At 68.5% G+C, this 56030-nt stretch carries 53 protein-coding genes and 1 pseudogene (1 of these 54 running past the window's edge); 26 read left to right on the top strand and 28 right to left on the bottom strand.

All coding sequences use genetic code 11. The features are described 5' to 3' along the window. The 7 genes from AC1DP9_RS18390 to AC1DP9_RS18360 all read left to right on the top strand — a co-directional run. A protein-coding gene (locus AC1DP9_RS18390; RefSeq protein ID WP_092299813.1) for a DUF3261 domain-containing protein crosses the window boundary here: on the top strand, positions 1-25 show its 3' end. 578 nt of this gene lie to the left of the window's left edge; the window shows 25 of its 603 coding nt (coding positions 579-603); its start codon lies beyond the left edge, outside the window; its stop codon occupies positions 23-25. Further along, entirely contained in the window at positions 22-1212 is a 1191-nt protein-coding gene (locus AC1DP9_RS18385) for a beta-ketoacyl-ACP synthase (protein ID WP_477108144.1), read from the top strand. The genes AC1DP9_RS18390 and AC1DP9_RS18385 overlap by 4 nt, the downstream gene beginning before the upstream one ends. 1 nt (position 1213) lies before the next feature. Next, positions 1214-1699 (top strand): hotdog family protein, encoded by a 486-nt coding sequence (locus AC1DP9_RS18380; RefSeq protein WP_477108143.1) that lies wholly within the window; start codon positions 1214-1216, stop codon positions 1697-1699. Further along, positions 1696-2427, top strand: coding sequence for a 3-oxoacyl-ACP reductase FabG (gene fabG / locus AC1DP9_RS18375; RefSeq protein WP_144197106.1), 732 nt, complete (start codon positions 1696-1698; stop codon positions 2425-2427). The genes AC1DP9_RS18380 and fabG overlap by 4 nt, the downstream gene beginning before the upstream one ends. Beyond that, a complete protein-coding gene (locus tag AC1DP9_RS18370; protein ID WP_477108142.1) occupies positions 2424-3653 on the top strand; it encodes a beta-ketoacyl-ACP synthase in 1230 nt (409 codons plus the stop codon). The genes fabG and AC1DP9_RS18370 overlap by 4 nt, the downstream gene beginning before the upstream one ends. Before the next feature lie 67 nt (positions 3654-3720). After that, complete coding sequence (locus tag AC1DP9_RS18365) at positions 3721-4170, top strand: excinuclease ATPase subunit (RefSeq protein WP_092299825.1); 450 nt, start codon at positions 3721-3723, stop codon at positions 4168-4170. Positions 4171-4246: 76 nt separating this feature from the next. Further along, positions 4247-4909 (top strand): 4'-phosphopantetheinyl transferase family protein, encoded by a 663-nt coding sequence (locus AC1DP9_RS18360; RefSeq protein WP_477108141.1) that lies wholly within the window; start codon positions 4247-4249, stop codon positions 4907-4909. 10 nt (positions 4910-4919) lie between these two features. On the opposite strand, the gene AC1DP9_RS18355 is transcribed toward AC1DP9_RS18360, so the two are convergent. Continuing rightward, positions 4920-5654, bottom strand: a complete 735-nt coding sequence (locus tag AC1DP9_RS18355; protein WP_092299975.1) for an IclR family transcriptional regulator — start codon at positions 5652-5654, stop codon at positions 4920-4922. A gap of 244 nt (positions 5655-5898) precedes the next feature. Between AC1DP9_RS18355 and AC1DP9_RS18350 the strand changes: the two genes are divergently transcribed. From AC1DP9_RS18350 to AC1DP9_RS18330, 5 genes are all read left to right on the top strand, one after another. Continuing rightward, a complete protein-coding gene (locus tag AC1DP9_RS18350) occupies positions 5899-6174 on the top strand; it encodes a helix-turn-helix domain-containing protein (RefSeq protein ID WP_092299829.1) in 276 nt (91 codons plus the stop codon). Beyond that, on the top strand, positions 6174-7499 hold the full coding sequence (locus tag AC1DP9_RS18345; protein WP_477108140.1) for a type II toxin-antitoxin system HipA family toxin: 1326 nt from the start codon (positions 6174-6176) through the stop codon (positions 7497-7499). Before AC1DP9_RS18350 ends, AC1DP9_RS18345 begins: the two co-directional genes overlap by 1 nt. 345 nt (positions 7500-7844) lie before the next feature. Beyond that, complete coding sequence (locus AC1DP9_RS18340) at positions 7845-8126, top strand: isochorismatase (protein WP_092299833.1); 282 nt, start codon at positions 7845-7847, stop codon at positions 8124-8126. After that, positions 8119-8340 carry a translation initiation factor IF-1 gene (infA, locus tag AC1DP9_RS18335; RefSeq protein ID WP_092299836.1) on the top strand — a complete coding sequence of 74 codons (222 nt, stop codon included), beginning with the start codon at positions 8119-8121 and terminating at the stop codon, positions 8338-8340. The genes AC1DP9_RS18340 and infA overlap by 8 nt, the downstream gene beginning before the upstream one ends. A gap of 38 nt (positions 8341-8378) precedes the next feature. Then, on the top strand, positions 8379-8633 hold the full coding sequence (locus tag AC1DP9_RS18330) for a translation initiation factor 1 (RefSeq protein WP_092299977.1): 255 nt from the start codon (positions 8379-8381) through the stop codon (positions 8631-8633). 12 nt (positions 8634-8645) lie between these two features. Here the strand turns inward: AC1DP9_RS18330 and panE are convergent, their stop codons facing one another. The 6 genes from panE to atzF all read right to left on the bottom strand — a co-directional run bounded on the left by panE (position 8646) and on the right by atzF (position 14926). Beyond that, on the bottom strand, positions 8646-9566 hold the full coding sequence (panE, locus tag AC1DP9_RS18325; protein WP_477108139.1) for a 2-dehydropantoate 2-reductase: 921 nt from the start codon (positions 9564-9566) through the stop codon (positions 8646-8648). 80 nt (positions 9567-9646) lie between these two features. Continuing rightward, positions 9647-10351, bottom strand: a complete 705-nt coding sequence (locus AC1DP9_RS18320; protein ID WP_477108138.1) for a GntR family transcriptional regulator — start codon at positions 10349-10351, stop codon at positions 9647-9649. Between the two features lie 111 nt (positions 10352-10462). Continuing rightward, the gene (locus AC1DP9_RS18315; protein WP_092299844.1) at positions 10463-11284 is read right to left on the bottom strand and encodes an ABC transporter ATP-binding protein; all 822 of its coding nucleotides are present in this window, start codon (positions 11282-11284) and stop codon (positions 10463-10465) included. A 2-nt stretch (positions 11285-11286) separates the two neighbouring features. Further along, complete coding sequence (locus AC1DP9_RS18310; protein ID WP_441593444.1) at positions 11287-12138, bottom strand: ABC transporter permease; 852 nt, start codon at positions 12136-12138, stop codon at positions 11287-11289. A 5-nt stretch (positions 12139-12143) separates the two neighbouring features. After that, positions 12144-13154, bottom strand: coding sequence for an ABC transporter substrate-binding protein (locus tag AC1DP9_RS18305; protein ID WP_477108137.1), 1011 nt, complete (start codon positions 13152-13154; stop codon positions 12144-12146). Between the two features lie 41 nt (positions 13155-13195). Beyond that, positions 13196-14926 (bottom strand): allophanate hydrolase, encoded by a 1731-nt coding sequence (gene atzF, locus AC1DP9_RS18300; protein ID WP_477108136.1) that lies wholly within the window; start codon positions 14924-14926, stop codon positions 13196-13198. A 335-nt stretch (positions 14927-15261) separates the two neighbouring features. Between atzF and AC1DP9_RS18295 the strand changes: the two genes are divergently transcribed. Further along, entirely contained in the window at positions 15262-16563 is a 1302-nt protein-coding gene (locus tag AC1DP9_RS18295) for a cation:proton antiporter (RefSeq protein WP_477108135.1), read from the top strand. 20 nt (positions 16564-16583) lie between these two features. Here the strand turns inward: AC1DP9_RS18295 and AC1DP9_RS18290 are convergent, their stop codons facing one another. From AC1DP9_RS18290 to pdxR, 3 genes are all read right to left on the bottom strand, one after another. Then, positions 16584-17486, bottom strand: coding sequence for a DMT family transporter (locus AC1DP9_RS18290; RefSeq protein WP_477108134.1), 903 nt, complete (start codon positions 17484-17486; stop codon positions 16584-16586). Positions 17487-17578: 92 nt separating this feature from the next. Beyond that, positions 17579-19033: a PQQ-dependent sugar dehydrogenase gene (locus AC1DP9_RS18285; protein ID WP_477108133.1), complete on the bottom strand. Its 1455-nt coding sequence runs from the start codon at positions 19031-19033 to the stop codon at positions 17579-17581. A 40-nt stretch (positions 19034-19073) separates the two neighbouring features. Continuing rightward, positions 19074-20561, bottom strand: a complete 1488-nt coding sequence (pdxR, locus tag AC1DP9_RS18280) for a MocR-like pyridoxine biosynthesis transcription factor PdxR (RefSeq protein WP_477108132.1) — start codon at positions 20559-20561, stop codon at positions 19074-19076. Positions 20562-20663: 102 nt separating this feature from the next. Between pdxR and AC1DP9_RS18275 the strand changes: the two genes are divergently transcribed. Together AC1DP9_RS18275 and AC1DP9_RS18270 are read left to right on the top strand one after the other, a co-directional pair. Beyond that, a complete protein-coding gene (locus tag AC1DP9_RS18275) occupies positions 20664-21929 on the top strand; it encodes a 4-aminobutyrate--2-oxoglutarate transaminase (protein ID WP_092299866.1) in 1266 nt (421 codons plus the stop codon). A gap of 230 nt (positions 21930-22159) precedes the next feature. Continuing rightward, positions 22160-23119 carry a Bug family tripartite tricarboxylate transporter substrate binding protein gene (locus tag AC1DP9_RS18270; protein ID WP_441593442.1) on the top strand — a complete coding sequence of 320 codons (960 nt, stop codon included), beginning with the start codon at positions 22160-22162 and terminating at the stop codon, positions 23117-23119. 9 nt (positions 23120-23128) lie between these two features. Here AC1DP9_RS18270 and AC1DP9_RS18265 read toward each other — a convergent pair whose 3' ends face one another. The 3 genes from AC1DP9_RS18265 to AC1DP9_RS18255 form a co-directional block, all read right to left on the bottom strand. Then, positions 23129-24298, bottom strand: coding sequence for an acyl-CoA dehydrogenase family protein (locus AC1DP9_RS18265; RefSeq protein WP_477108131.1), 1170 nt, complete (start codon positions 24296-24298; stop codon positions 23129-23131). 24 nt (positions 24299-24322) lie between these two features. Continuing rightward, entirely contained in the window at positions 24323-25363 is a 1041-nt protein-coding gene (locus AC1DP9_RS18260; RefSeq protein ID WP_441644356.1) for a Bug family tripartite tricarboxylate transporter substrate binding protein, read from the bottom strand. A gap of 87 nt (positions 25364-25450) precedes the next feature. After that, a complete protein-coding gene (locus tag AC1DP9_RS18255) occupies positions 25451-26281 on the bottom strand; it encodes an IclR family transcriptional regulator (RefSeq protein ID WP_477108130.1) in 831 nt (276 codons plus the stop codon). Positions 26282-26413: 132 nt separating this feature from the next. On the opposite strand from AC1DP9_RS18255, the gene AC1DP9_RS18250 reads away from it, so the two are divergent. Then, positions 26414-27658 (top strand): CaiB/BaiF CoA transferase family protein, encoded by a 1245-nt coding sequence (locus AC1DP9_RS18250; protein WP_477108129.1) that lies wholly within the window; start codon positions 26414-26416, stop codon positions 27656-27658. Between the two features lie 18 nt (positions 27659-27676). Beyond that, positions 27677-28783, top strand: coding sequence for a CaiB/BaiF CoA transferase family protein (locus AC1DP9_RS18245; RefSeq protein ID WP_477108202.1), 1107 nt, complete (start codon positions 27677-27679; stop codon positions 28781-28783). 1 nt (position 28784) lies between these two features. On the opposite strand, the gene AC1DP9_RS18240 is transcribed toward AC1DP9_RS18245, so the two are convergent. The 5 genes from AC1DP9_RS18240 to AC1DP9_RS18220 all read right to left on the bottom strand — a co-directional run bounded on the left by AC1DP9_RS18240 (position 28785) and on the right by AC1DP9_RS18220 (position 35195). Further along, complete coding sequence (locus AC1DP9_RS18240) at positions 28785-29471, bottom strand: Fe2+-dependent dioxygenase (protein WP_092299887.1); 687 nt, start codon at positions 29469-29471, stop codon at positions 28785-28787. A gap of 47 nt (positions 29472-29518) precedes the next feature. Continuing rightward, positions 29519-31798: a TonB-dependent receptor gene (locus tag AC1DP9_RS18235; RefSeq protein ID WP_092299983.1), complete on the bottom strand. Its 2280-nt coding sequence runs from the start codon at positions 31796-31798 to the stop codon at positions 29519-29521. 352 nt (positions 31799-32150) lie between these two features. Beyond that, complete coding sequence (gene leuD, locus AC1DP9_RS18230; protein ID WP_477108128.1) at positions 32151-32795, bottom strand: 3-isopropylmalate dehydratase small subunit; 645 nt, start codon at positions 32793-32795, stop codon at positions 32151-32153. Then, positions 32788-34206, bottom strand: coding sequence for a 3-isopropylmalate dehydratase large subunit (gene leuC, locus AC1DP9_RS18225; RefSeq protein ID WP_477108127.1), 1419 nt, complete (start codon positions 34204-34206; stop codon positions 32788-32790). The genes leuD and leuC overlap by 8 nt, the downstream gene beginning before the upstream one ends. A gap of 20 nt (positions 34207-34226) precedes the next feature. Continuing rightward, the gene (locus AC1DP9_RS18220) at positions 34227-35195 is read right to left on the bottom strand and encodes a tripartite tricarboxylate transporter substrate binding protein (RefSeq protein WP_477108126.1); all 969 of its coding nucleotides are present in this window, start codon (positions 35193-35195) and stop codon (positions 34227-34229) included. 255 nt (positions 35196-35450) lie between these two features. Between AC1DP9_RS18220 and AC1DP9_RS18215 the strand changes: the two genes are divergently transcribed. From AC1DP9_RS18215 to AC1DP9_RS18205, 3 genes are read left to right on the top strand one after another with little or no spacing between them, the layout of a single operon-like run. Further along, positions 35451-35855, top strand: coding sequence for a cupin domain-containing protein (locus AC1DP9_RS18215; RefSeq protein ID WP_477108125.1), 405 nt, complete (start codon positions 35451-35453; stop codon positions 35853-35855). 43 nt (positions 35856-35898) lie between these two features. Continuing rightward, positions 35899-36891, top strand: coding sequence for a Bug family tripartite tricarboxylate transporter substrate binding protein (locus AC1DP9_RS18210; protein ID WP_477108124.1), 993 nt, complete (start codon positions 35899-35901; stop codon positions 36889-36891). Between the two features lie 12 nt (positions 36892-36903). Next, entirely contained in the window at positions 36904-38076 is a 1173-nt protein-coding gene (locus AC1DP9_RS18205; protein WP_477108123.1) for an acyl-CoA dehydrogenase family protein, read from the top strand. Between the two features lie 351 nt (positions 38077-38427). Here the strand turns inward: AC1DP9_RS18205 and AC1DP9_RS18200 are convergent, their stop codons facing one another. Beyond that, positions 38428-38610 (bottom strand): glycine zipper 2TM domain-containing protein, encoded by a 183-nt coding sequence (locus AC1DP9_RS18200; RefSeq protein ID WP_092299907.1) that lies wholly within the window; start codon positions 38608-38610, stop codon positions 38428-38430. Positions 38611-38994: 384 nt separating this feature from the next. Here AC1DP9_RS18200 and AC1DP9_RS18195 point away from each other — a divergent pair, with 384 nt between their 5' ends. Then, positions 38995-41058, top strand: coding sequence for a putative bifunctional diguanylate cyclase/phosphodiesterase (locus tag AC1DP9_RS18195; protein ID WP_477108122.1), 2064 nt, complete (start codon positions 38995-38997; stop codon positions 41056-41058). Between the two features lie 30 nt (positions 41059-41088). Here AC1DP9_RS18195 and AC1DP9_RS18190 read toward each other — a convergent pair whose 3' ends face one another. After that, positions 41089-41337, bottom strand: coding sequence for a copper resistance protein CopQ (locus AC1DP9_RS18190; RefSeq protein ID WP_092299913.1), 249 nt, complete (start codon positions 41335-41337; stop codon positions 41089-41091). A gap of 323 nt (positions 41338-41660) precedes the next feature. Between AC1DP9_RS18190 and AC1DP9_RS18185 the strand changes: the two genes are divergently transcribed. Continuing rightward, positions 41661-41966, top strand: coding sequence for an H-NS family nucleoid-associated regulatory protein (locus AC1DP9_RS18185; RefSeq protein ID WP_092299916.1), 306 nt, complete (start codon positions 41661-41663; stop codon positions 41964-41966). Between the two features lie 18 nt (positions 41967-41984). On the opposite strand, the gene AC1DP9_RS18180 is transcribed toward AC1DP9_RS18185, so the two are convergent. After that, complete coding sequence (locus tag AC1DP9_RS18180) at positions 41985-42344, bottom strand: hypothetical protein (protein ID WP_477108121.1); 360 nt, start codon at positions 42342-42344, stop codon at positions 41985-41987. Positions 42345-42545: 201 nt separating this feature from the next. Between AC1DP9_RS18180 and AC1DP9_RS18175 the strand changes: the two genes are divergently transcribed. The 3 genes from AC1DP9_RS18175 to AC1DP9_RS18165 are packed head-to-tail and all read left to right on the top strand — an operon-like array spanning position 42546 to position 45159. Then, entirely contained in the window at positions 42546-43223 is a 678-nt protein-coding gene (locus tag AC1DP9_RS18175; protein WP_092299922.1) for a heavy metal response regulator transcription factor, read from the top strand. Positions 43224-43250: 27 nt separating this feature from the next. Continuing rightward, positions 43251-44702 (top strand): heavy metal sensor histidine kinase, encoded by a 1452-nt coding sequence (locus tag AC1DP9_RS18170; protein WP_477105896.1) that lies wholly within the window; start codon positions 43251-43253, stop codon positions 44700-44702. Positions 44703-44751: 49 nt separating this feature from the next. Continuing rightward, positions 44752-45159 (top strand): VOC family protein, encoded by a 408-nt coding sequence (locus tag AC1DP9_RS18165; RefSeq protein WP_441593438.1) that lies wholly within the window; start codon positions 44752-44754, stop codon positions 45157-45159. On the opposite strand, the gene AC1DP9_RS18160 is transcribed toward AC1DP9_RS18165, so the two are convergent. The 4 genes from AC1DP9_RS18160 to czcI form a co-directional block, all read right to left on the bottom strand. Further along, the gene (locus tag AC1DP9_RS18160; RefSeq protein ID WP_477108120.1) at positions 45143-48316 is read right to left on the bottom strand and encodes an efflux RND transporter permease subunit; all 3174 of its coding nucleotides are present in this window, start codon (positions 48314-48316) and stop codon (positions 45143-45145) included. The two genes, AC1DP9_RS18165 and AC1DP9_RS18160, sit on opposite strands and share 17 nt — an antisense overlap. Positions 48317-48331: 15 nt before the next feature. Then, positions 48332-49564 carry an efflux RND transporter periplasmic adaptor subunit gene (locus AC1DP9_RS18155; protein WP_477108119.1) on the bottom strand — a complete coding sequence of 411 codons (1233 nt, stop codon included), beginning with the start codon at positions 49562-49564 and terminating at the stop codon, positions 48332-48334. Positions 49565-49583: 19 nt separating this feature from the next. Further along, positions 49584-50849 (bottom strand): TolC family protein, encoded by a 1266-nt coding sequence (locus AC1DP9_RS18150; RefSeq protein ID WP_477108118.1) that lies wholly within the window; start codon positions 50847-50849, stop codon positions 49584-49586. Between the two features lie 76 nt (positions 50850-50925). Further along, complete coding sequence (gene czcI / locus AC1DP9_RS18145) at positions 50926-51291, bottom strand: cation efflux protein, CzcI family (RefSeq protein ID WP_477108117.1); 366 nt, start codon at positions 51289-51291, stop codon at positions 50926-50928. A gap of 136 nt (positions 51292-51427) precedes the next feature. On the opposite strand from czcI, the gene AC1DP9_RS18140 reads away from it, so the two are divergent. Further along, positions 51428-53764 carry a heavy metal translocating P-type ATPase gene (locus AC1DP9_RS18140; RefSeq protein WP_477108116.1) on the top strand — a complete coding sequence of 779 codons (2337 nt, stop codon included), beginning with the start codon at positions 51428-51430 and terminating at the stop codon, positions 53762-53764. Here AC1DP9_RS18140 and AC1DP9_RS18135 read toward each other — a convergent pair. The 3 genes and pseudogenes from AC1DP9_RS18135 to AC1DP9_RS18125 form a co-directional block, all read right to left on the bottom strand. Beyond that, positions 53727-54881: a Fic family protein gene (locus tag AC1DP9_RS18135; protein ID WP_477108115.1), complete on the bottom strand. Its 1155-nt coding sequence runs from the start codon at positions 54879-54881 to the stop codon at positions 53727-53729. The two genes, AC1DP9_RS18140 and AC1DP9_RS18135, sit on opposite strands and share 38 nt — an antisense overlap. A gap of 85 nt (positions 54882-54966) precedes the next feature. Beyond that, entirely contained in the window at positions 54967-55857 is an 891-nt protein-coding gene (locus AC1DP9_RS18130; RefSeq protein ID WP_477108114.1) for a polysaccharide deacetylase family protein, read from the bottom strand. Positions 55858-55864: 7 nt separating this feature from the next. Further along, a pseudogene (locus AC1DP9_RS18125) lies at positions 55865-56030 on the bottom strand (bifunctional UDP-4-keto-pentose/UDP-xylose synthase); the annotation flags it as partial.

Genomic DNA, 56030 nt, shown 5'->3' with positions numbered 1-56030 from the left:
GCAGGGCGAAGGAGCACGGCCATGACGATCTTCCTGAACGCGATGAATGTCATCTGCGCGCTGGGCAGCGGCAACGACGCCGTGCGCGCCGCGCTGTGGCGCACGGACGGCCCGACGGGCGGCGAAGTCACTGACCGCTACACGCCCGGCACGCCGCTGCACCTGGGCACCGTGCGCGAGCCGGTGGCCGCCACCGACCTGCCGGCCGGCATCGCCCCCGCGCTGTTCAGCCGCAACAATGCGCTGCTGGACCGCACGCTGGACGCGCTGCGCCCCGCCGTGGAAGCTGCCATCGCCCGCGTGGGTCCGACCCGCGTGGCCATCGTGCTCGGCACCAGCACCTCGGGCATCAGCGACGGCGAGCTGGCCGTGCGCGCGCGGCACGCCGCCGGCACCTGGCCGGAAGCGTTCCACTATGGCCAGCAGGAGCTGGGCTCGCCCGCGCAGTACCTCGCGCTGGCGCTGGGCACGGCCGGGCCGGCCTATACGATTTCCACGGCGTGCTCGTCGAGCGCGAAGGCGCTGGCCGCCGCCGCGCGGCTGCTGGAACAGGGCATGGCCGATGTCGCCATCGCCGGTGGCGTGGATACGCTGTGCGCGTTCACGATCGCCGGCTTCCGCTCGCTCGACTCAGTCAGCGCCGAGCGGTGCAATCCGCTGTCGGCCCATCGCCACGGCATCAACCTGGGCGAGGGCGCGGCATTGTTCCTGATGTCGCGCGAGGCCGGGCCGGTGCGGCTGGCCGGCTGGGGCGAGACGTCCGATGCACACCATATGTCCGCGCCCGACCCGGCCGGCGCGGGCGCCCGCGCCGCCATGCAGGAGGCCCTGACGCGCGCTGGCTTGCAGCCGGCGGACATCGACTACCTGAACCTGCACGGCACGGCCACCGAGCAGAACGACGCGATGGAATCCCGCGCCGTGGCGGACCTGCTCGGGCACGACGTGCCGGTCAGCTCGACCAAGCCGCAGACCGGGCACACGCTGGGCGCCGCCGGCGCGGTGGAAGCGGCGCTGATGGTGCTGACCATGACCGACAACCCGCGTGGCCGGCTGCCGGCCCACTGGTGGGACGGCGCGGCCGATCCGACGCTGCCGCCGCTGCACGTGGTGGGCGCGGACGAGTCGCTGGGCCGGGCCCCGCGCTACGTGATGAGCAATTCGTTCGCCTTCGGCGGCAGCAACAGCGTGCTGGTGATGGGGGAGGGCTGACGTGACGACATCTGACACGAAGCCTGACTTCACGCCACTCCTGCCGCCGGTGTCCGAAGTGGTGCCCCACGCGGGCGCCATGCGGCTGATCGACGAACTGGTTGAGGCCGATGGCGAGCACTGCGTGGCCCGCGCCACGGTGCGCGCCACGCAGTTGTTCGTGGACGATGCCGGCATGCCCGGCTGGGTCGGTATCGAATATATGGCCCAGACGATTGCCGCCTGGGCCGGTGTGCGCGAGCGCGCGGCGGGCCGCCCGCCGGGGCTGGGCTTCCTGCTCGGCTCGCGCCGCTATGCCTGCGACGTGGCCGCATTTCCGGTGGGCAGCGTGCTGACCATCCGCACCCAGGTGGAACTGATCGGGGACAACGGCCTCGGCATGTTCGCCTGCACGCTCGAGATGGATGGCCGCGACGTGGCGCGCGCCAATGTTTCCGTTTTCCAGCCTGCGGACGCGCAGGCGTTTCTCCAGGGGCAGCAAGCATGACGAACAAGACCGTGCTGGTCACGGGCTCCTCGCGCGGCATTGGCCGCGCCATTGCGCTGCGGCTCGCGCGCGACGGCTACGACGTGGTGGTGCACTGCCGCGCCCGCCGGGATGACGCCGACTCCGTGGCCGACGCCGTGCGCGCCTTCGGCCGCAACGCGCGCGTGCTGGCTTTCGACATCAGCGACCGCCAGGCCACCGCCAGCGTGCTGCATGCCGACATCGAGGAACACGGCACCTACTACGGCGTGGTCTGCAACGCTGGCATCGCGCGGGACGCGGCGTTCCCGGCCATGAGCGGGGAGGAGTGGGACGAGGTGGTGCATACCAACCTCGACGCCTTCTACAACGTGCTCAACCCGCTGGTGATGCCGATGGTGCAGCGCCGCCAGCCGGGCCGCATCGTCACGCTGTCGTCGGTGTCCGGGCTGGTGGGTAACCGCGGCCAGACCAACTACAGCGCCGCCAAGGCCGGCATCATCGGCGCCACCAAGGCGCTCGCCATCGAACTGGCCAAGCGCCATATCACGGTGAACTGCGTGGCGCCGGGGCTGATCGACACGGAAATGGTGGACGAGCATGTGCGCGAGGAAGCGCTGAAGATGATTCCCGCGCGGCGCATGGGCACGCCGGACGAGGTGGCGGCCACGGTGGCCTTCCTGCTCTCGCCGGATGCCGGTTACATTACACGGCAGGTGATTTCGGTGAACGGGGGGATGTTCGGATGAAGCGGGTTGTCGTAACCGGCGCGGGCGCAATCAGCGCATTGGGCAACGACTGGACCACGGTGCGCGCGCGCCTGGCCAGCGGCCGCAATGCCGTGGTGCAGATGCCGGAGTGGGCCGACATCAAGGGCCTGAACACGCAGCTGGCGGCACCGGTGCCGCCGTTCGCGCTGCCGGCCCACTACACGCGCAAGGCCACGCGGTCCATGGGGCGGGTCGCCCTGATGGCGGTGCTGGCCAGCGAGGCCGCGCTGGCGGATGCCGGGCTGACCGGCCATTCGATCATCACGGGCGGGCAGATGGGCATCGCCTACGGCTCGTCCACGGGCACGCCGTCCGCGATCCAGGACTTTGGCCGGATGATGAGCGAGCGCACCACCGAGGACATCAGCGCCACCACCTATATCCGCATGATGCCGCACACCACGGCGGTCAATATCGGGGTGTTCTTCGGCATCACCGGACGGATTCTGACCACGTCGAGCGCGTGTACGTCCGGCAGCCAGGGGATCGGCTACGCCTACGAGACGATCCGCGCGGGCCGGCAGGTGGCGATGCTGGCTGGCGGCGGCGAGGAGCTGGATGCGACCGAGGCGGCCGTCTTCGACACGCTGTTCGCCACCAGCACGCGCAACGACGCCCCCGAGGCCACGCCGCGCCCGTTCGACGCAGACCGCGACGGGCTGGTGCTGGGCGAGGGCGCCGGCACGCTGGTGCTCGAGGAACTGGAGCACGCCCAGGCGCGCGGCGCGCGCATCCTGGCGGAGATCGTCGGCTACGGCACCAACAGCGACGGCGCGCACGTGACCCAGCCGCAGGCCGCGACGATGGCCGTGGCCATGCGGCAGGCGCTGGAGGACGCCGGGCTGGCGCCGGATCGCATCGGCTATGTCAATGCGCACGGCACGGCCACCGACCATGGCGACATCGCCGAATCCCACGCCACGCACGCGGTGCTGGGTGGCGCCGTGCCGGTCAGCTCGCTGAAGAGCTACCTCGGCCATACGCTGGGCGCGTGCGGGGCGCTGGAGGCGTGGATGACCATCGAGATGATGCGCGATGGCTGGTTCGCGCCCACGGTGAACCTCGTCAACCCGGATCCGCGCTGCGCGCCGCTGGACTACATCATGGGCGAAGGCCGCCGACTCGACACGGAGTACGTGATGAGCAACAATTTCGCGTTCGGCGGCATCAACACCTCGCTGGTGTTCCGCCGCTGGGACGCCTGAGCAGGAAGCCGTACCCGAGCCGTACCGCCGTTTTCATCCCTCAACAATCAAGAACAAAGGAAGGTCAATGAAATTCGCTCTCCCGCTGGTTGCCCTCGCCTGTGCAGGCACGCTGCTGTCCACCCCTGCCGCCGCGCGCGACACCAAGTACATGCTGCCGTTCCAGGACGTCCTGAACATGCCGGAAGCCAAGGAAAAGCTCGACGGCTCGGTTGCGTTCTACCTGGCCGGCCAGAAGACGCCGAAGGTGCTCGAGAAGAAGGACAGCGACGTCTCGAACAAGAAGACCAACGGCGTGGGCAAGGCCGATGAGGAAGCGTGCCGCTGGGCCGCGCTCTCGGCGCTGATCTCGTTCCAGGACAAGGCCAAGTCGCTGGGCGTGAATGCGGTGGTGGACATGGTGAGCTATTACAAGAAGGACACCAACGCCAGCAACACCGAGTACGAATGCCACGCCGGCGCCGTGGTGGTGGGCGTGACGTTGAAGGGCACCTACGCCAAGGTGGCCGCCAAGTAAGGCGCCATCGACGGGACCTGTTTGAGACGTTTTCAGGACGATTGCCATGCCGCTCGCGCTGCGCACAGGATCGGTCATGGCATTCGCGGCCATGGCGCCGCCCGTCAGCCGTTGGATGTCACCCGAGGAACTGGCGCGGCTGGCCGCCATGCGTGCCCGGGCCCGCGCCGAGCAGTTCGCGGCGGGCCGCTGGCTCGCCCGGCGGCTGCTGGCGGTGACGTTCGGCGGGGAGGCGGCGGAATGGTCGCTGTCGGCCGCCGAGGATGCGCCGCCGCTGGCGACCCATACCAGTGGGGCCGTCGGCACGCCGGTATTCCTGTCGATTGCCCATTCGGGTGATCACCTCGCTTGCGCCGTGTCCGACCTGCCGGTTGGCATCGATATCGAGGACATGCAGCCGCGGAAGCACCTGGACACGCTGATCGAGGCCACCACCACGGAGGCCGAGCGAGACGCCTTGCCGGCCTTGCTGGACGTGGGTGACGAGTTGGCGAAGCTGGAGGCGTTCTACGAGCTCTGGACGCTCAAGGAAGCCTGGATCAAGTGCCACGGCGGCAATCTGTTCCGGACCATGATGGGCCACGTGGTGGAAGCCGTGCCGGTGCAGATGGCGCACGCCAATGGCATCACATGGCGGCGCGATGACGCGGTGCTGGCGCTGACGGCTTCGGCGCCGCTGGCCTCGGTGTCGGTGCCCAATCCGGCCGGATGGCGCCTCCGCGCGCAGCAGATCGACTAGATCCGCCTGGCTAGATCTTCTCCAGCGCCGCGCACGCCGCGCGCAGGATGGCCGCGTAGCGCTCCAGATGCGGCTCGATCCGGTAGACCGGGCCGGCAATCGAAATCGCGTAACTCTCGCCCGACAACCGCACCGGCCAGGCCAGCGCGCCGACATCAGGCATCGACTCACTGAGATTCACGAACGCACCGCGCTCGCGCGCTTGCCGGAGGTCGTCCTCCAGCGCCGCCGGCGTGGCTAGCGTGCGCGCGGTGAACGGCTGGAAGGGAAGCTGCGGGAGCAGGGCGGCGCGCTCGGCGTCGTCCATGGCGGCCAGCAGCGCCTTGCCGATCGAGTTCGCATGGAGTTCGCGCCGCTCGCCGGCCGTGGCGATGTAGCGGATCGCATGTGGCGATTCGAGCACATCGAGATACACCACCGCGTGGCCCTCATGCAGCTTGCCGATAACGATGGTCTCGCCAGTGGCTTCGCGCAATTCGCTCATGGTGCCGTGCACGCGATCGAGTACGGGGTCGTGCCGGGCAATCTGCTGGGCCATGGCCAGCAGCCGGCCGGTGGGGTAGTAGCCCTGCCTGCGGGCCGTCTCATAGAGATAGCCTAGCGAGGTCAGTGTGCGGATCAGCGCCAGGCAGCTAGAGGCTGGCACGGACAGCAGCCGGGAGAGCTCCGAGAGCGACAGCGCGCGCCGTTCGCGCGCAAAGGTCTCGATGATCTCGAGCACGCGCAGGGCGGTCTTGACGTTCATCGAGGGCGGCTTGGCGGCGGACGGATCGGGACGCACGGGCATCGGGGCGTGTCATGCAATCAGGAGGGATATGGGGCCGGAATGTACCACGGCGTGCCCGATGGGCCGCGTCGATACAGCTTAATGGCTGTATTTCCGTTTTACGCCCGATAGGCTGTATCTTGAAAATACAGCCAAAATGGCGTAAAACGGCTTTACAACTTCCTAGCTGTATTCGCGCCCCCATCCGAGCATACATCCGACTATGTATCCCATCCGCATCATCAGCCAGTTACGGCCGATCCTCCAGGGCTTCCGCAAGTCCCGCGGGCTGACCCAGGCGCAACTCGCGGCGCGCCTGGGGGTGAGCCAGCAGACCTATGCCCGGCTGGAAGCCAACCCGGCACGCGTCAGCGTGGAGCGGCTGCATGCGGTATTGCAGGCGCTGGACGTGGAAATGCTCCTGTCGACCGATGGGGACGAGGACTATCGCGGCGGCGGCTCCATGCTCCGCCAGCCCCCGCCAAGCGAGCCCTGGTAATGGGACGTCGACCTCTGCGACGCCAGCTCGGCGTCTGGATGAACGGCCATTTCACGGGCGTGTGGGCACAGGGCAGCGAGGGCGAGACCTTCCACTATGCGGCCCGCTGGATCCACAGCGCGCAAGGCCGGCCGCTGTCGCTTTCGATGCCGTTCCGGTCAGACAACGCGCCGTATCGCGGCCGCGTGGTGACGGACTACTTCGACAACCTGCTGCCGGATAGCGACGCCATCCGCCGGCGGCTCGCGCAGCGCTATCGCACGCGCGGCATCGGTCCGTTCGATCTGCTCACGGCGCTGGGCCGCGACTGCGTGGGCGCGCTGCAGCTGCTCCCCGAAGGCGAGGTACCCGAAGAACTGCGCGTCATCGAAGGCAGCCTGGCTGATGACGCTCACATCGCCCGCTTGCTGCGCGACACCACGAGTGCATCGCCCCTCGGCCAGCATGGCGACGATGCCGACCTGCGCCTGTCGATCGCCGGCGCGCAGGAAAAGACCGCGCTGCTGCGCCGGGACGGCCAATGGTTCGTTCCGCACGGCAGTACGCCGACGACCCATATCCTCAAGTTGCCGCTCGGGCTGGTAGGCAATATGCGCGCGGACATGCGCACGTCCGTCGAGAACGAATGGCTTTGCGCGCAGCTGGTCGAGGCCTTCGGCCTGCCCATCGCGGCGTGCGAGATGGCGATGTTCGAGGATCAGAAGGCGCTCGTGGTCGAGCGTTTCGACCGGCGCGTGGCGCCCGATGGCGAGTGGATCCTGCGCCTGCCGCAGGAGGACTTCTGCCAGGCGATGGGCATGTCCCCGCTGGCCAAGTATCAGGCCGATGGCGGGCCGGGCATCGCGGACATCATGGCGATCCTGGCCGGCTCCGACGCGCGCGAGGCGGATCGTCGCAATTTCTTCAAGACGCAGATCCTGTTCTGGATGCTCGCGGCCACGGACGGGCATGCCAAGAACTTCAGCCTGAGCATCGGGCCGGGCGGTCGCTACTGGGCCACGCCGCTGTATGACGTGCTTTCGGCACATCCCATCGTCGGGGGCGGCGCCAATCAACTCGCCATACAGAAGGCGCGCATGGCCATGGCGGTGCGGGGCTCGCAGAATTACTACCGGCTGGCCCAGATCCAGCGTCGGCACTGGATTGCGCAGGGGCGGCAGGTGGGGCTGCCCGAGGCGGAGGTGGAGTCGATGATCGCCGAACTCGTCACTGCCATCGATCCGGCGATTGCTGCCGTGGCGGTTCGCCTGCCCCAGGATTTTCCGCAGGACGTGGCCGGGGCCGTGTTCGATGGCATCAGGGCCCAAGGCAAGAAGCTGTTATAATGCCGGACTTGGTCCTCTCTCCAAAACGACAGGGCCGGGTGCCGACATCACTACAAAGACTCAGTTTTGGCACCCTTCGGGCGTACACCCGAATCGATCCGGGCCACGTGGCCCGTCACCATAATGACCGGCGGCAAGTCCGCTCCGTACCCGGCACGCCCCGTACCAGCGCGCCAGCTTACGCAAGCACGGTCACTCCGCGTCAATCGCGACGACATGCGCCTCAGTGCGTGTCGCGCACATTGACCCCCTTCCCATCGCGTTGGAACCAACTGGCAAGCAGAGGCGCACATCGGTGCCCGGCCTGCGCATGCGCGTTCACGCGAAACGAGACATCACATCACATTGCAGCAAACGCAAATCATTGAATCGCCGTACACGGTTGCCGTGTACCCCATCGAGCAAGAGCCAGGCGTCTGGTTCGCGGCCTACCTGATCCGCGAATACAAGGACGGCATGGAACGCGTGGTGGCCAACGTGGCCATGCGCCACGACACCTACCGCACCGCCGCCCGGGCCAAGCATGCCGCCCGCTGTGCCGGCGAAGGCGCCATCACGCGCCTGGCTGCGCGACACCATCAACCGGGCGCCACTGCCCACGCTAATCAAGGAGCCCGTCATGGCTAAGGAAGATCTCGTCGAATTCGGCGGCCACGTTTCCGAAGTGCTGCCCGATAACCGTTTCCGCGTCGTTCTCGAAAACGGCTTCCAGGTGTGGGCATATTCGTCGGGCCGCATGAAGAAGAACCGCATCCGGATTCTGGCCGGCGACCGCGTGACGCTGGAAATGTCGCCCTATGACCTGACCAAGGGCCGCATCAACTACCGGCACAAGAATTGAGCGCAGTCATGAGCCATCCCGACCTGGAAGAGGCCGTCATGTCAGCCAATGACGAATGGGAAATCATGCATCTGACGCCCAAGGGCTGGATGGACGGCAGCTACCGGCATGAGCCGGGCGATGCCGTGAACATCGCCCCGCCGGCCGATGACGTGCTGACCGTGCGCCGGCACGTCAGCGCCACCTACGGCGGGCCGTCCCGCGTGGTCGAGGACCGCACGCCGCGCACCGAAGACATGGCGCTGATCGAACAGCTGCTGACGAAATTCGGCGCGCCCGGCTTCGGCGTCTGAGACTCCGAAGCGTCAGCCGCGTGCGCGGCGCGCCTCGTAGGCCTTGAGACTCGTCAGGGCCACCTCCAGGGTCGGCGCCGGCGTCTTGCCGCGCCGCGCGAGCAAATCTCCCACGATCTGGTCCGATTCGATGGCAGCGCCACGCTCCAGGTCGCGCAGCATCGACGCCATCAGCGGTGAACCTTCCGCAAACAGTGTCGCCCGAGCCTGCTCGAGCGCCGGCGCCCGCGCCGGATAGCCGTTCGCGGCCGCAATGGCCGCGCACTCATCGAGCAGCGCCGCAATGGTCTCCCGCCCGCGCGGTGCGGCCAGAATGTCGCCAATCGTCGCCCGCATCAGGCAGGTGGACGAGGCCAGCGTCGCCAGAAACAGCCACTTCTCCCACATGTCCTGCATGATCGCTTCGCTGCGCTGCACGTCGAAACCGGCGTTCTCGAGCAAGGCGGCCACGGCGCGCGCGCGTTCGGTATTGCCAGCCGGGCGTTCGCCGAACGAGAGGATGTGGAAGGCCGACAGATGCAGGATGGTGCCTTGCTCGTCCAGCGTGCTGGAGATCATGCAGCGGCCACCCATCACGCGCTCGGCGCCGAAGCGCGCATCGAGCTTGTCCAGGTGCTGCATGCCGTTGAGCATCGGGATGACCACCGTGCCGGGGCCCATGGCCGGCGCGAAGCTGTCCATGGCGCCGTCGAGGTCGTAGGCCTTGCAGCTCAGCAGCACCACGTCGTACGGCTCGGTGATCTGGGTGGATAGCACGGTGGGTGGGGCTTCCACGCGCACGTCGCCGTGCGGGCTCATGATCCGCAGGCCGCGTTCGGCCAGCAGGGCGGCGCGCCGGGGCCGCACGAGGAACGTGACGTCACGCCCGGCCTGCAGCAGCCGCGCCCCGAAATACCCACCAATCGCACCCGCTCCGACTACCAGAATCCGCATGTTCGACTCCCCAGGTCAGCCCGGCTTCAGGCCGGGTGTGCGCCATTGTAGTGGCGCGCCGCAAAAGCTGCAGGGGCCGTTCATTTCCCTTCGCCCCGCGCCTGGCTGCGGGCGAGGTAGACCTCGTGCAGGGTGATCTTGCGCACCTCCGCCTGGCTCGCCCCGATGTGCGAGCGCAGCAGCCTGCAGGCTTCATCCGACCGATGGGCGAGCACGGCGCGCAGGATGCGCCCGTGCTCTTCATACGTGGCATCCACGCGCGCCGGCTTGGTGAAGTCCAGCCGGCGGATCAGCCGGATGCGTTCGGTTACGTCGCGATGCACGCGCGCCATCTCGGGGTTGCCGGCAGCCTCCACCAGCGTGCAGTGGAAAGCCTCGTCCAGTTCGCCCACGCGCGCCATGTCGGGCAGCCGCGCCTCGGGCGGCACCAGCCAGATCGCCGCCAGGGCGGCCAGCGCCTCCTGGTTGCTGTCCGGCGCCATCGCGCACAGCCGCCGCACGGCCTCGGTCTCCAGCACCATGCGCAGGTCGTACAGTTGCTCGAACTTGTCGAAGTCGAACGGCAGCACGCGCCAGCCGGCGCGGAAGCTGACCTCGACGAATCCTTCCTGCTTCATCCGGAACAGCGCCTGGCGGACCGGCGTGCGTGACACGCCCAGCCGCTCGCAGACTTCGTTCTCGGTGAAGCGGTCGCCGGGCACGAGGCGAAAGTCGGCGATATCGCGCTTCAGCAGCGCGTACACATCGTCGGCACGCGAGGTGCGCCCGGCATCGGTAGGGGGCATGGCATTCATCGGGATAGGCGCGGTGCGGGTCTCATGGGGAAGGCTGGGCCGGCGCTGGCGCCCATTATGCGCCGGCACCGGCCGGGTCGCCACCGGCCCCAAGGGCACGCTTCAGCGCCTGACTTCACGCTGGAAGATCTCCAGGCTCTGCCGCTTGGCCGCGACGAAGCTCGCCTGTGACAGCGTCTCCACCGTGCGTGGCCGCGCGTCGCCGTAGTCGAGGATCTCGGCCACGCGCGTCGGGCGCTTGGTCAGCAGCAGGATCTGGTCGGCCAGGTACACCGCCTCCTCCAGGTCGTGCGAGACCAGCAGCATGGTCGTGCCGGTCTGCATGAACACCTCCTGCAGCTTCTCCCGGATGAACAGCGTCATTTCGAAGTCGAGCGCGGAGAACGGTTCGTCGAGGAACAGCACCTCGGGCCGGGGCGCCAACGCCCGCATGATCGACGCTGTCTGCTGCTGCCCGCCAGACAGCTCGTACGGGTAGCGGTTCAGGTCGAACTTCACGTCGAAGGACGCCACCAGCTCCGCCATGCGCCGGTCCACCTCGGCCTTGCTGCGGCCCTCCAGCAGGAGCGGATAGGCGATGTTGTCGATGGTCCGCATCCACGGGAACATCGCCTCGCGGTAGTTCTGGAACACGTAGCCGATGCGCGTGTCCTTGAGCGACTTGCCGTCGAACAGGATCTCGCCCCGGTCGATCGGAATCAGCCCCGCGATCATGTTGATCAGCGTGCTCTTGCCGCAGCCGTTGGGGCCGAACACCGAGACGATCTTGCCTTTCGGGATGTCGAGGTCGAAGTTCTCGTACAGCGGCCAGCCGGCGAAATACTTGGTCAGCCCGCGGATGGTGATGTGGGTGCCCGGCGGCCCGGGGCGGAACGGCGGCACCGGCACGTCGGCGTGGCGGGCAGGGGACAGAACGGTGGTCATGGTTACCTTCCACTCCAATGGACGATGCGGCGTTCCAGCACGAGGAACGCGATGTTGAGCACGTAGCCGAGCGCGCCGGCCGCGAGGATGGCCGCGTACATGGTCTTGACGTTGAGCACCTGCTGGGCGTCGATGATGGCGTGGCCGAGACCGTTCTCGGAGCCGATGAACATCTCCGCGACGATCACGATGACCAGCGCCATCGACACGGCGGAGCGCAGGCCGACAAAGCTCGGCTGCAGGCTCTCCCAGACCAGCACGTCCCGGAAGATGCGCCAGCGGGAGGCGCCCATCACGCGCGCCGCCATGACGCGCTGCTTGCGCGCGTTGATCACGCCATAGGCGCTGTTGAAGACCACGATCAGCAGGGCACCGAAGGCGGCGATGGCTATCTTGTTGATGTCGGACACGCCGAAGATCAGCAGGAACAGCGGAATCAGCGCGGAAGACGGCGTGGAGCGGAAGAAGTCGATCAGGAACTCCACGCTGCGGTAGGCCCGCTCATTGCTGCCGAGCAGCACGCCCAGCGGCATGCCAACCACCGCCGCAATGGCGAACGCCTGCAGCGTCCGCGCGACGGTGACGGCGAAGTCCGCCAGCAGCTCGCCGCCGGCCAGCCCGGTGGCCAGCGCCACCAGCGTATCGCCGGGGCTCGGCAGCAGGATCGGCTTGATCAGGCCGAAGCGGACCACCAGGTCCCAGATCAAGAACAGCACCAGCGGGCCGACCATCGGCAAGAGTCGGTCGCCGAGGGGCCGGCGTGGCGCGGCGTCGTGCGAGGCCGGGGGCGCCCAGGACTGGCCGGCGGGCGGGGCCGTGCCCGGCACGGCGGCGGTATCGGAGAGTTCGGACATGGTCGTCAGGCCTTGTAGAGCAGCGTGTTGACGTCCACCTTGCGCGAGAAGATGCCCTTTTCGGTGAACAGGTCGTAGAACTTCTGGAAGTGGGCGGCGTCGCTGGCCTTGAATTCGTCGAAGAACAGGTAGTCAGCCATCGGCACCTCGGCCGTTAGCGCGCCTTCGATGGCGGTATAGCCCTTGAGGAAGGGGCGCGCCTCGGTCGGGTTCTGGCGCACCAGCACCACGCCGCGCCGGTAGGCGGCGAGGTAGGCCTTGGCCACGTCCTTGTTCTTGCCGAGGAATTCCGTGGTCAGGCTGGCCGAGCCGCCATGCCACGGGGCCATCGGGTCGCCGAGGATGTAGCGCGCCACCACGCCGGCTTCCAGCGTGCGCGTGGTGCCGTTGAGCCGGCCGATGGTGCCGGTCGGCTCGAGCGAGTAGACCCCATCGATCTGGCCGGCGGTGAGCGCGGCCACGTGCTGGCCAATCGGCAGCTCCGTCACGCTGATCTTGCCGGCGCCGGCGCGCTCGAGCATGGTCTTGGCCAGCACCACGTTCTGCAGGCCCGGGCCGCATGCCACGCGCTTGCCCTTGAGTTCTGCCACGGTCTTGATCGGGCTGTCCTTGGCCACGAGGAACTCGTCGAGCACGAACTTGGCGTTGGTCGGGTTGGTGCAGAAGATCTTCAGCAGGCCGGGCTGGGCGATGTCACCGATGGCCAGCGCGGCCGAGGCGGTGCCATTGGCGCTGCCGTCGCAGCGGCCGGCCAGGATGGCCTCGATGACCTGCTGCGGGCTGGCGAACTTGATCGGCTCGACGTTCAGCCCCGCTTCCTTGAAATAGCCCTTTTCGACGGCGGCGAAGAAGGGCAGGCCCGAGGCGACCGGCCAGTAGCCGATGCGCAGCCTGGGCGTGCCCTGCGCGCGGACGATGGCCGGCGCGGCCAGCACGGACAGCGCGGCGGCGCCGGCCTTCAGCGCGCGGCGGCGCGAGGGGGAGACGGTGGCGGGACGGGAGGTGGAGCGGGTCATGGCGGGTTCCTGTGCGTGAATGTTGAGGATTCGGGAGACGGTCAAGCGGCGGAGAGCGACGTGATATAGGCGCGCCAGCCGCCATGGGCGCTGACATCGGGCGCACCGTGCAGCGCATGGCCTTCGCAGACGAAGCCATGGACCCAGCGGCCATCGGCCAGTTCGAGGCTGCCCAGCGCGAGCGGGGCCGGCACCAGCGCCAGGAAGCTGCCGACGGCGGCGAGCGGCACCTGCCACACCTCCACCGCGATGGCGGCGCCGGCATCCTCCCCGGCGTCCACGCGGCGCAGGCCGGGCTTTGGCGGCGTGGTGCCGGGCAGCGCGTGCAGCCGATAGTGCGGCGCGGTGGTGGTGGCCTCGGCCAGCGTCGCACCGCGTTCGGTCAACTGACCGTTCAGCGGCATGCCAGAGAGATGGGCGCCCACCACGGCCAGCGGCAGATGCGTGGCGGGGGACGGGGCCAGCCCGGCAATGGACACCGGCGCGGGCAGCGGCTCGCCCGTCGCACCCAGCGTCAGCCCCATGGCGTGGTGGAAGCGTTGCCCCAGGTCGGCGAGCTGCCAGTCGCTGCCGGCCTGGCCGATCAGCGTGATGCCGAACGGCAGCCCGTCCGGGCGCAGGCTAGCGGGCACGGACAGCGCGGCGTAGTCGAGCAGGTTGACGAAGTTCGTGTAGTGGCCGAGTTCGCGGTTGCGTACCACCGGATCGGCCAGCATGGCGGCGATGGTGCAATGCGTCGGCGCCGTGGGCACGCACAGCACGTCGATGTCCTGCCACATCGTGGCCGCGCGCTGGGCCAGGGCATGGAGCGCGTGCTGGGCATCGAACACATCGGCGGCGCTGTAGCGGCTGCCGGCGGCCAGGATCGAACGCACCGGCTCGATGACCGCGCCCGGCGCGCGGTCGAAGAAGGGGCGCACGGCGGCGTAGCGCTCGGCGACCAGCGCGCTGTCATAGAGCAGCGCGGCGGCTTCGGCCAGCGGGGCATAGTCGATGGGCACCGCGCGACCGCCCAGCGCCTCCAGCGCGGCAACGGCGGCGTCGAAGGCCCGGCGGGCGAGGTCATCGCCGAAAAACTCCGGCTCGGCCGGCACGCCAAAGCGGAACGCAGCCGGCAGCGGCGTGCGCGCCAGCGGCAGCGCGCGCGAGTACGGGTCCTGCGGGTCATGGCCGGCTGCGGCTTCCAGCACGCGCACCGCCATGGCCACCGTGCGCGCCAGGATCGACACGCAATCCACGCTCTGCGCGGCGGGGAACACGCCGTGGGCGGAGATCAGGCCCTTGCTCGGCTTCAGCCCGACGATGTTGTTGAGCCCGGCGGGCACCCGGCCGGAGCCGGCGGTGTCCGTGCCCAGCGCGAAATCGACCTCACCGCTGGCCACCGCGTACGCCGAACCGGAACTCGACCCGCCGCTGACATAGGCCGGGTCGAACGCATTGGGCACGGCGCCGTAGGGCGAGCGCGTGCCATTCAGGCCGCAGGCGAACTGGTCCAGGTTGGTCTTGCCGGCCAACGCCGCGCCGGCGCCCAGCAGGCGCGCGATCACCGTGGCGTGGGCGTCCGGCACGTAGGCGAATTCGGGGCAGGCGGCGGTCGTCGGCACGCCGGCCACGTCGATATTGTCCTTGGCGGCAAAACGCAGGCCGGCCAGCGGGGCGCCAACCGGGTGCGGGGCGACGACCGGGGTATCGAACCGCGCGATCCACGCCGCACCGGCCTCGCCGGGGGCGGCTGTCGTGGCCGCTGTGGTGGCCGAGGTAGAGGTACGCATGAGAGTCCTATCTGAAATCCAATCTTGGATACAAGATAGCAATCACCGTGCCAAAGGCACTTTTGGGCAGGGGGAAGCCCGGTCAGACGTGGGAAATATCAACGAAATCAGTCGATTAACCACGTGGCTGTTCACGCGTGACCGGGCTGCTGGGCGCCTTCGGCCTGCCACCCACACCCCGCCGGCCACCCGCAAGCCCCTGCGCGGTGCGCGCACGCACCAGTGTCGGGAGGTCTTCACTGACACGGCGCTACGGGGTCCGCCCGACAGCGCCCGCCCGCCGCGCCGCCTACTGTGAAAGTCTCGACCGGGATATATCGAATAGAGGAGCCAGCTTGTTCGCGACCTGGGCATTGGTCATTGGCGCGCTGCTGATCACGATGGGGCTGATCGACTCCATGGTGAAGCGCCTGCCCATGTCCCCGTCCGGCCTGTATCTATTAGTGGGGATGGCGCTGGGGCCCGGCGGGGCCGGGCTGATCGTGCTCGATCTGACGGACCCGGGCCACGTGAAGGTGCTGGAATGGATCACCGAGCTGGCCGTGCTCGTCGCTCTGTTCGGCGTGGGCTTGCGGCTGCGGGTGCAGATGACGTACCGCGTCTGGCGCCTGCCGGTGCGGCTGGCCACCGTGGCGATGCTGCTGACCATCGGCGGCGTCTGCGCCGTGGCAGTGGGCTGGCTGCAGGTGCCACTGGGCCTGGCGGTGCTGCTCGGGGCGATCCTGGCGCCCACGGACCCGGTGCTGGCCTCGGACGTGCAGATGGCCGATACCGAGGATCGCGACGTGGTGCGCTACAGCCTGACGGGTGAGGGCGGCCTGAACGATGGCGCGGCATTCCCGTTCGTCATGCTCGGCCTTGGCCTGCTGGGTTTCCACGAACTGGGCGCGTGGGGCGGGCGCTGGATGGCGGTCGATCTGGTCTGGAGCACGCTCGGCGGGCTGGCCGTGGGTGGGCTGCTGGGCTGGCTGGCGAGCAAGACCATCCTGGTCCTGCGGCTGCGCTTCCATGAGGCGGTGGGGCTGGAGAGTTTCCTCACGCTGGGCCTGATCGGCGTGTCCTACGGCGCCGCGCTGTTGCTGCACACCTACGGCTTCCTGGCCGTGTTCGCGGCGGGGCTCGCGATGCGGCAGGTGGAGCGCCGCGAGAATCCCGCCACCTCGCCGGCAGAGGTGCTGGGACCGCTGCATACGGCCGATGTCGAGACCACCTCTACGCACGAGCGCAAGGCCGCCGCCTACCTCACCCATACCGCCTCGGAGTTCTCGTTCAATATCGAGCGGCTGGCCGAGTTGTGCGTCACCCTGCTGATCGGGGCGATGCTGACCCGGGAGGTCTTCCACGCCCAGTACGTGGTGCTGGCGCTGCTGCTGATCTGCCTGATCCGGCCGCTATCGGTCTATGCGTCCACCTTCGACCTGCCCATGGCGCGCGGCCAGCGGCGCCTGACCGCGTGGTTCGGCATTCGCGGCATCGGCTCGCTTTACTACCTGGCCTATGCCCTGACGCACACCGCCGGCGAGGAATGGAGTCCCTTCCTGATCCACGCCACGCTGTGCACCGTGGTGTTCTCCATCGTCCTGCACGGCCTGACGGCCACGCCGCTGATGGCCTTCCATCAACGGCTGGGGCGCTAGCCAGCACCCTTCAGCGTCATTCAGCGCCGCTGCGCCAGCCCGATGCCTGCGGCGATGGTGACCAGCCCCACGCCGTGATACCAGTGGGGCGACTCGCCGAGCAGCAGCGTGGAGAGCAGGGCGGCGAACACCGGCGTCAGCGTGATGAAGAACACCGGCAACTGCGCGCCGGCCCGGGCGATGGCGCGGTCCCAGGCGAAGTAGGCCAGCAGCGAGGGAATCGTCGACACATAAAGCAGGATGCCCATCACCTTGCCGTTCCAGGGGATGGGCGTCGACAGCGTCATCAATTCCCACGCCGTGACGGGCACGCTGGCCACCACGCCGGTGACGATCTGCGCGAACAGCAGCACCGGCAGCGGCAGGTCCGGGCGATGCTTGCGCAGCAGCCAGGTATAGGCGCTCCAGGCGATGGTCGCCGCAAGCATGTACAGGTCGCCGGGCACGAAGTCCAGCTGCGCCAGCCGCCCCAACTCCCCGCGCACCAGCACGAAAGACACCCCCACCAGACACAGCAGCGCCCCCGCCACAGCCCACGGCCGCATGCGCTCCCCGAAGAACAGCGCGCCGATGATCAGCAGGAACAGCGGCGTGGAGGCGCCAATCAGCGTCACGTTGATCGGCGTCGACGTGGTCAGCGCGAGGTACTGGAACGCGTTGTAGCTGGCAATCGACAGCACGCCCATCGCCGTCAGCAGCCCCGCATGCTGGCGCAGCGTGGCCCGATGTTCCACCACCCCGCGCCAGGCGTAGAGCCCCAACAAGGTCCCGGCCAGTACCCAGCGCACGAAATTCAGCGTGAGCGGCGGAAACGTACCGGCGGCCAGCCGCCCGACAATGGCGTTGCCCGCCCAGGCCAGTGGCGGGAAGGTGAGCAGGAACAGGGTAGTCCCGTCGAGGCGGCGGGTGGCGCTGGCATGCATGGGGGTGGGGAGGGCGTCGTGAGGATGCGGGATTATCCGCCATCACGGCGTGTGGCGCTGGCGCCCCCCCGCAAGGCGCGCTTAAGGCGCCCCTAAGGCGCCCGCTGTACCCGATACACCTTGCCGCTCGTCGAAGACGTGCCAGCGTCGGCCAGTACGTAGAGTTCCTGCGCGGCATCGGTGCCGAAGGAGTAGACGCTGCCGCTGGCGGTGACCGGCCAGTCCACCCGCTCGGAAACGGCGCCGTCGCGGTACAGGAAGCTGGCCAGCTTGCCGGTGCACAGGTCGGTATAGAAATAGCGGCCCTGGAGTTCGGGCAGGGCCGCGCCGCGATAGACGTAGCCGCCGACGATGGCGCAGCCGCCGGCGTCGTGGGTGTACTCGAACACGGGCGCGGTCAGGCCGGCGGGGTCGCACGCGGTGGCGCCGACGCAGGCGGTGCCTTCCAGACGATCCCAGCCGTAGTTGAGGCCGCCGCTGGCGGTTGGCATGGCGTTGACTTCCTCGCGCTGGCCTTGGCCGACATCCGCGATATAGAGCAGGCCGTTCGCATCGAACGAGAACCGCCACGGGTTGCGCAGCCCGGTGGCCCGGATCTCGGGGCGTCCGCCCCCACCACCCCCACCGCCGGCGAACGGATTGCCGGCCGGCACGGTATAGCTGGCGCCGCTCACGTCGATGCGCAGGATCTTGCCCAGCAGCGTGCCGCTGTTCTGGGCGTTGTTGGAGGGGTCGTTGCTACCGCCGCCGTCGCCGGTGCCGATGTAGAGCATGCCGTCCGTGCCGAACGCGAGCTGGCCGCCGTTGTGGTTGCTGGCCCCCGGGTGCGGAATCGACAGCAGCACCGTGCCGGTGGGGTTCGCTGCGTCCGGGTTGCTGGCCGAGACGGTGTAGCGCGCCACGGTGATCGCGCCGTTCTGGTCGGTGTAGTAGACGTAGAAGCGCCCGTTGGTGGCGTAGGCGGGGTCGAAGGCCATCGAGAACAGGCCGCGCTCGCCGTCGGTGGTGGTGAGGATGGAGAGGTCGAGGAAGGACGCGGCGAGCACGCTGCCGTCCCGCACGATGCGGACCCGGCCGGCGCGCTCCACCACGAACAGCCGGGGGTCGTTGGCGGGTGCGGTGAGGAAGATCGGCGCCGCGAAGCCATCCGCCACCTGGGTCAGCGACAGCCGCATGTCCGAGGGCGCGCCGTAGCTCACGCCGATGGTGGGCGCCGTGTTGGCGGCCACCATCGCGGTCTGCGCGGCCTGCGAGGGCTGGTAGGACGTCGATCCGGTCAGTACCGGGGCCGCCGTCACGGTGTAGGTGCCGGCCGCGAGGTTGCCTAGCGTGACGGTCTGGCCGACGGTCTGCCGATAGCCGCCCGGCCCGGTCACAGTAATGTTGGCCGGCGTGCCGGCGGGCAGGCCGGACACGACGATCGCGAGGGTGGCGGGTGTGCTGCCGCTGGTGATCTGGACGTCGCCGCCACCACCGCCACAGCCGGCCAGCCACAGCGTGGTGATGGCGAGCAGCCGGCATAGCATCGATCGATGTGCATGAATCATCACGTCCTCCTGCTCACCACGTTACCGAAGCCTTTGTATCCTAGGTCGGTCTGAGCCGGGGCAGCAGGCAATCGAGCAGCACGTCGAAGGCGGGGCCGATGTCTTCCTCGGGCACGCAGGCATAGCCCAGCAGCAGCCCGCGCCGGACCGCCGGCCCCATGAAATAGCGCGACAGCGGTCGTACCAGGATGCCGCGCGCGCGGATGTCCGCCGTCAGCGCCACATCGTCCACGTGGTCGGGCAGGCGCAGCACGAGGTGCAGCCCGGCGTTGCTCGCGTGTTCGTGCAGCGCCTCCGTCCCGAGGTAGCGTTCGATCAGCCCGGCCAGCACCGCGCGCCGCCGGGCATAGAGCGGGCGCATGCGGCGGATGTGCGCGGCATAGTCGCCGGCCTGCATGAACTCGGCGACGGTGGCCTGCGTCATCAGGTGGCCGGCGCGGTACAGGTCGGAATGGGCGGTCTGGAACGCCTCCGTCAGCCCCTTCGGCAGCACCAGGTAGCCCATGCGCAGGCCGGGGTAGAGCGTCTTGCTGAAGGTGCCGATGTAGAGCACCGGCGCGTCCGGCTCCATGCCCTGGAGCGACGGAATCGGCTGGCCGGAGAAGCGGAACTCGCTGTCGTAGTCATCCTCCACGATCCAGCTCCCGTGCCGCCGCGCGAACTCCAGCAGCGCGCGCCGCCGCCGGAGGCTCATCACGGCGCCCAGCGGATACTGGTGCGAGGGCGTGACGAAGATAAAGCGCGGCGCGGGGGCGCTGGCGTCCGCATCGGGCAGGCACAGCCCTTCGGCGTCCACGGGCAGCGGCACCATGCCGATGTCGCTGACCTGCAGCACGCCGCGGATGCCCCAGTAGCCCGGCTCCTCCACCCACGCCTGATCGCCCGGCGAGCCCAGCATGCGCGCCACGAGGTCGATCGCCTGATGGATGCCTTCGGTAATCAGCACCTGGTCGGCATCGCAGCGCACGGAGCGCGCCACGCGCAGGTGGGCCGCCACGGCCTCGCGCAGGGCCGGCAGGCCGCCGCCGTGGCTGTAGCTGAGCCATTCGGGCTGCGGCCGGCGCCACAGCCGCGCGGCGATCTGGGCATAGCGCCGATGGGGGAAGCGCGTCAGGTCCGGCACGCCGGGCATGAAGGCGCCCCATTGGATGGGCGATGCGGAGGCACTCGAGACCAGCCGCTGCCCGCGCGGCGAGAGGCCCGGCATGGCGTCTGCCGTGGCCGGCGCGCTGTCGGCGGCGGTGGCGTTCAGGTAGCGCTCGGGCGCCGTGTCGGCCACGAAGGTGCCGCTACCCGTGCGGGCGCGCAGGTAGCCCTCGGCCAGCAACTGCTCGTAGGCAAACATCACCGTGTTGCGGGACAGGCCCAGCTCCGCCGCCAGGTCGCGCTGGGGCGGCAGGCGCGTGGCGGGCGCCAGGCTGCCGTCCAGGATCGCCCCCCGGATGCAGGCGTACAGCGCCCGATTGAGCGGTTGGTCGGTCGGCTGGCCGAGCCGCTGGAGCAGCAGGTCGCCGCAGATCGATTTCACATTGGCACCATCTGATTTGTCGAAGTGGCGCTGGATTGTAGAGCCAAAGGGGATTGGAATGCACGTCACACCTGTCACTCCCTGCCCCAAGACCTCGGACCCATGAAAAACAGCGAACTGAACCAATCCCGTGCCCAGGCCACGCCGCGAGGCGTTGGCGTGATGTGCGATTTCTATGCCGACCGGGCCGAGAACGCCACCCTGTGGGACGTGGAGGGCCGCCAGTACACCGACTTCGCCGCCGGCATCGCCGTCCTGAACACCGGGCATCGGCATCCGCGTGTGATGCAGGCCATCGTCGCCCAGCTCGACCGCTTCACCCACACCGCCTACCAGGTGGTGCCGTACCAGAGCTACGTCACGCTGGCCCAGCGCATCAACGAGCTGGCGCCGGTGCCCGGGCCGAACAAGACCGCGCTGTTCACCACGGGCGCGGAAGCCGTGGAGAACGCGGTCAAGATCGCGCGCGCCCACACCGGCCGCCCGGGCGTGATCGCGTTCTCGGGCGCCTTCCACGGCCGCACGCTGCTGGGCATGGCGCTGACCGGCAAGGTGGCGCCGTACAAGGTCGGCTTCGGGCCGTTCCCGTCGGATATCTTCCACGCGCCGTTCCCCAACGCGCTGCACGGCGTCAGCACGGCGCAGGCGCTGCAGGCGCTGGAGGGGCTGTTCAAGACCGATATCGATCCGAACCGCGTGGCGGCCATCATCGTGGAACCGGTGCAGGGCGAGGGCGGCTTCCAGCCGGCCCCGGCTGACTTCATGCGCGGCCTGCGCGCCGTGTGCGACCGCCACGGCATCGTGATGATTGCGGACGAGGTGCAGACCGGCTTCGGCCGCACCGGCAAGCTGTTCGCGATGGAGCACTACGACGTGCGGCCCGATCTTGTGACGATGGCCAAGAGCCTCGCCGGCGGCATGCCGCTGTCGGCGGTGTGTGGCCGCGCGGCCATCATGGATGCCCCGCTGCCGGGCGGGCTCGGCGGCACCTACGCGGGCAACCCGCTGGCCGTGGCCGCTGCGCACGCGGTGATCGACACCATTGCCGAGGAACAGCTGTGCGAGCGTGCCAACGCACTGGGCCGGCAGCTTAGCGAGCACCTGACCGCGCTGCGCGCCACCTGCCCGGCGCTGGCCGAGGTGCGCGGGCTGGGCTCGATGATCGCCGCCGAGTTCCGCGACCCCGCCACGGGCGCGCCGAGCGCCGAGCACGCGCTGCGCGTGCAGCGCCGCGCGCTGGACGCCGGCCTGCTGCTGCTGACGTGCGGCACCTACGGCAATGTGATCCGCTTCCTCTACCCACTGACGATTCCGCAGGCGCAGTTCGACGCCGCGCTGGGCGTGCTGGCGCAGGCCATGGTCGAGTAAGTCAGACGCCATGGCGGGGCACGCCAAGCGTGCCCCGCGCCAACCCGGTGCATCGCCCCGGCCAACTTCCCCACGCGGAAGGGGGCGGGAAACACGCATTTCAACGCTAGCCTGAAGCGTGCCGATTCAGCGTGGCACGCATGTTGCGGATAACACCCAGCGCGAACCTGCGCAAAATCCACGAGGGACCAACCATGCGTTTTAGTAGATCGACGAGTTTCCGGGCACTCATGACGGCTTCCGTGCTGGCGGTGCTCGCCATGTCCTCCACGGCCATGGCGCAGACCGCGCGCGACTGGCCGACCCAGCCGGTGCGCATCGTCGTGCCGTTCCAGGCGGGTTCCGCCACGGACCTCATCACGCGCCAGCTTGGCGTGGGGCTGGGCAAGGAGTACGGGCAGAGCTTCGTGGTGGAGAACCGGCCCGGCGCCGCCGCGATGATCGGCAGCGAGGCCGCGGCGCGCGCGCCCGGCGACGGCTACACGCTGCTGATGTCCGGGCCGGCGTCGATGGTGACCAACCGCTTCCTATATAAGAAGCTCAGCTATGACCCGGATGCCTTCGAGAAGGTGGCCGTGGTGGCGATCACGCCGAACATCCTGCTGTCCAACCCGTCGCTGCCGTTCAAGACGCTGCCGGAGATGGTCGCCTACGCCAAGGCCAACCCCGGCAAGCTGACCTATGCCTCGTTCGGCTCGGGCACCACCTCGCATATCGCCGGGGAAATGCTCAAGGCCGTGGCCGGCATCGACATCGTTCACGTGCCCTACAAGGGCGCCGGCGAGGCGATTCCCGCGCTGCTCTCGGGCCAGGTGTCGATGTACTTCGACACCATCATGACCGGCCTGCCGTTCGTGAAGTCCGGCAAGCTGCGCGCGCTGGGCATGTCCACCGCCAAGCGTTCGCCGCAGGCGCCCGAGATCCCGACCATCGCCGAGCAGGGTTATGCGGGCTTCGACATCGCGCCGTGGTACGGCATCGTCGCGCCCAAGGGCACGCCGGCAGACGTGGTGACCCGCCTCAACGTGTCGATCAACAAGCTGCTGAACTCGCCGGACTTCCGCGAGAAGCTGGCCGTCACCGGCGCCGAGCCGCGCGGCGGCAGCGTCGGCGACTTCACGGCGATGGTCGATGCGGAGATCCCGCGCACCGAGAAACTGGTGAAGCAGGCCGGCGTGACCCTGCAGTAAGGTCCGGGCTCAGCCCAGCTCCAGCGCCCGGCCGCGCGCGTCCATCGTGCGCCGGGCGATATTGAGCTGGTGGATCTGCGTGGTGCCTTCGTAGAGGCGGAATACGCGCACATCGCGGTAGAAGCGTTCCGCCACGGTGCGCGCCACATAGCCGCTGCCGCCGAAGACCTGCACCGCGCGATCCGCCACGCGCCCGCACATCTCCGAGGCGAACAGCTTGCACATGGACGCCTCCATGGTCACGTCGCCGCCGTCGTCGCGCTTGCGCGCCGTCTCCAGCACCAGCGCCCGCGCTGCGTGCACCTCGGTGTTGCTGTCGGCAATCATCTGCTGCACCAGCTGGTAATCGGCGATGGGGCGGCCGAACTGCTCGCGCGTGGCGGCGTAGCGCACCATTTCGTCCACCAGCCGGATGGCCGGGCCGATGCACAGCCCGGCCAGGTTGATGCGCTGCTTGTTGAGCGCCTTCATCGCGGTCTTGAAGCCACGGCCCGGCACCTCGCCGACGATGGCCGAAGCCGGCACGCGACAGTCCTTCAGGTACACATCGCCCACCGGGGAGCCGTGCTGGCCCATCTTGCGCTCCGCCGGCCCGGTGCTCAGGCCCGGCGTGCCGCGCTCGATCAGGAAAGCGCTGATGCCGTGCGCGCCCGGCGTGTTGGGGTCCGTGCGGGCGAAGACCGTGAACAGGTCCGCCAGCGGCGCGTTGGTGATAAAGCACTTGCTGCCGTTGAGCACGTAGTGGTCGCCATCGCGCACGGCCACGGTGCGCAGCGAGGTGGCGTCCGAGCCGGCCTCGGGCTCGGTCAGCGCGAAGCAGCCGGTGATCTCGCCGGAGGCCAGCCGGGGCAGGTAACGCGTGCGCTGGGCCTCGGTGCCGTCTGCCACCAGCGATTCGGAGGCGATGCCGGTATTGCCGCCAAAGCGGGCGCGGAACACCGTGGCCGCCTGCGACACCTCGATATTGACCAGCGTCAACTCCTCGGCCGTCAGGCCGGCGCCGCCGTACTCGCGCGGAATGCTGTGGCCGAACAGGCCCAGCGCGCGCATCTGTTCCACCACGGGCTCGGGAATGACATCGGTACGATCGATCTCGGCTTCCAGCGGGATGCAGGTTTCCAGCACGAAGCGGCGGATGTCGGCCAGCAGCGTGTTCATGGCGGAAGGGTTGGTAATCATGGGAGGTCGCCTCTCGGGAAAGGATTATTGGGCGGTGATGCCGGACGCCTTGAGCACACGGGCCCACTTGCGCGATTCGGCATCGACGTATTTGTCGAAGGCGGGGGCGGTCTGCGGGGTCACGTCCATGCCGAGGTCCTGGAGCCGGCTGGCCACATCCGGCGCGGCCACGGCCTGGGCCACGGCATCGGCCAGCTTGCGCACCACGGCGTCCGGCGTCTTGCGCGGCGCCACCAGCCCGAACCAGCCGCCGGCCTCGTAGCCGGGCAGGTTGGCTGCCTCGGCCACCGTGGGCACGTCCGGCATGCCGGGGTAGCGCTTGGTGGAGGTCACGGCCAGCGCACGCAGCTTGCCGCTCTTGACGTGGGACTGGGCGATGGCCACGGTGAGCGGCATCATCGACACCCGGCCGCCGAGCAGGTCCGTCAGCGCCTCCGGCTGGCCCTTGTATGGCACGTGGGTGATCTGCACCCCGGCGCTCTGCGCCAGCAGCGCGCCCGCCAGGTGGTTGGAGGTGCCGACGCCGGCGCTGGCATAGGTCAGCTTGTCCGGGTGGGCGCGGGCATCGTCGAGCAGCGCCTTGAGCGTCTGCGCGCTGGAGTTGGCCGGCACGGCGATCACGTTGGGAATCATGCCGAAGCCGCCGATGGCGCGGAAATCGCGCTCGGCGTTCCAGGTGATGCTGGCGTTGAGCAGCGGGGCCACCGCGTGGCTGGGGCTGACCGCGAGCAGGGTGTAGCCGTCCGGCGTGGAGCGGGCCACGCCGTCCGTGCCGATGGCGCCGCCGGCGCCGGACTTGTTTTCGACGATGACCGGCTGGCCCAGCGTCTTCGACATCCGCTCCGCCACCACGCGCGTTACGGAATCCACCACGCCGCCGGCGGAGAAGGGCACGATGATCCGGATCGGATGGTCGGGGAAGCGCGCCGCGCTCTCGTTGGCCTTATCCGCTGCCTTGTCCGCTGCCTGAGCGGCCGCTGACCAGAGGGCCGGTGAGGCTGCCATCAGCAGCGCGCCAGTGAGCCACCCGCGACGCGAGCGGGCCAGATTCTTCATGCCAGACATGGTTGTCTCCGTATTTGACGATGGTCCACGATGGGTCCGGCGGCCTCTGCGGGCCGTCCGGGTGGCCGGTGCGCGATGGCGGGTTCGCTATCGCATCAGGCCGAATTCGATTTGCCGCACGGCTTCCAGCAGCTTCGGGGCGACTTCCCGCTCCAGATACCCGTCCTTGTCGCGCAAGRCCGAGATCGAACAGTTCAAGGCAAACGGCTCCTGCTTCGGCATGCGGATCGGCGCGGCAATCGCGTGGATCTCCGCCCGCCACTCGCCCGGGCTCAGGCAGAAGCCGCGCGCGGGAAAGTGCTGCTGCTCGGCCGTCCACATTGGCTTCTCCACGCGGAACCGCTCCGGGTCTTCCACGCGCAGCCGGTTCAGCACCGCCGTGCGCTCCTCCGCGCTGCACCCGAGCAGCAGCGCGCGGCCAATCGACGTGGACAGCACCGGCCGGGTGCTGCCGATGTCCGGCTGGTACACGTTGGTCGGGTCCAGCCGGCAGCTATCCACGTACACCACGGTCAGCCGGTCCCGCATGCCGAGGTTCACCGTGCAGCCGGTTTCCCGCGCGATGGCCTCCATGTAGGGGCGGGCCACCTGGCGGATCGGCAGCGCGGCGAGCATCGGGTACGCCAGCGCCAGCACGCCCGAACCGAGCCGGTATTTCTGCGTGCCGGGCACCCGGCTCAGGAAGCCCAGCAGGCACAAGGTGTAGGTCAGTCGCGACACCGTGGCCTTCGGCAGCCCGGTACTGACCACGAGATCCTGGTTGCCCAGGATCGGCCGGGCCGGGGTGAAGGCACGCAGCACTTCCACGCCGCGCGCCAGGTTGGTGGCGAACTGTCTGTCGTGGGCCAGCTCGTCGGCGCTGGCCAGGCCGGAAATCGTGTTTGGGTCCATGGCGGGGGGGCGCTGGGGTGGATTCATGTTGGTTTCCGCAGGTCGGGGAGTCAATGATGAACCGGAACGGTTTCGCTGTGCGAAACCCTGCTTGCAAGGCGGGTCTGGCGGGACCACCCTCGTCTCACCGTGCTTTTTCCCTTTCTACCTGGCGACGACATGCACCCCTCCGAACGCAATTCCGCACAGCGGACCCCCTCCGACTCGCCCCAAGGCGGCCCGCTGCGCGGCGTGCGCATCCTCGACATGGCCACCGTGGTGGCCGCGCCGTTCTCCGCCACGCTGTGCGGCGACATGGGCGCGGAGGTGGTCAAGCTGGAACTGCCGGACGGCAGCGACCCGCTGCGCGGCCTGGCGCCGGTAAAGGACGACCTGTCGCTGTACTGGAAGGTCACCAATCGCGGCAAGCAGGGTATTTCGCTCGATGTGCGGACGCCCGAAGGCCGGGCGCTGTTCCTGCGCCTGCTGCCGGAGTTCGATGTGCTGGTGGAGAACTTCCGCACCGGCACGCTGGATCGATGGGGTCTGGATATCGCCACCCTGCATCGCGCCAATCCGCGCCTGACCGTGCTGCGCCTGACCGGCTTCGGCCAGACCGGCCCGTATGCCGCCAACCCCGGCTTCGCGCGGATCTTCGAGGCGATGAGCGGCTTCACCAACCTGTGCGGCGAAGCCGCCGGCGGGCCGATGCATATGAACTACCCGATCGGGGACATGGTGGCGGGGCTGTTCGGCGCGTTCTCGATTGCCACGGCGATTGCCGAGGCGCGCGGCGCGCCGGAGGGCCCGGGGCGGGAGATCGACCTGTCCGCCACGGAGGCGCTGCTGCGCCTGCTGGAGCCGCTGGCGGTGGAGTACGAGCAACTTGGGCAGGTGCGCGGGCGCTCCGGCAACCGGGCGACCTACACCGCGCCGTCGAATATGTATCGCACGGCGGACAACCAGTGGGTCTCGCTGGTGGCCTCGTCGGACGTCACGTTCCGGCGGCTGGCCAAGGCCATGGAACGGCCCGATCTGGCGGAGTCCGTCGACTATCGCCGCAACCCGGACCGCATCCGCAATATCGGCCCGCTGGACGACCTGATCGTGGCCTGGTTCGCCGCGCAGTCCTATGACGCCATCGCCACCGCGCTGAAGGCGCACGAGGTGCCGTTCAGCAAGGTCTTCACCATTGTCGATGTGATCGACGATCCCCACCTGCAGGCGCGCGAGGCCATCGTCCGGCTCGAAGACGCCGACCTCGGCACGATTCCGGCGCCGTGCGTGGTGCCGCGCTTCTCCGGCTACCAGCCGTCGCCGCCGCGCAGTGGTCCGGCCACGGGCGAGCACAACGCGGCGGTCTATGGCGCGATCGGGGTCACCGCTGCGGATCTTGCGGCGCTGAAGTCGGCCGGAGTCGTTTGAGCGATGTCAGGAGCAGCCATGCTGGAAGGCGTGCGGATCGTGGAAATCAGCGGGCTCGGCCCGGGGCCATTCTGTGCGATGCATCTGGCCGACCTCGGCGCCGATGTGATAGCCGTGGAACGGCCTGACGATGGCGCGTCGGGGCAGCCGCGCAAGCTGGTCAACCGGGGCAAGCGCTCGGTGATGGCCGATCTGAAGACGCCGGAAGGCCGCACGCTGGTGCTGGACCTGATCGCGGACGCCGACGCGCTGATCGAAGGCATGCGGCCCGGTGTGATGGAGCGGCTGGGGCTCGGGCCGGACGTGTGCATGGCGCGTAACCCCCGGCTGGTCTATGGCCGGATGACCGGCTGGGGCCAGACCGGCCCGATGGCGCAGGTGGCCGGCCACGACAACAACTACACCGCGCTGTCCGGCGCGCTCTACTACAACGGCGCGCCCGAGACGCCGCCCTCGACCGCTTTCGCCGTGACCGGGGACGTGGGCGGTGGAGCCTTGTACCTCGCCGTGGGCCTGCTGTCCGGCATCCTGCGCGCGCGGGGCACGGGCGTCGGCACGGTGGTCGATGCCGCCATCGTCGATGGTTCGGCGCACATGCTGCAACTGCTGCTGGGGGCCACGGCCAAGGGCTATATCCACGGCGAGCGCGGGCGCAACCTTCACGACAGTTCGCACTTCTACGCCACCTATCGCTGCGCGGATGGCCAGTTCATCACCGTGGGCGCCATCGAGCCGCAGTTCTACGCCTTGCTGGTGCAGGCGCTGGGGCTGGCCGATGACCCGCGCTTCGCCCGGCAGTGGCAGCGCGAGGTCTGGCCGGAACTCCATCGCCATCTGACCGAGGTCTTCGCCACGGATACCCGGGAAGGCTGGTGCCGCCGGCTGGAGGGCACCGACGTGTGCTTTGCGCCGGTACTGAGCCCGGCGGAGGCCGCCGCCCATCCCCATAACGTGGCGCGCGGGGTCTATGTGGAGGCGGATGGTTTCCTGCAGACTGCCCCGGCGCCGCGCTTCGACGGCGCGGTGCGGCAGGTCGGGCGTATTCCTGCCATTGGCGAGCATGCCGACGAAGTCCGGGCCGGACTGGAGCGGGGCAGCCCGTGGCTCGCCGCCGATCCGCGCTAGCTCAGGTCTCGCTCCACTGCCGCAGCAGGTTGTGATAGCAGCCCACCAGGCTGCGCCGGGCGCGTTCGTCGGCGTTGGTCTGGTTCAAGGTCTGGATGGCGTTGTCCATGTCGAACAGCAGCGCGCGCTGGCCATCGTCGCGCACCAGGCTCTGGATCCAGAAAAAGCTGGCCAGCCGGGTGCCGCGCGTGATTGGCGTGACCTGATGCAGGCTGGTGGCCGGGTAGATCACCATGTCGCCGGCGGCCAGCTTGACCTTGTGCAGGCCGTAGGTGTCTTCCACCTGGAGTTCGCCGCCGTCATAGCTGGCCGGGTCCGAGAGGAACAGCGTGGCCGAGATGTCCGTGCGCAGCTTGCGCCCGCTATGCGGGTCGATGCGCACGCTGCCATCCACATGGGCGCCGAAGGTCATGCCCTCGCTGTAGCGGTTGAACATCGGCGGATAGACGAGGTTGGGCAGCGCCGCGCTGATGAACAGCGGGTTGCGCTCCAGCGCGCTCAGGATCAGGTGCTGGCACTGGGCCGCCACCTCGGCGCGTTCGTCGATCTGCTGGTTGAACTTGACCGGTGCGCCGGAGTAGCCGGCCGTGACGCGGCCATCCACCCAGGCATCGCCGGCGTGTTCGAGTTGGGCGACCAGTACCGCGAGCTGTTCGGCGTCGAGTACCCGGGGAATGCAGACGAGCATGGCTGGAATCCTGGCGAAGGCCGCCGGCAGGGCGGCCCCGCCGGCGTTTACATGCGATAGGTGAGCGACAGCATGGCGGTACGGCCCGTGCCCGGCACCGACCGGCCGCCATCCGACTGGATCAGCGCATCGTAATACTTCTTGTCGAAGATGTTGAAGAGATTCAGGCGCACATCGTACTTCGGCTGGTGGAAGGCGATCATGCCGTCCCAGCGCACGAAGCCGCCCACCTGCACGGTGTTGGTGTTGTTGGCGTAGCGCTCGGACATATAGAACGCGCCGCCGCCCACTTCCCAGCTTGGCAGCACGGCGTAGCTGGTCCATGCCGTGGCGGTGTGCTTGGGCGTGTTGGTCGGCACCTTCCCCTGCGTGCCCGCCGCGATGCCGTTCTTGATCTCGGCGTCGAGGTAGGTGTAGCCGGCAAAGACCTGCCACTTCGGCGTGATGCGGCCGGTGACGCCGGCGCGGAAGCCGTCCACCTGGATCTTGCCGGCCAGCGCGTAGGTGGTGGCGTCGATCTGGCTGCGCGCGTTGTCCTTGGTGATGCGGAAGAGGGCCGAGGTGACCGAGAGGTTGCCGTTCAGCAGGTCCCACTTGCCGCCGGCCTCGTAGGACTTGTTCTTCTCGGGGTCCAGCGACTGCTGGCCCACCGTGCCCACCAGCTGCTCCAGCGACGGGTTGAACGACGTGCCATACGAGAGGTAGTACGACTGCTGCTCCGTAGGCTGCCAGATGCCGCCCAGCCGCACGCTGGTGAAGTTGACGGTCTGGTCGGCGTTGGCCAGCGCCGTGTTGCCCCGTGTGTTGGTGGCGTTCACCGAGTTGCTGATGCTGGCGATGTAGCGGTCATAGCGCAGGCCCGCCACCGCCTTCCACTGTTTTGTGAATTCGATGGCGTCGTTGGCGTACACGGCGACGGTGTTGGCCGAGCCGCCCTGCAGGTTGCCGGTGGCGGTCGGCACGTTGCCCGGGGAGTCCCGGTACACCGGATCGACCACCGGCGTGCAGGCCACGAAGCCCGAGGTGCCGGCGGCAGCCGTAGCGGTGGCCGGCGGGTTCAGCGGCGTGCTGCCGCAGCTGCCGTTCCGGTAGTAGTTCTGGTTGTTGTAGCCGTCGTGGCCCAGTTCCACGCCCGTGAGCAGCGTGTGCTTGATCGACCCAGTTTCGAAGGTGGCGGTCAGCTCGGTCTGGTTGAAGATCGAGTAGTCGCGGATGTTGCGGTCGTGGCTCTGCTGGCGCACGTAGAGCTGCGACAGCGGCAGGTTGGTGGTGGTCAGCGCGGTAAAGGCGCCCGCCGCGTTGATGGAGCCGACGGCGTTCGGCGCGGTCTCGCGGGCGTCCGTTTCCACGTAGTTGAACGCGGTCTGGTTGCGCAGGCGCAGGTTGGGCGAGAACTTGTGGTCGATGCCCGCCGACAGCGAGGCGATGTTCTGCCGCGTGTGGTCGTTGTTGAAGCCGTAGAACGTGTCCCGGTCCACCTTCACCGGATGGCCGTTGATGGCCGGCAGGCCGTAATCGGGCATGTCCTCGTTGTGCTGGAGCAGCGCGGACAGCGTGATCTGCGTGGACGTGCCGATGCCATAGCGCCACGACGGCGCGATGCCGAAGTCCTGCACGGTCATCTCGTCGCGCGTGCTCGGCTTGCCGTCCTGCGCCATCGCGGAGATGCGGAAGGCCGAGGTGTCGCCGGTGGGCGTGTTCACGTCAGCGGTGGCACGCACCAGTCCGTTGGTGGTGACGGAGCCGCTGACCTCGGTGGCGGCCTTCAGGGACGGCTTCTTGGTGACCTGGTTGATCACGCCGCCGGTGGAGCCGCGCCCGAACAGCATCGACGAGGGGCCCATCAGCACTTCCACCTGATCCAGCGCGAAGGTGTCGCGGTAGTACTGGCCACGGTCACGGAAGCCATCGAGGTAGATGTCGGTGCGCGCCGAAAAGCCGTTCAGGTTGATGTTGTTGCCGATCTGGCCGCCTTCCGCGCCGCCGATGGTGATGCCGGGGACGTTGCGCAGCGCATCGGTCAGCGAGCTGACGCCCTGCGATTGCATCAGCGCCTGGTTCACGATGGTGACGGACTGGGGCACGTCGCGCAGGTCGGCGGGCAGCTTGGACAGCTGGCTGCCGGACGCATTGAAGTCGTCGCGCGCCGCCGAGCCCTGGACCGTGACTTCGCGCAGCGTGGTCGGCGCGCTTTCGGTGGCAGCAGGGGCGGCTGGGGCGGCCGTGGCGGCCGGAGGCGTGGGGGCCTGCTGCGCGAACGCAGCGGGGGCGGCGGGGGCGGCGAACAGGGCCACAAGTGCGGTGGCCACGGGGGTACGGCGAATCATTGTCAGGTCCATTCGCTCCTCCGCGGTCGGGCCCGATCCGTCCTCAGCCGCCGGGCGCGATTGCGCGGGGTTCGGCTGCGGGAGGGGCATCTATCTGGCGGGCTGGCGGAATATAAATGCGAACAATTCCCATTGCAATTTGCGTTGCTGGCCCGACACAGACACGGTGAACGTATCGAGATTGTCTCTGCCTTAATACATTGTCGGCGTGGAAAATGGTGAAAGCGGCGCTTATAGTGCCGCCTGCCTGGTCCCCATATCGATTCCGAAATGCAAAACGGCCCGTTCATCACGGGCCGTATGCAGACAGGTTCCACCCGTTTGGGTGGCGTTCATCCGAAAGATTTTTATTTCAGACCTCGGAGAGGCGATCCCGGGTGCGCCGGGCGACGTCCTTGGTCCAGGGGAATGCCGACCAGTAGCGCGCGGCAAACTGCTCGACCTCGCCGCGCTGCTTCAGGGACAGGCCGATCATGTCCAGCCCCTCCAGGAACATGCGGCGGTGCCGCGCGGACAGGTCGAACGGGTATTCGCCAGCCGGGGTGCGCACCCGCATGGCGTCGACGTCGATGGTGATGACGTTGTCGCTGTCGGCATCGACATCGTTCATCAACTGCTCGATCACGTCCCGGGGCAGCATCACCAGCAGCAGGCGATTGTTCATCGCGTTCGAGTAGAAGATCTCGCCGAAGCTCGGCGCGATCACCGCCTGCACGCCGAACTGCTGGAGCCCCCACACCGCGTGCTCGCGGCTGGAACCGCAGCCGAAGTTGGCGCCGCCCACCAGGATGCGGGTGCCGGCGTATTCGGGCCGGTTCAGCACGAAATCGGGGCGCGGCTGGCCGGCGGCGTCGAAGCGGTGGTCGTAGAGCACGCCCTGGGCCAGGCCGGCCTTGTCGATGCCGCGCAGGAACTGCTTGGGGATGATCTGGTCCGTGTCGAGGTTCTCGAAGCGGATGGCTGCGCCCTTGCCGGTAAGGTGTGCGAAATCAGACATGGGAAAGCTCCAGCTTGCGGACATCGGTAATCGTGCCGGTGATGGCGGCGGCGGCGGCCATGGCCGGGCTCATCAGGTGGGTGATGGCGCCGCGCCCCTGGCGGCCTTCGAAGTTGCGGTTGGTCGTGGAGGCGCAGCGCACGCCGTCGGCCAGCACATCGTCATTCATCGCCAGGCACATCGAGCAGCCCGGCTGGCGCCATTCGAAGCCGGCGGCGGTCAGGATGTCGGCCAGCCCCTCGCGTTCGGCCTGCGCCTTCACCGTGCCGGAGCCCGGCACGACCATCGCCCGCACGCCTTGCGCCACGTGCTTGCCGCGTACCACGCTGGCCACCGCGCGCAGGTCCTCGATGCGGCCATTGGTGCAGGAGCCGATGAACACGTGCTGGATCGGCGTGCCTTCCAGCGCCGCGCCAGACGTCAGGTGGGTGTAGGCCAGGGCGCGTGCCACCGAGCGCTGCTCGGCATCGTCCATCTGGTCTTCGGGGAAGGGGATGTGGCCAGACACCGGCAGCGCCTGGTCCGGGCTGGTACCCCAGGTGACGTAGGGCTCGATGTCGCTGGCATCGAACACGTACTCCATGTCGAAGGTGGCGTCGGCATCGCTTTTCAGCGTGTCCCAGTACTGGCGGGCGGCGATGCGCTGCGCCTCGTCCATATCGGCTGCTCGGCGCAGCACGTAGTCGATGGCGGCGTCGTCCGGGGCGATCAGCGCGCCGCGCGCGGCGGCTTCCACGGTCATATTGCACAGCGTGAAGCGCGCCTCGATGCTCAGGTCACGAATCGCGGTGCCGCAGTACTCCACCACATAGCCGCGCGCGCCCTGCGCGCCGATGCGGGCGATGATCTTGAGGATCAGGTCCTTGGCCGTGGTGCCCACCGGCAGCTTGCCATCCACACGGATGCGCATGGTCTTCGCCATCCGGTAGACCAGCGTCTGGGTGGCCAGCACATGCTCGACCTCGGACGTGCCGATGCCAAAGCCCAGCGCCCCCAGCGCCCCATAGGTGGTGGTGTGGCTGTCGCCGCAGATCACCACCATGCCGGGCCGGATCATGCCGTGCTCGGGCGCCACCACGTGCTCGATGCCCTGCAGGCGGTCATTGGTGTCGAACAGCGGAATCGCGTGGCGGGTGCAGTTATCGCGCAGGTTGGTCGCCTGTAGCGCCGACGCCGGGTCCGCAATCACGCGGATCACCGTGGGATGGGTCGGGATGATATGACTGACGACCGAGACATTCTGCCCCGGGACCAGCACGCCGCGCCCTTGCTCGTGCAGGCCGGCAAAGGCCTGCGGGCTGGTGTACTCGTTCATCAGATGCAGGTCGCAGAACAGGAGGACGTTGTCCTCATCGATCCGGGCGACGGTGTGGGAGTCCACCAGCTTGTTGTATAGGGTTCGGGAAGTCATCGCTACGTTCTCTGCTTCGGTCATTCGGCGGTGATGCCGCGCTGCTTGATCAATTTGGCCCACATCGGCATTTCGCGCTCCAGGCGCTGGCGGGCGGCTTCCGGCGTGGTCGGGGTGGGCTCGAAGCCTTCCTTGACCATCCGCTCCTTGGTGGCCTGCGCGGCCAGCGCGCTGTTCAGCGAGGCGTTGAGCTTGTCGATGATGGGCTTGGGCGTGCCGGTCGGGGCGAAGACCATGAACCACGTCTCGAACTGGTAGTCGGGCAGGCCGGCTTCGGCGGCGGTCGGCACATTCGGCAGCAGGGCCGAGCGCTTGGCGCCGGTCACCGCCAGCGCGGTCAACTTGCCGCCCTGCACGTGCTGCTGGGCGGCGGAAATCACCGGGAAGCTCATGTCGACCTGTCCGGCGATGGTGTCCACCAGGGCCGGGCCGCCGCCGCGATAGGGCACGTGGACGATCGACACATTGGCGACGGACTTGAACAGTTCCGCCGACATATGGAAGGTGCTGCCATTGCCGGCGGAGCCGTAGGTCAGCTTGCCCGGCGACGCCTTGGCCAGCGCAATCAGTTCCTGCAGATTCTTGGCCGGCACCTTGTTGTTGACCACCAGCACGTGCTGCGAGCTGGCCACCATGCCGATCGGGGCCAGATCCTTCAGCGTGTCATACGGCATGCGCGGGAACAGGCCCGGGTTGATGGCCAGCGAGACGGTTTGCAGGCCGATGGTGTAGCCATCCGCCGGCGACTTGGCGACGGCATCCACGCCGATATTGCCGCCCGCACCGGCGCGGTTCTCCACCACGAGGGTGCCGCCGAGGCTCTTCGACCAGGCTTCCGAGATCAGGCGCGCGGCGATGTCGGCGCTGCCGCCGGGCGCGTAGGGCACGATCAGGCGAACCGGGCGTTGCGGGTAGGACTGGGCCGAAGCCGTACCCACGATGGCGGTGCAGGCGAGCAAGGCAGTGCAGGCGAGATGGCTGAGTTTCATGGGGTTGTCTCCTTTTGGATAGGTGTCGTTATGGCTGGCATCCTAGCATTTGCCTGCGGCGACATAATTTCGGTCCATGCACTTCATTCGTGCCTCAATTTCATGAATGCGATGTGCACCCGCGCCACACCCAAGGGCCATCCCCTAGTTGACTTCGTTTTTCATGGGCATAAAATCAGTTTCACAAACATGAAAACAGGCGCCCGTAATGCCACGCGGCGACCGATGTCATTCCCTGTTGGAGACAAGCCCTTTATGACCCAAGCTTCACCCGCATCCGGGCCGGTGTACTTCGTCCGCACCGAGGACGTTGCCGGCTACCACCCCGCCAATCACGTCGGCACGCTGAACCGCCGCATCATCGGGCGCGAGAACGTCGGCGCCACCCAACTCGAAGTCATCCACGGCACCATCGAACGCGGCAAGGGCGCGCTGCCCCACGCGCACCCGGGCATCGAACAGGTCTGCTATGTGCTGGAAGGCCGTGCGCGGGCCGAAGTCAACGGACAGTCCCAGGAACTGGGCCCCGGGGACTGCTGCTTCTTTCCCGCCGAAGCGATGCACGTCTTCACGGTGATCAGCGACGAGCCCGTCAAGCTGCTCGTGGTCTACGCCCCGCCTTACGAGGAATCGCCGGACCGCGTCATCCGTCCCGCCTGAATCCGCGCCGCCTGCCTATATATAAGAACCCGAGGAGACCTCCATGCCGACTTTCCGTGCGCGGCGCGTGCTTGCCGCCGCCATCGTGGCGTTGCCCGCGCTGGCAACGCTGTCGTTTGCCCCCGCCGTCCGGGCTGCCGATAACTGGCCTAGCCGCCCGATCCGCCTCGTCGTGCCGTTTGCGGCCGGCAGCGGCACCGATGCCGTGGCGCGCATCACGGCCAAGGAGTTGGGCGATGCGCTCGGCCAGAACGTGGTGGTCGACAATCGCCCCGGCGCCAATGGCGCCATCGCAGCGGAGTTGGTGGCGCAGGCGGCCCCGGACGGCTACACGCTGTTCATGACCACCAACACCACGCATTCGGCCAATCCGTCGCTGATGAAGAAGCTGCCCTACGACCCGATCAAGGACTTCACGCCGGTCGGCCGCATGGGCAACCTGCCGTTCATGCTGGTGATCAATCCCAAGCTGCCGGTGAAGACGGTGGGCGAGTTGATTGCCTATGCCAAGGCGCATCCGGGCATGTCCTACGCCAGCGGCAACAGCACTGGCATCGTCTCCGGCGCCACGTTCTCGCGTCTGGCCAAGCTGGACCTGCTGCACGTGCCTTATAAAAGCACACCGCCGGCCATGACCGACGTGATTGCCGGCCAGGTGCCGATGATGTTCGTCGACGTGGCCGCCGGCATCGCCAACGTGAAGGCCGGCAAGATGCGCGCGCTGGCCGTGACCACCGCGCAGCGCAGCCGCCTGCTGCCGGACCTGCCGCCGATTGCCGATACGCCGGAGATGAAGGGCTTCGACATCACATCGTGGAACGGCGTGTTCGCGCCGGCCAAGACGCCGCAGCCGATCGTCGAGCGGGTCAATCGCGAGCTGTCGCGCATTGCGTCGAGCAAGGAGGTGGCGCCGCGCTTCGAGGCGCTGGGCTTCGAGGCCTTCGGTCAGACCCCGCAGCAGTTCGCCGGCTTCGTGGCGGGCGAGCTGGTCAAGTGGACCAAGCTGGTGAAGGACGCCGGCATCCAGCCGGAATAACGCGAGACGCCGATGAACTTCGAAAGGACACCTGAACAGAACGCCATCGTCGAGGCCGTCAGCCAGCTATGCAGCGACTTCGGCCCCGACTACTGGGCCGGGCTGGACCAGCGCCACGCGTTTCCCGAGGCGTTCCACAAGGCGATGGCCGGCGCGGGCTGGCTCGGCATTGCCATGCCGGAGCAGTACGGCGGCGCGGGGCTGGGCATTACCGAGGCGGCGCTGATCATGCAGACCGTGTCGGCGTCCGGGGCGGGATTCTCGGGCGCGTCCGCCATCCACATGAACGTGTTCGGCCTGAACCCGGTGGTGGTGTTCGGCACCGAGGCCCAGCAGGCGGCCGCGCTGCCGCCGCTGATCGCCGGGCAGGAGAAGGCCTGCTTCGCCGTGACCGAGCCGGACGCGGGGCTCGATACCACCCACCTGAAGACGCAGGCGGTGCGCACGGCGGACGGCCGCGCCTATCGCGTGGATGGCCGCAAGATCTGGATCTCCACGGCGCAGGTGGCCACGCGCATGCTGCTGCTGGCGCGCACCACGCCGCTGGAGTCCGTCGCCAAGCCCACGCAGGGCCTGAGCCTGTTCTACACGGCGCTGGACCGCGAGCACATCGAGGTGCGCGAGATCGACAAGATGGGCCGGGGCGCCGTGGACTCGAACATGCTGTTTATCGACGGCCTGATGGTGCCGGCGGCGGACCGCATCGGCGAGGAGGGCAGGGGCTTCGAGTACATCCTCCATGGCCTGAACCCGGAGCGCATCCTGATTGCCGCCGAAGCCGTGGGACTGGGCCGCGCTGCGCTGGAGGCCGCCACCCGCTACGCCCGCGAGCGCATCGTATTCGGCCGGCCCATCGGCCAGAACCAGGGCATCCAGCATCCGCTGGCGCAGGCGTGGATGGCGCTGGAAGCCGCCGACATGATGGTGTGGAAGGCCGCCTGGCTCTACGACAACGGCAAGCCGTGCGGCGCCGAGGCCAACGCCGCCAAGTACCTGGCCGCCGAGGCCGCGCACCAGGCTTGCCAGACCGCCGTGCTGACGCTGGGCGGCATGGGCTATGCGCGGGAATACCACGTGGAGCGCTACCTGCGCGAGTCGTACATCCCGCGCATCGCGCCGGTCAGCGCCCAACTGATCATGTGCCATATCGCCGAGCGGGTGCTGGGGTTGCCGAAGTCGTACTAGTCCTATCGCGCGGGAACGCGAGAGGCGTGTCGAAAGCAGTGTCGAAAGCAGTATCGAGAAAAGCGGGAAAAGAAAAAGCCCCGGTGCACACGCGCCGGGGCTTTCTCATTGCAGGGTTTCCCACGGCCGCGCCATGACGATCGGGGAGATCTGACATCGTTGTGTGCCGCGATGCCTTTCAGCGATGAAAACGTCCGCTCATCGTTGAAAAACACAACAGCCGATGCTCATGGCGCGGCGCGCGGCGGCATATCCTTCCCATCTTCAAGCATATGCCGCGCTAGCCTGGACGACCCTGCCCGCCATCCAGACCGCGGAAAACGTTACTTCATCAATCCGTTACTTGCAGCGTTACTTGCCAAGCTCGTGGCCAATCACGCCACCCACCACGGCACCACCCACGGTGCCTAGCGCGCTGCCGTTGGTCGCTTCGTGTCCAACGACGCCGCCCGCGACGGCGCCGGTTGCCGTGCAGCCCGAGAAGGCCCAACAGCATGCGCCCACCGCGAGCGCGCCAGCCAGTCGTTTCCACATGGTTGCTCTCCTGCATTCCGCGGGCCGCGTCGCATTGCCTAGGTCTTGCTGATTTGCGATGCGGCGCTTCCGCCACGACTCAAGAATAGGCGGGGCACTGGGCGCAGCCATTCCGGCGGGCGCCGATTGGGATGTAGGAATTGTCGGACGGCGGGCGCGCCGGGTCGGCCTCGTGTCAAGCCCTCGGCAAGCGGGGCGCAAGCCGGGTACAGGTCGGATATCAGCGCGCAAGCAGGGAAAACGGGGGAGGCGGGCCTAGCGCAATCCCGCTAAAGTCTGGCCTCCATCCGCCGATAACCTTACTGATAACGGGAATTGCACGCTCGCGCGGCGCCACCCCTCAGAATTCCGGCTCTCCAAGCCACTGCTTCGTCACGCGCCACCATGATTTCCCCGAGCTACGACGCGCTTCTCGTCTTGTTTTCCCTGTTGGTGGCCATCCTCGCGTCCTATACCGCGCTGGACCTGGCCGGCCGTATCGCCACTGCGCGCGGACGCTATGCCCATATGTGGCTGGCCGGCGGCGCGGTTGCCATGGGGCTGGGCATCTGGTCGATGCATTTCGTCGGCATGCTGGCCTTCCGGCTGCCGATTCCACTGGGCTACGACCCCGCCATCACGGTGGGCTCGCTGTTGATTGCCATCGTCGCCTCGGCCTTCGCGCTGAAACTGGTCTGCCAGGAACACCTGCCTCGCCGCCGGCTGGTGATGGGCGCGCTGGTGCTCGGCGCCGCCGTGGCCAGCATGCACTACACCGGCATGGCCGCGCTGCGCATGCAGCCGGGCATCCAGTACGTGCCGTGGCTGTTCGTGCTGTCGATTGGGATCGCGGTGGTGGCGTCCGGCGTGGCGTTGTGGATTGCCTTCCGGCTGCGCCGGAACATGCCGCGCATCCACCAGTTGCGCCTCGGCGCCGCCGTGGTGATGGGCGGGGCCATCGCCGCCATGCACTACACGGGCATGGCAGCGGCCCAGTTTCCGCTCGGCAGCGTGTGCGGCGCGGCCCGGGACGGCGTGGACAGCGGCTCGCTGGCGCTGCCCATCCTCGTCGTCACGGTCTGCGTGCTGGCGGTGGCGCTGATTACGTCGGTCCTCGACATGCGGCTGGAAATGCGCACCGCCATGCTGGCACAGGCGCTCGGCGTGGCGAATAAGGAACTCGAATTCCTCGCCCTGCACGACAAGCTCACCCATCTGCCGAACCGCGCGCTGCTGGACGACCGCTTCGCGCAGGCCATCCAGGCCGGCGCCAGCCAGCATGCGCGCTTTGCCGTGCTGTTCGTCGATCTCGACGGATTCAAGGGCGTCAACGATACCTACGGCCATCACGTGGGGGACGGCCTGCTGGTGGAAATCGCCCGGCGGCTGCGCTCGGCGGTGCGCGCCGATGACACCATCTCGCGTGTGGGCGGCGACGAATTCGTGTTGCTGGTGCGCATCGACGAACCCGAGGACGCCGGCGTGATCGCCGAAGGGCTGCTGGAAGCGCTGCGCGAGACCGTGCAGGTGGCCGGCCATGCGCTGCATGTCTCGGGCAGCATCGGCATCGCCCTGCATCCGGCGGATGGGCAGGACCAGGACGCGCTGATGTCCAACGCGGACGCGGCGATGTATCACGCCAAGGCCGCCGGCCGCAACGCGTACTGCTTCTTCGAACGCTCGATGAATCACCAGGCGCGCACCCAGCAGGCGCTGATCCAGGATCTGCGCGGCGCGCTCAAGCACGGGCAGCTACAGCTGCACTACCAGCCCAAGTTCGCAGCGGCGGGCGGCGAGCTGGTCGGCGCGGAGGCGCTGCTGCGCTGGAACCATCCCGCGCACGGCATGCTGATGCCGGACCAGTTCATCACGCTGGCGGAGAAGACCGGCGCCATCGTGCCGATTGGTGCCTGGGTGCTCGACGAGGCGTGCCGCCAACTGGCCGAGTGGCACGCGCTGGGCCATACGAGCTGGTCGATGGCGGTCAACCTGTCGGCGCTGCAGTTTTGCCATGCCGGCATGGTCGAGTCGGTAGGGGAGGCGCTGGCGTGCCACGGCGTGCCGCCGGCCTGCCTGACGCTGGAGATCACGGAGTCCACGGCCATGCGCGACGTGGAGGCCAGCCTGGCCATCCTCACGCAACTGGACGACATGGGCGTGCGCATCGCCATCGATGATTTCGGTACGGGGTATTCGAGCCTGCTGCACCTGAAGCGGATTCCGGCCAGCGAGCTGAAGATCGATCGTGGCTTCGTGCGGGATCTTGCGGAGGATACGGAGGATGCGGCCATCGTGTCCGCCATCGTGGCGCTGGGCCGCACGCTGAAACTGCAGGTAGTGGCGGAAGGTGTGGAAACGGCCGCGCAGCGGACCTTCCTTGCCGATCTGGGCTGCGACGCGCTGCAAGGCTACCTGTTGGGCCGCCCGATGCCCGCGTCGCAATTTCCCGGCGTGGAGCAGGCGGGCTGAAGCCGCCTGCGCGGGAGGGAGGGGTGTCGATCAGGCGCCGCTGTCGAACGCGTCACGCGGGCCGGTAGCGCTGAACGCACCGTCCACGAACGGGCTGCGGGTGTCGTGCACGGCGCGGGCGCCGTCGGAATAGACATCGCGCGCACCCACACGGGCCCCGTCGGTGAACGGGTCGGTCGAGCGCGGCGCGGCGTTGGCGAGACCGGCGGTGCCGGCCAGTGTGGCGGCCAGCGCGGCGTAGGCGATGGTTTGTCGGATGGTTTGTCGGATGGAAGGCATAGTGAGACTCCGTTGCGTGTCCCAGGGAGGCGGGAAACTGCGTTGGGCCGCGCTGCGTGGCGCCGTTCTTGACGACGCGCACCGGGCTGATGGCGACCATGGCAGGCAGTCTAGAAGCGGGCCCCCGACGCCAAGATGACCCATCCATGACAATGCTGTCATGCAGCAATTCCAGCGGTGTGACGATGTGCCGCCGCACGAAATGCGGCGGGGGCGGAGCAAACACCCTGTAGAATCCGTACTGGCCCAGCCGTTCAGGGCCATTCCCCCAAAAAGGTCTTTCACCAGCCCGCCCATCTTGCGGCGGGCGCCGCACGATAGTCATGTCCGAGTCTGATGCAGCCAAACTAGCCGCGGTAGCGTGGATCCGCGAGCAAATGGATCGCCATGGCCTGACGTTCGACGATCTGGTCGAAGCAGGTTGCTTTGCCGATAGCGAAGACGGCGACGCCGTCACCGTGGAAACCGACGTACCCCCCACCATCGCCGCCCAACCCGAAGTTGCGCGCGTACGGGTGCTCTACCGCAATGCGATGGGGCAGACGTGGGACGGTACCGGCGAATATCCCGACTGGCTCCAGCGCGCAGTCAACGCGGGGCAGTCGATCGATTTTTATCGCGTGGACTAAGCGCCACGCGGGCAGGGTTCAGCAGTGAGGGGCCGGGCGCTCGACCGGCAGCGGGACGTAGGCCGCTGAGGTCGCGAACGCCGCCGGCGAGGCCATCGGCACTGAGTGTCGATGATGCTCAAGCGCCACACGCGGCAGTTCCGCGAGCACGGGCAGGGGCGCCGGCAGGTTGGCCGCGCTGGTCGCCTCGGTGCACTGGGCCGCTTCCGTGTTGGCGATGGCGGCTTCGGCCTCGGCCTTGATGGCCACATGCCGTTCCGACATCGACAAACCGGCCACTTCCGCTACGCTGGAGTCCATGACCGCCGCGCTGGCGCCGGAAACGGGCAGGGTGGACAGGGCAAGGCACAGCAGGGAGAGGGCAGGCAGGCGTTTCATTGCGGGATCTTGGGGGCGGCGCGCCAGACGGGACGCACAGGTGGCGTCCTTTCATCATGGCAGCCCGCATTGTACTGGGATTCCACCCGTCAGAACGCTGGCGCCAAGATGACATTCCTGCAATCTTCGCCCATTGCGTACCAACCTCGGCTAGTGTCGTGGATTCCCCCCGCAACCCATGGCTGTTGTCAGTGAATTCCCATGCGCATCCTGATTGTTGAAGACGAACCCAAGGCCGGCGACTACCTGCTCAAGGGCCTCACGGAATCAGGCTTCGTGGCCGATCTCGCCCGCGACGGCGTGGACGGCCTGGGCCACGCACGCGAGCAGCACTACGACCTGATCGTCCTCGACGTGATGCTGCCCGGCATGGACGGCTGGCAGGTGCTGCGCGAACTGCGCCGCGACAAGGACACCCCAGTGCTCTGCCTGACCGCTCGCGACGAATTGTCCGACCGCCTCAAGGGCCTGGAACTGGGCGCCGACGACTACATGGTCAAGCCGTTCGCCTTCGCGGAACTGGTGGCGCGCATCCGCACCATCCTGCGGCGCGGGCCGCTGCGCGAGAGCGAGTTCATGGAAGTGGCCGATCTCCAGATCGATGCGATCCGGCGCCGCGTCTCGCGTGCCGGGCAGAAGATCGATCTCACATCGAAGGAATTCGCGCTGCTGCAACTGCTGGCGCGGCGCCGGGGCGAGGTGCTCTCGCGCTCGCTGATCGCCTCCCAGGTCTGGGACATGAACTTCGACAGCAATACCAATGTGGTGGATGTGTCCATCCGCCGGCTGCGCGCCAAGGTGGACGACCCGTTCCCACGCAAGCTGATCCACACGCGTCGCGGCATGGGCTACGTGCTCGACGAATCGGACGAGGGCTGAGCGGCGATGGCGCGTCGCTGGCGACGAATGCTGGGCCGCCTCTCCGGCGCGCTCCCGGTTTCCCTCACGGCGTCCCTGACCACGCGGCTGGCGCTGGCCTATGGCCTGACCACGGCGCTGATCCTGGTCGGCGTGGCCGCCTACCTCTCCAGCGCGCTCGACAGCCAGCTCCAGGCGCGCGACGAGAGCGAACTGGTTGGCGAGATCCTGCTCGTGCGCCACTTGCTGCGCGAGGTGGGCGACGAAGCCGATATCCGTGCCGACACCCACCGCTTTGCCGATATCGCCATGGGCCATGAGGGCCTGATCCTCGTGGTGCGCACGCGGCAGGGCGAGCCGCTGATCACGCTGAATCCGCGCAACGAGTCGGTGCCGCCGCTGCGCGTGCTGCCGGCTAACGCCGCGCCGGACAAGGGCATGCTCCAGACCTGGTATCCGCGCAACGGCGTGCCGTCGCGCGGCATGGCGGCGCTGGGCGTGCTGGGCAATACCGACCGCGCCGTGGAGATCATCGTGCTCAGCGATGCCGGCTACCGCGTGGCGCTGATGAGCGAATACCGCAGCCAGCTACTGGGCGCGGTGCTGTGCGGCGCGCTGGTGGCGGCGGCGCTGGGCTACCTGCTGGCGCGCCGGGGCCTAAGGCCGCTGCGCCGCATGGCCGGCGACGCGGCGGCGGTGACCACCAGCCGGCTGGCTACGCGGCTGGACGTGGGCGGCGCGCCCGAGGAGCTGCGCGAACTGGCCGGCGCCCTCAACGGCATGCTGGCGCGGCTGCAGGACAGCTTCACGCGGCTCTCGGCATTCTCGGCCGATCTGGCCCACGACTTCCGCACGCCGATCAGCAACCTCGTGGGACAGACGCAGGTCACGCTGGCCCAACGCCGCAGCCCGGCCGAGTACGAATCGCTGCTCGAATCGAACCTGGAGGAATACGAGCGGCTGGCGCGGATGATCGAGAACATGCTGTTCCTGGCCCGCGCGGACAACGCGCAGGTGGCGTTGGGGGCATGCGAACTCGACGCCCGCGCCGAACTGGACAAGGTGGCCGAGTACTTCGAGGCCGTGGCCGCCGACCGCGACGTCACGCTGGCCGTGTCGGGCGTCGCCACGGTCACGGCCGACCGCACGCTGCTGCGGCGCGCCATCATCAACCTGCTCGACAACGCCCTGCGCCACGCGCCGGCCGGCAGCACCGTGCGCGTGGCGGTGGGGCGCGGTCGGCCGGGCTTTACCGACATCCGCGTGGCCAACGACGGCCCGGCCATCGCGCCGGAGTCGTTGCCGCACCTGTTCGGGCGCTTCTACCGCGCCGACCCGTCGCGCCGCAATTCAGCCACCTCCACGGGGCTGGGGCTGGCCATCGTCGATACCATCATGCGGCTGCATGGCGGCAGCGTCACCGTGCGCAGCGATGCGGTACAGACCGAGTTCGAGATCGACTTTCCGGACGCGTTGACCGGCAGCAAGGCCGGCGCATAATTGACGGCGCCCGGATCTGGGCAACCCACGTGACGTAAAGGAGACCGATATGCAGGTACAACCGTATCTCGATTTTGGTGGCCGTTTCGACGAGGCGATGGCGTTCTACGGCAAGGTGCTCGACGCCAAGGTGACGTTCCTGATGCGCTACAAGGAAGCGCCGCCCGGAGAGGCGCCCGCCTCGCCGGCCTGGGGGGACAAGGTGATGCACGCCAACATCCAGATCGGCGACAGCCAGATCATGGCCTCGGACGGCAGGGAAGGCGAGCCGTATCCCTTCTCGGGCTTCATGCTGTCCGTGGGCTACGTGCCCAACGCGGAAGGCAAGCGCATCTTCGAGGCGCTGGCCGAAGGCGGAAAGGTGCTCATGCCATACCAGAAGACATTCTGGGCCGAAGGATTCGGCATGCTCGTCGACAAGTTCGGCATGAGCTGGATGGTCAACTGCGAGCACTAAGAGCAGGCCCGGTGGCGCCCAATCCCCCGCGCCGATGCGCCCACCGGTACAGCACCGGGAGGACAAGCAGCGTCAGCGCCGTCGATGACAGGATGCCGCCGATTACCACCGTGGCCACGGGGCGCTGCACCTCGGCGCCCGTGCCGGTGGCGATGGCCATCGGCACGAAACCCAGCGAGGCCACCAGCGCCGTCATCAGCACGGGCCTCAGGCGGGTCAGGGCGCCGGTTGTGACCGCCGCGTCCAGTGGCTGGCCGCCGTCCCGCAGGGTGCGGATGAACGACAGCATCACCAGCCCGTTCAGCACCGCCACGCCAGACAGCGCGATAAACCCCACCGCCGCCGAGATCGACAGCGGCATGCCACGCAGCCAGAGCGCCAGCACGCCGCCCGTCAGCGCGAACGGAATGCCGGTGAAGACCAGCAGGCCGTCGCGCAGATTGCCGAACATGGCGAACAGCAACCCGAAGACCAGCAGCAACGCCAGCGGTACCACGATGGCGAGCCGTTGCGTGGCCGATTGCAGCTGCTCGAACGTGCCGCCCCAGGCAATCCAGTAGCCGGCCGGCACCGTCACCCCACGCTCGACGGCGCTCATCGCCTCCGGCACGAAGCTGCCGACATCGCGCCCGCGCACGTTGGCGCTGACCACGATGCGCCGCTTGCCGTTTTCGCGCGATACCTGGTTCGGCCCCGGCGCAATCTCCAGCGTGGCGATCTCGCCCAGCGGGATGTAGCTCGTGCGCACCTCGGCGCCCTTGGTTTCCGCGGCCGGCAGCGGAATCGGCAGGCGCCGCAGCGCCTCCACGTCGGCACGAATCCCTTCCGGCAGCCGCACGCCGATATTGAAGCGGCGGTCGCCCTGGTAGAACAGGCCGGCCTCCCGCCCGCCCACGGCAATTGCCACGGTTTCCTGCACATCGGCCATGTTCAGGCCGTAGCGCGCGGCGCGCGCGCGGTCGATGTCTACCGTGAGCACCGGCAGCCCGGAGGTCTGCTCCACCTTGACCTCGGCGGCGCCGGGCACGCGTTGCAGCACCTCGGCGATGCGCTGGGCGGTGGCGGCCAGCACGGCGTTGTCGTCGCCATAGAGCTTCACCGCCACGTCGCTGCGCACGCCAGAGATCAACTCGTTGAAGCGGAGCTGGATCGGCTGCGAGAACTCGTAGCGGTTGCCGGGCAGCTGCTCCAGTTCGGCTGACATGGCCGTGCGCAGCGCGTCGTACGAGCGGGATGGATCGGGCCACTGGTCGCGCGGCTTGAGCATGATGTAGCCGTCCGAGATGTTGGGCGGCATCGGGTCCGCCGCGATCTCGGCCGTGCCCGTGCGCGCGAACACGCGCTCCACCTCGGGAAACTTCGCCTTGAGCCGGGTTTCGATCTGCTGCTGCATCGCCACCGACTGCGTCAGGCTGGTGCCTGGAATGCGCAGCGCCTGCACGGCGAAGTCGCCCTCATTCAGGTTGGGGATGAACTCGCTGCCGAGCCGCGTGGCCACCAGCCCGCTCAGCAGCACGGCCACCACGGCGCCGGTCAGCACCACCGGCGTATTGGCCAGCGCGTGCGACAGCGCCGGCGCGTACCAGCGGCGCGCCCAGCCCATCACGCGGTTCTCCTTCTCCGCCACGCGGTCGCCAATGCACAGCGCCACGGCGGCCGGCACGAAGGTCACCGACAGGATCAGCGCGCCCAGCAGCGCCAGCACCACGGTGTTCGCCATCGGGTGGAACATCTTCCCCTCGACGCCCGTCAGCGCCAGGATCGGCACGTAGACGATCATGATGATGAGCTGGCCGAAGACCAGCGGCCGCCGCGCCTCCCGCGCCGCCGCGAACACCTCCTCGAAGCGCTCGGCACGCGTCAGCGGCCGTCCGGCGGCCTGCCGCGCATGGGCCAGCCGCCGCACGCAGTTCTCGACGATGACCACCGCGCCATCGACGATGATGCCGAAGTCCAGCGCGCCCAGGCTCATCAGGTTGGCGCTGATGCCGGCCGCCACCATGCCGGTGAACGTGAACAGCATCGACAGCGGGATCACCATCGCCGTGATCAGCGCCGCGCGCAGGTTGCCGAGGAACAGGAACAGCACCGCCACCACCAGCGCGGCGCCTTCCAGCAGGTTCTTCTTGACCGTGGCGATGGCCTTGTCGACCAGCACGGTGCGGTCGTAGACCGTCACCGCCCGCACGCCGGCCGGCAGCGACTTGTTGATCGCCACCATGCGCGCATCCACCGCGCGCGACACGGCGCGGCTGTTCTCGCCAATCAGCATGAAGACCGTGCCGAGCACTACCTCGCGGCCGTTGTCGGTGGCCGCGCCGGTGCGCAACTCCCGGCCCAGGCCGACATCGGCCAGATCCCGGATGCGGATCGGCTGGCCCTGGGCGGTGCCGACGATCACATCGCGGATGTCGTCGATCGACTTCACCTGCCCCGGCGCCCGCACCAGGTACTGCTCGCCGCGCCGCTCGATATAGCCGGCGCCGACGTTGCCGTTGTTGCGCTCCAGCGCCTGCACCACGTGCTGGAGCGACATGCCGAAGGCGGCCAGCTTCTCCGGGTTCGGCGCCACGAGGTATTCCTTGGCGAAGCCGCCGATCGTGTTGATCTCGGTCACGCCCGGCACGGTGCGCAGCTGCGGCTTGATGAGCCAGTCCTGGATCTCGCGCAGGTCCGTGGCGGTGTAGGGCGTGCCGTCTGGCTTGCGCGCGTCGGGCTCGGCCTCCACGGTCCACAGATAGATCTCGCCGAGGCCGGTCGAGATTGGCCCCATCTGCGGCGCCACGCCGGCTGGCAGCTGCGCGCGGGCGTCCTGGATGCGCTGGCTGACCAGTTGCCGCGCGAAGTGGATATCGGTGCCATCCCGGAAGATCACCGTGACCTGCGACAGCCCGTAGCGTGACAGCGAGCGCGTCTGCACCAGCCCCGGCAGGCCGGCCATGACCGTTTCGATCGGATAGGTGATGCGCTGCTCGGACTCGAGCGGCGAGTAGCCCGGCGCCGCCGTGTTGATCTGGACCTGGACGTTGGTGATGTCCGGCACGGCGTCGATCGGCAGCCGGCCGTAGTTGTAGAAGCCCAGCGCGGCCATGACCAGCACGGCCAGCATGACCAGCCAGCGCTGGGCGATGGCGAAGCGGAGGATGCGTTCGAACATGTGTGGTCGCTCCGCTCAGTGGGCGTGCTCGGCGCCAGCCTTGCCCTGTTCGGCCTTCAGCACGAAGCTGTTGGCCGCCACGTAGCGCGTGCCGGCGGGCAGGCCGTCCGTGACCTCGATGCGCTGGCCGTCCGTGCGGCCGGTCTTGACCGTGCGCGCCGCGAAGCCGCCGGGCACCGCCACGAAGACCTGGGTGTGGCCATCGTCGGTCTGCAGGGCTTCGGCTTCGATCACCACGGGGGCGTCCACTTCGCCCGTATTGACGCTGACCGTGACGAACAGCCCGGGGCGCCAGGCCATCTCGGGATTGGCCAGCGTCACACGGGCAGTGGCCGTGCGGGTCTGCTGGCCGAGCAGGGCGCCCACGTAGGAGACCTTGCCATCGGCGGTGCCGTCGAACGCGGTGGAAGTGACGCGCACCGCCTCCCCGAGCCGCACGTGGCCGAGATCCTTCGGCGCGATCACGAATTCGGCCCAGACCGTGGTCAGGTCGGAGAGCGTGAAGACGGCGGTGTCGGCGCCCACGGCTTCGCCCAGCGACAGGTGTTTCTCGACCACGATGCCGTCGAACGGCGCGCGCAGCTCGAAGCGGTTGATGCCGTCCGACGAAGGCTTCGCGCCGATGGCGGTCAGCTTCTGCGTGGCGTTGCGCACGGCGATTTCGGCTTCCTGCAAGGCCGTGCGGGCGGCCAGGTAGTCCTGCTCGGCGGAGACCTTGTCTTCCCAGAGCCGCTTCTCGCGCGCGAAGGTGCTGCGCGCCAACTCCAGCCGGCGCTGGCCGGCCAGCCATTCACTGCGCAGTTCGGACAACTGCGTGCTGGCGAAAACCGCCAGCAAGTCGCCCTTTTTCACCCGCTGGCCGAGGTTGGCCGCGACCGCCTCCGCCACGCCCGCCACGCGCGGCACCACGTGGGCGGTGCGATCCTCATTGAAGCGGATTTCGCCCGGGAACTGCACCGTGCTGCGGATGCGGCCCGGGCCGGCCGTGCGCAGCACGAGGTTGGCGTTGGCGATCTGCTCAGGCGTCATGGCGATCAGGCCGGGGGCGGCGGCTGGGGCCTGAGGCGCCGAGGCGGCGGGTGCCTGATTGCCGTGATCGCCGTGATCGCCGTGACCGCTGTGGCTGCCGTGGCCGTGGCCGTCATGCGAACCGCTCTCGCGGCCCACCAGCAGCAGCGCCAGCGCGGCGATCAGGCCGCCGATGACGATGGCCGCGATGGCCATGCCTTGTTTTCGTGTGAGGGTCATGGGAAATCCTTGCGGCGCGTCAGCGGCCGAGAATGCGGTCGATCGTGGTGGCGGCCTGCCAGGCATTGGCCACCACGCCGAGATAGCGGATGCGCGCCTGGAACAGCGTGCGCTGGGCGTCCAGTACTTCGAGATAGCTGAACTTGCCGGCCTCGAAGCCCTGCGTGGCGGCCTGATAGGCGCGCTGGGCGGCAGGGAGCACGGTGTCGCGTAGCGTCTGCGCTGAGCCGCGCGAGACGGCGAGCTGGCTGGTGGCCTGTTGGAGGTCGTGGTCCAGCCGGAGCCGCGTGGCGCGATAGGTGTCCGCCGCCTTGTCGGCCTGCCGGATCGCGGTGTAGAGGTTGCCCTGGTTGCGATCGAACAGCGGCAGCGGAATCGCCACGCCGAGCACCGGGTAGTAGCCACGGTCGGAGGCGTTTTCGCGCTTGGCGCCAAGGCTCAGCGTCACATCGGGATACTGGCGGCTGCGCTCCACGTTGATTTCGGCCTGCCGGCGCGCCAGTTCGCGCTGGCTGGCCACGGTGGCGGGCGCGGCGTCGAGCGCTTCGCGCAGGACGAGGGCGTCCGGGCGCGCGGGCAGCGTATCGAGGCTGCCGTCCGCTTCGGCGAACTGGGGCGACGGGTTGCCCCACAGCGTGGCCAGCGCCTGCCGCGCGGAGACAAGCGCCGCATCGGCCTCGGCGCGCTCGAGTTCGGCATTGGCCAACTCCACGCCGGCCTTGGTTTCTTCCACCGGCGAGACCTTGCCGGCCGCCACGCGGCGCGCGGCCACGTTGGCGCCGYGCCTGGCGATGTCGACGGCACCCGCTGCCAGCCGCACGCGCTCCTGGGCCACCAGCACGTTGAAGAAGGCGCCGATGACGCTGGCGCGGAGGTCGGCTTGCGTAGCTTCCAGCTGCGCTTGCGCCAGTTCACGCGTGCGCTGGGCCACGCCGATCCGCGCGGCGCGCTTGCCGCCCAGCTCCACCGGCAGGTTCATCTGCGCCGTGGTGGTGCGGGTGGACTGGCGCGTGTCTTCCATCAGCACGGCCACTTCGGGGTTCGGTATCACGCGCGCCTGGGTGATGCCGCCTTCGGTGGCGTCAAGCTCGTGGCGCGAGGCGGAGAGCGTGGGGTTCTGCGCGATGGCCAGCGCCAGCGCGGTTTCCAGCGTCAGCGGGCCGGGTGGCTCCTGGCCGGCAGGCGGCGACACAGGTGGCAAGGCAATCTGCGCGGCGGCATGGGGCAGGAGGCCGCACCACGCCAAAGCGGCGGCCGTTGCCCAGGGCAATACAAGGTTTCTCATCGAATTTCACCGTTGCAAACAGGGAAAATCGGCGAGACGTCAGGAGTCAGGGAGGAGATTGTCCGCGTCTCGCCGCTCAGGCGGGACGGGACCACTGAGGCCGGTCTGGGACGGAGGCGGGAATCGAGCCGAAGCCCGCGACGCGCGGCAGGTAGCGCACGGTGACGAAATGGTAGCTGCCGGGCAGGATGGCCTGCGCGATCACCCCGTGCGAACCGGGGAAGTGGCAGGCGGCGCAGTCGGCGTCGGGCAGTTTCGGGGCCGGCTTGGCGGCGTCCTGATGGGCATCGGCGCCGGGATGCACATGGCTGTGATGCCCGATGTGCCAACTGGCGCCGTTCGCCGGCATGCGCTCCTCATGGGCGCAATACGCCGCAGCACCGGCCCAGGCGAACTGGATCGGCAGCAGGATGGCGAGAAAGACGAGGAGCAGGCGACGCATGGCGGCCGATTATACGGGGCTGCCGCGCGGGCGCACGTGACAACCGTGTCATCTGTGGGGATTCGCCCCGAAGGGTTGACCTTGTAGCGACTACAGGGTCTTCAATGACATCCATATCAGACCAACGCTCACCGCCATGGCTCGCCATACCGACGATCACGTGATGCCTCATGCACATGCGCACGACCACGATCATGCCCACGATCATGCCCACGATCATGGGCATGCGCATGCCCATGCCCCTGCCGCCGAGCACGCCTGCTGTGGCGGCGGTTGCGGTACGGCAACGGTGTCGATGCCGACGCCCATCCGTAAGCCGAAGGCGGCCCCGGCCGGTACGCGCTCGGCCGCCTACCGCATCGAGGCCATGGATTGCCCGACCGAGGAAACGCTGATCCGCAACAAGCTTGGCGGCATGGCCGGCGTGGCTGCGCTCGACTTCAACCTGATGCAGCGCGTGCTGACCGTCCACCACACGCTGGATTCGACTGACGGCGTGGTCAAGGCGATTGCCACGCTCGGCATGCACGCCCAGCCGCTGAATGCCGACACCCAGGCAGATGCGCCGGTCGCCGCCCCCGAAGCGCCCAAGCCCTGGTGGCCGCTGGCGCTGGCCGGCGTGGCGGCGCTGGGCGCCGAGGTGGCGCACTGGTTCGAATGGGGCCTGCCGTATGCGCCCGCCGTGCTGGCGCTGGCCGCCGTGCTGGTGTCGGGTCTCGCCGTCTACCGCAAGGGCTGGATCGCCATCCGCCACGGCAACCTCAATATCAATGCGCTGATGAGCATCGCCGTCACCGGCGCCATGCTGATCGGCCAGTGGCCCGAGGCGGCGATGGTGATGGTCCTCTTCGCGCTGGCGGAGCGCATCGAGGCCGCCTCGCTGGACCGCGCGCGCAACGCCGTGCGGGGGCTGATGGCGATGGCGCCCGAACAGGCCACCGTGCAGCAGCCGGACGGCACCTGGCTGGCCGTGACGGCGCGCGACGTGCCCGTGGGCGCCGTGGTGCGGCTGCGTCCCGGCGAGCGCGTGGCGATCGATGGCCGCGTGCTGCGCGGCCAATCCGCGCTGGATCAGGCGCCGATCACGGGCGAGAGCGTGCCGGTCGACAAGACCGTGGGGGATCCGCTGTACGCCGGCTCGATCAACCAGTCCGGCGAACTCGAATACACCGTGACGGCCCCGGCCAGCGATTCCACGCTGGCCCGAATCATCCACGCCGTGGAGGCCGCGCAGGGCAGCCGCGCGCCCACGCAGCGCTTTGTCGATCAGTTCGCGCGCATCTACACCCCGGTGGTGTTCGCGCTGGCCGTGGCCGTGGCGGTGGTGCCGCCGCTGCTGCTGGGCGGCGCCTGGCTCGACTGGATCTACAAGGCGCTGGTGCTGCTGGTGATTGCCTGCCCGTGCGCGCTGGTGATCTCCACGCCGGTGACCATCGTCAGCGGGCTGGCCGCCGCCGCGCGGCGCGGCATCCTGATCAAGGGTGGCGTCTATCTGGAACAGGGCCAGCACCTGAAGTGGCTGGCACTCGACAAGACCGGCACGCTCACGCACGGCAAGCCTGTGCAGACCGATGTCGGCCTGCTGGCGGATGACCTGCCGCAGGCACGCGCGATTGCGGCGAGCCTGGCCGCGCGCTCCGACCACCCGGTCTCGCGGGCCGTGGCTGTGGCGGCCGAAGCGGAAGGCATCGCCCCGCTCGCCGTGGACGATTTTGCCGCGTTGCCGGGGCAGGGCGTGCGCGGCAGCGTGGCGGGCGTGACGTATTTCCTCGGCAACCATCGCCTGATCCACGACCTCGGCGCGTGCTCGCCGGCGCTGGAGGCCCGGCTGGAGGCGATCGAGCGGCAGGGCAAGACGCTCGTCCTGCTGGCGTCCGCCGGGGCGGATGGGGCGAACCCGCGCGCGCTGGCGCTGTTCGGCGTGGCGGATACGGTGCGCGACACCAGCCGGCAGGCTATCGAGGCACTCCACGCGCTAGGCGTGAAGACGCTGATGCTGTCCGGCGACAACCCGCACACGGTGCAGGCGATTGGCGCGGCAGTGGGGATCGACGAGGTGCGCGGCAATCAGCTGCCGCAGGACAAGGCGGACGCCATCGCGGCGCTGGCCGGGCAGGCGCACGGCGGCGGCGTGGGCATGGTGGGCGATGGCATCAACGACGCCCCGGCACTGGCGCGCGCCGACATCGGCTTCGCCATGGGCGCGGCGGGCACCGACACCGCCATCGAGACGGCCGATGTGGCGCTGATGGACGACGACCTGCGCAAGATCCCCACCTTCGTGCAGCTTTCCCGGCGCACGGCGGCCATCCTCAAGCAGAACATCGCGCTGGCGCTGGGCATCAAGGCGGTCTTCCTCGTACTGACCGTGATGGGCCTGGGCACGATGTGGATGGCCGTGTTCGCCGACATGGGCGCCAGCCTGCTGGTGGTGTTCAACGGGCTACGGCTGGCGCGGGGCGTGCGTTCGTGAACCTGTCCTCCAGTTCGTAACCGGTACTGCGCCCGCCGCCGTCTGTTTTTCGCAGCACGCCGCGCGTCAGCAAGTCGTTGATATCCCGCAGCGCCGTGTCAGGGGAACATTTGGCGATGGCCGCCCACTTGCTGCTGGTGAGCTTGCCGTCGAAACCATCGAGCAGTCGGTTGAGAAGCCTCACTTGCCGCTCGTTCAACGGCAGCATCGCCCAGTGACGCCAGAAGCGCGCCTTGGCCAGTACCGCGTCAAGGTTCAGGTGGGCGTGGTCGACTGCACGGTGGAGGGCGTTCAGGAACCACGTCAGCCACTCGGTCACCTCCTTCGATCCCCGCTGCGTCCGCTCCAGGATGTCGTAGTAGGCCGCGCGCTCGCGCTGGATCTGCGCCGACAGGCTGTAGAAGCGCTGCGAGGTGCCCTCGGCGCGCGCGAGCAGCAGGTCGCCGATGGCACGCGCGATGCGCCCGTTGCCGTCATCGAACGGGTGCATGGTGACGAACCACAGGTGACCCAGCCCCGCCCGGATGAGGGGAGGGTCCTTGGGCGCTGCATTGAACCATTTGAGGAACAGGTGGGACTCGTCTTCGAGTTGATCGGCCGGCGGCGCCTCGAAATGCACGCGCTGGCGGCCAATGGGGCCCGAGACGACCTGCATCGGCCCCCTGGCGTCGTCGCGCCAACGGCCAGTGTTGATCGAGGACAGGCCAGAGTATCCGGTGGGAAACAGCGCGGCGTGCCAGCCGAACAGGCGTTCCCGTGTCATGGGCGCCATGCTGTTGGACGTGGCATCCAGCACCATTTCCACGACGCCCTCGACATGGCGATCCACCGGAGCCAGCGCGCCAATGTCCACCCCAAGGCGACGGGCGATGGAGGAGCGCACCGATTCCACCTTCAGGTGCTCACCTTCGATCTCACTGGTCTTGACCACATCATCCGTGAGCGCGGCCAGGCTGGCCTGATCGCGCAGGGCGAGGCCAAGATCGGTCAGGCGCCCAAGCAGCACGCCTTGGGCACGGCTGACGTCGGCAATGGGCTGCGCCAGCGCATTGAGGTCGTAGCGCCAGTGCGTCCAGCCGGATGCCTGCCAGATATAGGTGTAATCGCCGCGTTTCATGCGGAGATTATGGCTGCTAATCTCCGCATCCGCAACTTATTCGCCGCAGGATATGCGGAGATTAGGGGGGCTAATCTCCGCAAACCTACGGCTGGATGATCAATTCCCCGCTGCGGCCGGCAATCTCGCCCCAGGTGACGGGGAGTTGCGGCAGGTCGGTGCGGTCGAGGTGGCGGTAGTAGGTGGCCATCGACACGAGGTCGTGGCCCTGCGCGCGCCAGCCGGCCAGCAGGCGCTCGAACACGGGTGCCAGCTTGCCGCCTTCCAGCTCCGTGTGGAGCGTGAAAATGTGATCGCCGGGGCCCTCGGTCAGGCGCAGCAGCGCGTGGTGGACGTTGTCCTCGGTGAGGTCGTCCACGCCGATCAGCTCGTCGAGCGTGGGGAGCGTGGTCGGCATCTGCACGTGGCGGCAGGGCTTGCCCGCTACGGTGGGAATGTACGGCGCGGTGCCGCGTCCGTCAGAGGCGTAGGCCATGCCCCAGTCGTCGATCTGCAGGAAGGCGTCGTCGTTCATTTGCCAGCCCGCCGCGCCGTGCGTGGTGGGCGGCGTGCCGAAGACCTCGACGAAGCGGCGGTGTGCGTGCTGCATCTGGCGGCGAGTCCAGGCGGCGTCGCGCGTGCGTACGTTGTCCTGCCAGTAGACGTGGTCCCAGGTGTGGATGCCGCACTCGTGTCCGGCCGCAGCGGCGGCGCGCATCTCGGCGGCGCCCTTGCGGCCGATGTCGGGCCCCGGCAGCAGCACGCCGTACATCAGCGTGCGCAGCCCGTAGTTGGACACCACTGACGTGCGCGACACCTTCTTCAGGAAGCCGGGGCGGAACACGCGCCGCAGCGCCCAGCCCGTGTGGTCCGGGCCGAGGCTGAACAGGAACGTGGCCTCCGCCTGCACGGCGGCGAGCATCGACAGCAGCTTGGGCACGCCTTCGCGGGTGCCGCGCAGCGTGTCCACGTCGACTTTCAGGGCAATGCGTGCCATGCCGTGCTCAGTGCGAGGCGTCGACCAGCGTACGCGCCTCCACCACCTTGTCGCGGTAGGCTTCGAAGATGCGGCGCAGCGCCTGCTCCATGTTCAGCTTCGGCTGCCAGCCCAGTTCTTCCATCGTGTTGTCGATCTTCGGCACACGGTGCTGCACGTCCTGGTAGCCCTTT

The organism is Cupriavidus sp. 01L43, assembly GCF_056399925.1.
This window is presented reverse-complemented; position numbering and strand designations above follow the sequence as displayed.

Coding starts and splice junctions, on each gene's coding strand:
- AC1DP9_RS18385 (WP_477108144.1), top strand. CDS start 22: ATGACGATCTTCCTGAACGCGATGAATGTCATCTGCGCGCTGGGCAGC.
- fabG (WP_144197106.1), top strand. CDS start 1,696: ATGACGAACAAGACCGTGCTGGTCACGGGCTCCTCGCGCGGCATTGGC.
- AC1DP9_RS18370 (WP_477108142.1), top strand. CDS start 2,424: ATGAAGCGGGTTGTCGTAACCGGCGCGGGCGCAATCAGCGCATTGGGC.
- AC1DP9_RS18365 (WP_092299825.1), top strand. CDS start 3,721: ATGAAATTCGCTCTCCCGCTGGTTGCCCTCGCCTGTGCAGGCACGCTG.
- AC1DP9_RS18360 (WP_477108141.1), top strand. CDS start 4,247: ATGGCATTCGCGGCCATGGCGCCGCCCGTCAGCCGTTGGATGTCACCC.
- AC1DP9_RS18355 (WP_092299975.1), bottom strand. CDS start 5,654: ATGAACGTCAAGACCGCCCTGCGCGTGCTCGAGATCATCGAGACCTTT.
- AC1DP9_RS18350 (WP_092299829.1), top strand. CDS start 5,899: ATGTATCCCATCCGCATCATCAGCCAGTTACGGCCGATCCTCCAGGGC.
- AC1DP9_RS18345 (WP_477108140.1), top strand. CDS start 6,174: ATGGGACGTCGACCTCTGCGACGCCAGCTCGGCGTCTGGATGAACGGC.
- infA (WP_092299836.1), top strand. CDS start 8,119: ATGGCTAAGGAAGATCTCGTCGAATTCGGCGGCCACGTTTCCGAAGTG.
- AC1DP9_RS18330 (WP_092299977.1), top strand. CDS start 8,379: ATGTCAGCCAATGACGAATGGGAAATCATGCATCTGACGCCCAAGGGC.
- panE (WP_477108139.1), bottom strand. CDS start 9,566: ATGCGGATTCTGGTAGTCGGAGCGGGTGCGATTGGTGGGTATTTCGGG.
- AC1DP9_RS18320 (WP_477108138.1), bottom strand. CDS start 10,351: ATGCCCCCTACCGATGCCGGGCGCACCTCGCGTGCCGACGATGTGTAC.
- AC1DP9_RS18315 (WP_092299844.1), bottom strand. CDS start 11,284: ATGACCACCGTTCTGTCCCCTGCCCGCCACGCCGACGTGCCGGTGCCG.
- AC1DP9_RS18310 (WP_441593444.1), bottom strand. CDS start 12,138: ATGTCCGAACTCTCCGATACCGCCGCCGTGCCGGGCACGGCCCCGCCC.
- AC1DP9_RS18305 (WP_477108137.1), bottom strand. CDS start 13,154: ATGACCCGCTCCACCTCCCGTCCCGCCACCGTCTCCCCCTCGCGCCGC.
- atzF (WP_477108136.1), bottom strand. CDS start 14,926: ATGCGTACCTCTACCTCGGCCACCACAGCGGCCACGACAGCCGCCCCC.
- AC1DP9_RS18290 (WP_477108134.1), bottom strand. CDS start 17,486: ATGCATGCCAGCGCCACCCGCCGCCTCGACGGGACTACCCTGTTCCTG.
- AC1DP9_RS18285 (WP_477108133.1), bottom strand. CDS start 19,033: ATGATTCATGCACATCGATCGATGCTATGCCGGCTGCTCGCCATCACC.
- AC1DP9_RS18275 (WP_092299866.1), top strand. CDS start 20,664: ATGAAAAACAGCGAACTGAACCAATCCCGTGCCCAGGCCACGCCGCGA.
- AC1DP9_RS18270 (WP_441593442.1), top strand. CDS start 22,160: ATGACGGCTTCCGTGCTGGCGGTGCTCGCCATGTCCTCCACGGCCATG.
- AC1DP9_RS18265 (WP_477108131.1), bottom strand. CDS start 24,298: ATGATTACCAACCCTTCCGCCATGAACACGCTGCTGGCCGACATCCGC.
- AC1DP9_RS18260 (WP_441644356.1), bottom strand. CDS start 25,363: ATGTCTGGCATGAAGAATCTGGCCCGCTCGCGTCGCGGGTGGCTCACT.
- AC1DP9_RS18250 (WP_477108129.1), top strand. CDS start 26,414: ATGCACCCCTCCGAACGCAATTCCGCACAGCGGACCCCCTCCGACTCG.
- AC1DP9_RS18245 (WP_477108202.1), top strand. CDS start 27,677: ATGCTGGAAGGCGTGCGGATCGTGGAAATCAGCGGGCTCGGCCCGGGG.
- AC1DP9_RS18240 (WP_092299887.1), bottom strand. CDS start 29,471: ATGCTCGTCTGCATTCCCCGGGTACTCGACGCCGAACAGCTCGCGGTA.
- AC1DP9_RS18235 (WP_092299983.1), bottom strand. CDS start 31,798: ATGATTCGCCGTACCCCCGTGGCCACCGCACTTGTGGCCCTGTTCGCC.
- leuD (WP_477108128.1), bottom strand. CDS start 32,795: ATGTCTGATTTCGCACACCTTACCGGCAAGGGCGCAGCCATCCGCTTC.
- leuC (WP_477108127.1), bottom strand. CDS start 34,206: ATGACTTCCCGAACCCTATACAACAAGCTGGTGGACTCCCACACCGTC.
- AC1DP9_RS18220 (WP_477108126.1), bottom strand. CDS start 35,195: ATGAAACTCAGCCATCTCGCCTGCACTGCCTTGCTCGCCTGCACCGCC.
- AC1DP9_RS18215 (WP_477108125.1), top strand. CDS start 35,451: ATGACCCAAGCTTCACCCGCATCCGGGCCGGTGTACTTCGTCCGCACC.
- AC1DP9_RS18210 (WP_477108124.1), top strand. CDS start 35,899: ATGCCGACTTTCCGTGCGCGGCGCGTGCTTGCCGCCGCCATCGTGGCG.
- AC1DP9_RS18205 (WP_477108123.1), top strand. CDS start 36,904: ATGAACTTCGAAAGGACACCTGAACAGAACGCCATCGTCGAGGCCGTC.
- AC1DP9_RS18200 (WP_092299907.1), bottom strand. CDS start 38,610: ATGTGGAAACGACTGGCTGGCGCGCTCGCGGTGGGCGCATGCTGTTGG.
- AC1DP9_RS18195 (WP_477108122.1), top strand. CDS start 38,995: ATGATTTCCCCGAGCTACGACGCGCTTCTCGTCTTGTTTTCCCTGTTG.
- AC1DP9_RS18190 (WP_092299913.1), bottom strand. CDS start 41,337: ATGCCTTCCATCCGACAAACCATCCGACAAACCATCGCCTACGCCGCG.
- AC1DP9_RS18185 (WP_092299916.1), top strand. CDS start 41,661: ATGTCCGAGTCTGATGCAGCCAAACTAGCCGCGGTAGCGTGGATCCGC.
- AC1DP9_RS18180 (WP_477108121.1), bottom strand. CDS start 42,344: ATGAAACGCCTGCCTGCCCTCTCCCTGCTGTGCCTTGCCCTGTCCACC.
- AC1DP9_RS18175 (WP_092299922.1), top strand. CDS start 42,546: ATGCGCATCCTGATTGTTGAAGACGAACCCAAGGCCGGCGACTACCTG.
- AC1DP9_RS18170 (WP_477105896.1), top strand. CDS start 43,251: ATGCTGGGCCGCCTCTCCGGCGCGCTCCCGGTTTCCCTCACGGCGTCC.
- AC1DP9_RS18165 (WP_441593438.1), top strand. CDS start 44,752: ATGCAGGTACAACCGTATCTCGATTTTGGTGGCCGTTTCGACGAGGCG.
- AC1DP9_RS18160 (WP_477108120.1), bottom strand. CDS start 48,316: ATGTTCGAACGCATCCTCCGCTTCGCCATCGCCCAGCGCTGGCTGGTC.
- AC1DP9_RS18155 (WP_477108119.1), bottom strand. CDS start 49,564: ATGACCCTCACACGAAAACAAGGCATGGCCATCGCGGCCATCGTCATC.
- czcI (WP_477108117.1), bottom strand. CDS start 51,291: ATGCGTCGCCTGCTCCTCGTCTTTCTCGCCATCCTGCTGCCGATCCAG.
- AC1DP9_RS18140 (WP_477108116.1), top strand. CDS start 51,428: ATGGCTCGCCATACCGACGATCACGTGATGCCTCATGCACATGCGCAC.
- AC1DP9_RS18135 (WP_477108115.1), bottom strand. CDS start 54,881: ATGAAACGCGGCGATTACACCTATATCTGGCAGGCATCCGGCTGGACG.
- AC1DP9_RS18130 (WP_477108114.1), bottom strand. CDS start 55,857: ATGGCACGCATTGCCCTGAAAGTCGACGTGGACACGCTGCGCGGCACC.